This window comes from Streptomyces sp. BoleA5 (genome assembly GCF_000373665.1).
Lineage (GTDB): Bacteria > Actinomycetota > Actinomycetes > Streptomycetales > Streptomycetaceae > Actinacidiphila.
Window position 1 is genome coordinate 1 of the sequence record NZ_KB892109.1, and the last position, 56,559, is coordinate 56,559.

The 56,559-nt window shown below is 72.7% G+C and carries 53 protein-coding genes and 3 pseudogenes (1 of these 56 only partly in view); 28 read left to right on the forward strand and 28 right to left on the reverse strand.

Translation table 11 applies throughout. The annotated features are described in order from the left end of the window. Positions 1-103 precede the first annotated feature (103 nt). The 3 genes and pseudogenes from B085_RS0122345 to B085_RS52000 form a co-directional block, all read left to right on the forward strand. A complete protein-coding gene (locus B085_RS0122345; protein WP_018560820.1) occupies positions 104-511 on the forward strand; it encodes a YciI family protein in 408 nt (135 codons plus the stop codon). An 8-nt stretch (positions 512-519) separates the two neighbouring features. Further along, positions 520-1,665 (forward strand): RNA polymerase sigma factor, encoded by a 1,146-nt coding sequence (locus B085_RS0122350; protein WP_026251318.1) that lies wholly within the window; start codon positions 520-522, stop codon positions 1,663-1,665. A gap of 353 nt (positions 1,666-2,018) precedes the next feature. After that, positions 2,019-2,189 (forward strand): annotated as a pseudogene (locus tag B085_RS52000) (limonene-1,2-epoxide hydrolase family protein); the annotation flags it as partial. A gap of 213 nt (positions 2,190-2,402) precedes the next feature. Here B085_RS52000 and rph read toward each other — a convergent pair. Continuing rightward, complete coding sequence (rph, locus tag B085_RS0122360) at positions 2,403-5,015, reverse strand: rifamycin-inactivating phosphotransferase (protein ID WP_018560823.1); 2,613 nt, start codon at positions 5,013-5,015, stop codon at positions 2,403-2,405. Positions 5,016-5,503: 488 nt separating this feature from the next. Between rph and B085_RS0122365 the strand changes: the two genes are divergently transcribed. Beyond that, entirely contained in the window at positions 5,504-5,791 is a 288-nt protein-coding gene (locus B085_RS0122365) for a hypothetical protein (protein WP_158689802.1), read from the forward strand. Between the two features lie 15 nt (positions 5,792-5,806). On the opposite strand, the gene B085_RS0122370 is transcribed toward B085_RS0122365, so the two are convergent. The 4 genes from B085_RS0122370 to B085_RS0122385 form a co-directional block, all read right to left on the reverse strand. Then, entirely contained in the window at positions 5,807-6,829 is a 1,023-nt protein-coding gene (locus tag B085_RS0122370) for a methyltransferase (protein WP_018560825.1), read from the reverse strand. Between the two features lie 80 nt (positions 6,830-6,909). Continuing rightward, positions 6,910-7,704: an SDR family NAD(P)-dependent oxidoreductase gene (locus tag B085_RS0122375; protein ID WP_018560826.1), complete on the reverse strand. Its 795-nt coding sequence runs from the start codon at positions 7,702-7,704 to the stop codon at positions 6,910-6,912. Positions 7,705-7,791: 87 nt separating this feature from the next. After that, positions 7,792-8,376, reverse strand: a complete 585-nt coding sequence (locus B085_RS0122380; RefSeq protein ID WP_018560827.1) for a TetR/AcrR family transcriptional regulator — start codon at positions 8,374-8,376, stop codon at positions 7,792-7,794. 225 nt (positions 8,377-8,601) lie between these two features. Beyond that, entirely contained in the window at positions 8,602-9,120 is a 519-nt protein-coding gene (locus tag B085_RS0122385) for a hypothetical protein (RefSeq protein WP_018560828.1), read from the reverse strand. Positions 9,121-9,206: 86 nt separating this feature from the next. Between B085_RS0122385 and B085_RS0122390 the strand changes: the two genes are divergently transcribed. The 3 genes from B085_RS0122390 (at position 9,207) to B085_RS0122400 (ending at position 12,605) form a co-directional block, all read left to right on the forward strand. Then, complete coding sequence (locus B085_RS0122390; protein WP_018560829.1) at positions 9,207-10,145, forward strand: GNAT family N-acetyltransferase; 939 nt, start codon at positions 9,207-9,209, stop codon at positions 10,143-10,145. A 155-nt stretch (positions 10,146-10,300) separates the two neighbouring features. Then, positions 10,301-10,924 carry a hypothetical protein gene (locus B085_RS0122395; protein WP_018560830.1) on the forward strand — a complete coding sequence of 208 codons (624 nt, stop codon included), beginning with the start codon at positions 10,301-10,303 and terminating at the stop codon, positions 10,922-10,924. A 193-nt stretch (positions 10,925-11,117) separates the two neighbouring features. Next, positions 11,118-12,605 (forward strand): PepSY-associated TM helix domain-containing protein, encoded by a 1,488-nt coding sequence (locus B085_RS0122400; RefSeq protein ID WP_026251321.1) that lies wholly within the window; start codon positions 11,118-11,120, stop codon positions 12,603-12,605. A gap of 245 nt (positions 12,606-12,850) precedes the next feature. On the opposite strand, the pseudogene B085_RS47305 reads toward B085_RS0122400, so the two are convergent. After that, a pseudogene (locus tag B085_RS47305) lies at positions 12,851-12,982 on the reverse strand (Fe-Mn family superoxide dismutase); the annotation flags it as partial. Between the two features lie 353 nt (positions 12,983-13,335). Between B085_RS47305 and B085_RS0122410 the strand changes: the two are divergent. Next, the gene (locus B085_RS0122410) at positions 13,336-14,004 is read left to right on the forward strand and encodes a hypothetical protein (protein ID WP_018560833.1); all 669 of its coding nucleotides are present in this window, start codon (positions 13,336-13,338) and stop codon (positions 14,002-14,004) included. A 34-nt stretch (positions 14,005-14,038) separates the two neighbouring features. Here B085_RS0122410 and B085_RS0122415 read toward each other — a convergent pair whose 3' ends face one another. Beyond that, the gene (locus B085_RS0122415; RefSeq protein ID WP_018560834.1) at positions 14,039-14,341 is read right to left on the reverse strand and encodes a hypothetical protein; all 303 of its coding nucleotides are present in this window, start codon (positions 14,339-14,341) and stop codon (positions 14,039-14,041) included. A gap of 862 nt (positions 14,342-15,203) precedes the next feature. Between B085_RS0122415 and B085_RS0122425 the strand changes: the two genes are divergently transcribed. Genes B085_RS0122425 through B085_RS0122435 form a run of 3 tightly spaced genes read left to right on the forward strand, consistent with a single transcriptional unit; the run spans position 15,204 to position 17,931 of the window. Further along, positions 15,204-16,133, forward strand: coding sequence for a metal ABC transporter solute-binding protein, Zn/Mn family (locus tag B085_RS0122425; RefSeq protein WP_018560836.1), 930 nt, complete (start codon positions 15,204-15,206; stop codon positions 16,131-16,133). Continuing rightward, positions 16,130-17,026, forward strand: coding sequence for an ATP-binding cassette domain-containing protein (locus B085_RS0122430; protein ID WP_018560837.1), 897 nt, complete (start codon positions 16,130-16,132; stop codon positions 17,024-17,026). Before B085_RS0122425 ends, B085_RS0122430 begins: the two co-directional genes overlap by 4 nt. Then, a complete protein-coding gene (locus tag B085_RS0122435) occupies positions 17,023-17,931 on the forward strand; it encodes a metal ABC transporter permease (RefSeq protein ID WP_018560838.1) in 909 nt (302 codons plus the stop codon). The genes B085_RS0122430 and B085_RS0122435 overlap by 4 nt, the downstream gene beginning before the upstream one ends. 6 nt (positions 17,932-17,937) lie before the next feature. Here the strand turns inward: B085_RS0122435 and B085_RS43415 are convergent, their stop codons facing one another. From B085_RS43415 to B085_RS43425, 3 genes are all read right to left on the reverse strand, one after another. Then, on the reverse strand, positions 17,938-18,348 hold the full coding sequence (locus B085_RS43415; protein ID WP_026251322.1) for a TerC family protein: 411 nt from the start codon (positions 18,346-18,348) through the stop codon (positions 17,938-17,940). Between the two features lie 981 nt (positions 18,349-19,329). Then, complete coding sequence (locus B085_RS0122455) at positions 19,330-20,442, reverse strand: sensor histidine kinase (RefSeq protein WP_018560841.1); 1,113 nt, start codon at positions 20,440-20,442, stop codon at positions 19,330-19,332. A 178-nt stretch (positions 20,443-20,620) separates the two neighbouring features. Next, positions 20,621-21,223, reverse strand: a complete 603-nt coding sequence (locus tag B085_RS43425) for a hypothetical protein (RefSeq protein WP_234018639.1) — start codon at positions 21,221-21,223, stop codon at positions 20,621-20,623. Between B085_RS43425 and B085_RS50970 the strand changes: the two are divergent. Beyond that, positions 21,200-21,415, forward strand: a pseudogene (locus B085_RS50970) (SDR family oxidoreductase); the annotation flags it as partial. The gene B085_RS43425 and the pseudogene B085_RS50970 sit on opposite strands and share 24 nt — an antisense overlap. Positions 21,416-21,637: 222 nt before the next feature. Here the strand turns inward: B085_RS50970 and B085_RS0122465 are convergent. Further along, complete coding sequence (locus tag B085_RS0122465) at positions 21,638-22,432, reverse strand: DUF427 domain-containing protein (protein ID WP_018560844.1); 795 nt, start codon at positions 22,430-22,432, stop codon at positions 21,638-21,640. A gap of 215 nt (positions 22,433-22,647) precedes the next feature. Here B085_RS0122465 and B085_RS0122470 point away from each other — a divergent pair, with 215 nt between their 5' ends. Further along, on the forward strand, positions 22,648-22,932 hold the full coding sequence (locus B085_RS0122470; RefSeq protein ID WP_018560845.1) for a hypothetical protein: 285 nt from the start codon (positions 22,648-22,650) through the stop codon (positions 22,930-22,932). A gap of 30 nt (positions 22,933-22,962) precedes the next feature. On the opposite strand, the gene B085_RS43430 is transcribed toward B085_RS0122470, so the two are convergent. The 3 genes from B085_RS43430 to B085_RS50975 form a co-directional block, all read right to left on the reverse strand. After that, on the reverse strand, positions 22,963-23,292 hold the full coding sequence (locus B085_RS43430) for a hypothetical protein (protein ID WP_018560846.1): 330 nt from the start codon (positions 23,290-23,292) through the stop codon (positions 22,963-22,965). A 204-nt stretch (positions 23,293-23,496) separates the two neighbouring features. Then, entirely contained in the window at positions 23,497-23,994 is a 498-nt protein-coding gene (locus B085_RS0122480; protein WP_018560847.1) for an HIT family protein, read from the reverse strand. A 116-nt stretch (positions 23,995-24,110) separates the two neighbouring features. Further along, entirely contained in the window at positions 24,111-24,677 is a 567-nt protein-coding gene (locus tag B085_RS50975) for a glycine-rich domain-containing protein (protein WP_018560848.1), read from the reverse strand. Positions 24,678-25,436: 759 nt separating this feature from the next. Between B085_RS50975 and B085_RS0122495 the strand changes: the two genes are divergently transcribed. The 3 genes from B085_RS0122495 to B085_RS43440 all read left to right on the forward strand — a co-directional run bounded on the left by B085_RS0122495 (position 25,437) and on the right by B085_RS43440 (position 27,941). Next, on the forward strand, positions 25,437-26,033 hold the full coding sequence (locus B085_RS0122495; RefSeq protein ID WP_026251323.1) for a TetR/AcrR family transcriptional regulator: 597 nt from the start codon (positions 25,437-25,439) through the stop codon (positions 26,031-26,033). Then, positions 26,030-26,872 carry an alpha/beta fold hydrolase gene (locus tag B085_RS0122500; RefSeq protein WP_018560850.1) on the forward strand — a complete coding sequence of 281 codons (843 nt, stop codon included), beginning with the start codon at positions 26,030-26,032 and terminating at the stop codon, positions 26,870-26,872. The genes B085_RS0122495 and B085_RS0122500 overlap by 4 nt, the downstream gene beginning before the upstream one ends. A 139-nt stretch (positions 26,873-27,011) precedes the next feature. Next, positions 27,012-27,941, forward strand: a complete 930-nt coding sequence (locus B085_RS43440) for a hypothetical protein (RefSeq protein ID WP_018560851.1) — start codon at positions 27,012-27,014, stop codon at positions 27,939-27,941. A gap of 32 nt (positions 27,942-27,973) precedes the next feature. Here the strand turns inward: B085_RS43440 and B085_RS0122510 are convergent, their stop codons facing one another. The 3 genes from B085_RS0122510 to B085_RS43445 form a co-directional block, all read right to left on the reverse strand. Beyond that, positions 27,974-28,522, reverse strand: coding sequence for a YciI family protein (locus B085_RS0122510; RefSeq protein WP_018560852.1), 549 nt, complete (start codon positions 28,520-28,522; stop codon positions 27,974-27,976). 74 nt (positions 28,523-28,596) lie between these two features. Beyond that, positions 28,597-29,223: a TetR/AcrR family transcriptional regulator gene (locus B085_RS0122515; protein WP_018560853.1), complete on the reverse strand. Its 627-nt coding sequence runs from the start codon at positions 29,221-29,223 to the stop codon at positions 28,597-28,599. Between the two features lie 35 nt (positions 29,224-29,258). After that, positions 29,259-30,566 (reverse strand): MFS transporter, encoded by a 1,308-nt coding sequence (locus tag B085_RS43445; RefSeq protein WP_018560854.1) that lies wholly within the window; start codon positions 30,564-30,566, stop codon positions 29,259-29,261. A 431-nt stretch (positions 30,567-30,997) separates the two neighbouring features. Here B085_RS43445 and B085_RS0122525 point away from each other — a divergent pair, with 431 nt between their 5' ends. Together B085_RS0122525 and B085_RS43455 are read left to right on the forward strand one after the other, a co-directional pair. Further along, a complete protein-coding gene (locus B085_RS0122525) occupies positions 30,998-31,681 on the forward strand; it encodes a hemerythrin domain-containing protein (RefSeq protein WP_026251324.1) in 684 nt (227 codons plus the stop codon). Between the two features lie 890 nt (positions 31,682-32,571). After that, positions 32,572-33,576, forward strand: a complete 1,005-nt coding sequence (locus tag B085_RS43455) for a helix-turn-helix domain-containing protein (RefSeq protein ID WP_018560856.1) — start codon at positions 32,572-32,574, stop codon at positions 33,574-33,576. On the opposite strand, the gene B085_RS43460 is transcribed toward B085_RS43455, so the two are convergent. The 3 genes from B085_RS43460 to B085_RS49465 form a co-directional block, all read right to left on the reverse strand. Then, positions 33,577-34,650, reverse strand: a complete 1,074-nt coding sequence (locus B085_RS43460; protein WP_018560857.1) for a PP2C family protein-serine/threonine phosphatase — start codon at positions 34,648-34,650, stop codon at positions 33,577-33,579. Between the two features lie 210 nt (positions 34,651-34,860). Next, positions 34,861-37,644: an AAA family ATPase gene (locus B085_RS0122540; protein ID WP_018560858.1), complete on the reverse strand. Its 2,784-nt coding sequence runs from the start codon at positions 37,642-37,644 to the stop codon at positions 34,861-34,863. A 175-nt stretch (positions 37,645-37,819) separates the two neighbouring features. Further along, positions 37,820-38,413: a hypothetical protein gene (locus B085_RS49465; RefSeq protein ID WP_158689803.1), complete on the reverse strand. Its 594-nt coding sequence runs from the start codon at positions 38,411-38,413 to the stop codon at positions 37,820-37,822. 988 nt (positions 38,414-39,401) lie between these two features. On the opposite strand from B085_RS49465, the gene B085_RS0122560 reads away from it, so the two are divergent. Next, positions 39,402-39,914, forward strand: coding sequence for a cupin domain-containing protein (locus B085_RS0122560; RefSeq protein ID WP_018560861.1), 513 nt, complete (start codon positions 39,402-39,404; stop codon positions 39,912-39,914). A gap of 413 nt (positions 39,915-40,327) precedes the next feature. On the opposite strand, the gene B085_RS0122570 is transcribed toward B085_RS0122560, so the two are convergent. Further along, positions 40,328-41,428 (reverse strand): PLP-dependent cysteine synthase family protein, encoded by a 1,101-nt coding sequence (locus B085_RS0122570; protein WP_018560863.1) that lies wholly within the window; start codon positions 41,426-41,428, stop codon positions 40,328-40,330. Positions 41,429-41,534: 106 nt separating this feature from the next. Continuing rightward, entirely contained in the window at positions 41,535-41,909 is a 375-nt protein-coding gene (locus B085_RS0122575; protein WP_018560864.1) for a hypothetical protein, read from the reverse strand. A gap of 71 nt (positions 41,910-41,980) precedes the next feature. Here B085_RS0122575 and B085_RS0122585 point away from each other — a divergent pair, with 71 nt between their 5' ends. Continuing rightward, positions 41,981-43,078: a cation diffusion facilitator family transporter gene (locus B085_RS0122585; protein ID WP_420706622.1), complete on the forward strand. Its 1,098-nt coding sequence runs from the start codon at positions 41,981-41,983 to the stop codon at positions 43,076-43,078. A 257-nt stretch (positions 43,079-43,335) separates the two neighbouring features. Then, complete coding sequence (locus B085_RS0122590) at positions 43,336-44,079, forward strand: hypothetical protein (RefSeq protein ID WP_158689804.1); 744 nt, start codon at positions 43,336-43,338, stop codon at positions 44,077-44,079. Positions 44,080-44,355: 276 nt separating this feature from the next. On the opposite strand, the gene B085_RS0122595 is transcribed toward B085_RS0122590, so the two are convergent. Both B085_RS0122595 and B085_RS0122600 read right to left on the reverse strand, forming a co-directional pair. After that, positions 44,356-45,300 carry a short-chain dehydrogenase/reductase gene (locus tag B085_RS0122595; RefSeq protein ID WP_037732262.1) on the reverse strand — a complete coding sequence of 315 codons (945 nt, stop codon included), beginning with the start codon at positions 45,298-45,300 and terminating at the stop codon, positions 44,356-44,358. 418 nt (positions 45,301-45,718) lie between these two features. Beyond that, complete coding sequence (locus B085_RS0122600; RefSeq protein WP_018560869.1) at positions 45,719-46,264, reverse strand: MOSC domain-containing protein; 546 nt, start codon at positions 46,262-46,264, stop codon at positions 45,719-45,721. Positions 46,265-46,373: 109 nt separating this feature from the next. Here B085_RS0122600 and B085_RS0122605 point away from each other — a divergent pair, with 109 nt between their 5' ends. Further along, a complete protein-coding gene (locus tag B085_RS0122605; protein WP_018560870.1) occupies positions 46,374-46,757 on the forward strand; it encodes a VOC family protein in 384 nt (127 codons plus the stop codon). Positions 46,758-46,840: 83 nt separating this feature from the next. Here B085_RS0122605 and B085_RS0122610 read toward each other — a convergent pair whose 3' ends face one another. After that, positions 46,841-47,569 carry a polysaccharide deacetylase family protein gene (locus tag B085_RS0122610; protein ID WP_018560871.1) on the reverse strand — a complete coding sequence of 243 codons (729 nt, stop codon included), beginning with the start codon at positions 47,567-47,569 and terminating at the stop codon, positions 46,841-46,843. A 306-nt stretch (positions 47,570-47,875) separates the two neighbouring features. Between B085_RS0122610 and B085_RS43465 the strand changes: the two genes are divergently transcribed. From B085_RS43465 to ligA, 3 genes are all read left to right on the forward strand, one after another. Continuing rightward, complete coding sequence (locus B085_RS43465) at positions 47,876-48,244, forward strand: alpha/beta fold hydrolase (RefSeq protein WP_158689805.1); 369 nt, start codon at positions 47,876-47,878, stop codon at positions 48,242-48,244. Between the two features lie 138 nt (positions 48,245-48,382). Beyond that, positions 48,383-48,715, forward strand: coding sequence for an alpha/beta fold hydrolase (locus B085_RS0122620; protein WP_158689806.1), 333 nt, complete (start codon positions 48,383-48,385; stop codon positions 48,713-48,715). A gap of 177 nt (positions 48,716-48,892) precedes the next feature. Beyond that, entirely contained in the window at positions 48,893-50,923 is a 2,031-nt protein-coding gene (gene ligA / locus B085_RS0122625; protein WP_018560874.1) for an NAD-dependent DNA ligase LigA, read from the forward strand. Between the two features lie 43 nt (positions 50,924-50,966). On the opposite strand, the gene B085_RS0122630 is transcribed toward ligA, so the two are convergent. Next, positions 50,967-52,361 (reverse strand): D-alanyl-D-alanine carboxypeptidase family protein, encoded by a 1,395-nt coding sequence (locus B085_RS0122630; RefSeq protein WP_018560875.1) that lies wholly within the window; start codon positions 52,359-52,361, stop codon positions 50,967-50,969. 304 nt (positions 52,362-52,665) lie between these two features. Between B085_RS0122630 and B085_RS0122635 the strand changes: the two genes are divergently transcribed. From B085_RS0122635 to B085_RS0122645, 3 genes are read left to right on the forward strand one after another with little or no spacing between them, the layout of a single operon-like run. Then, a complete protein-coding gene (locus B085_RS0122635) occupies positions 52,666-53,385 on the forward strand; it encodes an SDR family oxidoreductase (RefSeq protein WP_018560876.1) in 720 nt (239 codons plus the stop codon). A gap of 35 nt (positions 53,386-53,420) precedes the next feature. Further along, positions 53,421-54,197, forward strand: a complete 777-nt coding sequence (locus B085_RS0122640) for an SDR family oxidoreductase (RefSeq protein ID WP_018560877.1) — start codon at positions 53,421-53,423, stop codon at positions 54,195-54,197. Next, positions 54,194-55,042, forward strand: a complete 849-nt coding sequence (locus B085_RS0122645; protein WP_018560878.1) for an oxidoreductase — start codon at positions 54,194-54,196, stop codon at positions 55,040-55,042. The genes B085_RS0122640 and B085_RS0122645 overlap by 4 nt, the downstream gene beginning before the upstream one ends. 262 nt (positions 55,043-55,304) lie before the next feature. On the opposite strand, the gene B085_RS0122650 is transcribed toward B085_RS0122645, so the two are convergent. Both B085_RS0122650 and B085_RS43470 read right to left on the reverse strand, forming a co-directional pair. Next, entirely contained in the window at positions 55,305-56,258 is a 954-nt protein-coding gene (locus B085_RS0122650) for a YihY/virulence factor BrkB family protein (RefSeq protein WP_018560879.1), read from the reverse strand. Between the two features lie 27 nt (positions 56,259-56,285). Continuing rightward, on the reverse strand, positions 56,286-56,559 hold the 3' end of the coding sequence (locus B085_RS43470; RefSeq protein ID WP_018560880.1) for a diacylglycerol kinase family protein. 1,397 nt of this gene lie beyond the right edge of the window; 274 of the gene's 1,671 nt are visible here — the last part of the coding sequence; the start codon falls outside the window, past its right edge; its stop codon occupies positions 56,286-56,288.

Genomic DNA, 56,559 nt, shown 5'->3' on the forward strand with positions numbered 1-56,559 from the left:
CGCGGAAAAGACTCGGGCGGTGGTGTCGAGAACCCGCGGCCGGCTCCGTCCCCGTGGTGAAGGCGGCCACAATGGGGTCGCACCGGCACCAAGGAGAGCCACGATGGCCAAGTACCTGCTGCTCAAGCACTACCGCGGCGCACCGGCGGCGGTGAACGACGCACCCATGGACCAGTGGACCCCCCAGGAGATCACCGACCACATCCAGTACATGCACGACTTCGCCGCCCGACTGGAGAAGACCGGAGAGTTCGTCGACGCCCAGGCCCTCGCCCCCGAAGGCACCTGGGTCCGCTACGACGGCGAAGGCCGCCCACCCGTCACCGACGGCCCCTTCGCCGAGACCAAGGACCTCATCGCCGGCTGGATGATCATCGACGTCGACACCCACCCACGCGCCCTCGAACTCGCCGCAGAACTCTCCGCCGCCCCCGGCGCCGGCGGCAAGCCCATCCACGAATGGCTCGAACTCCGCCCCCTCCTCACCACCCCACCCACCACCACCGAATGACCACTCCCATCGACGAGGCCCGGATCCGTGGCCTCACGCCCGGCGTCCTCACCGTCCTCGTCCGCCGCGGAGCCGACTTCGCGGCGGCCGAGGACGCCGTCCAGGACGCGCTGGTCGAGGCCGTCCGGGTCTGGCCGGCCGACCCGCCGAGGGACCCGAAAGGCTGGCTGGTCACCGTGGCGTGGCGCAGGTTCCTGGACGCGACGCGCTCGGACACCGCCCGCCGCAGGCGTGAGGACCTCTTCGACCAGGAACCGGCGCCCGGGCCGACGCCCTCGACGGACGACACGCTCCAGCTGTACTTCCTGTGCGCCCACCCGTCGCTGACGCCTTCGTCCGCGGTCGCGCTCACGCTGCGCGCCGTGGGCGGGCTGACCACGCGCCAGATCGCGCAGGCGTACCTGGTGCCCGAGGCGACCATGGCGCAGCGCATCAGCCGCGCCAAGCGCACCGTCTCCGGCGTGCGGTTCGACCAGCCCGGTGACGTCGCGACCGTGCTGCGCGTCCTCTACCTGGTCTTCAACGAGGGCTACTCCGGTGACGTCGACCTCGTCGCCGAGGCCATCCGCCTCACCCGCCGCCTCGCGGCCGCGATCGACCACCCCGAGGTGGCGGGGCTCCTCGCCCTCATGCTGCTCCACCACGCGAGGCGCGCCGCCCGCACCGCGCCAGACGGCAGCCTGGTGCCGCTCGCGCGGCAGGACCGCGGCCGGTGGGACACCTCGGCGATCGCCGAGGGGATCGGCATCCTGCAGGCGGCACTCTCTCGCGACCGGCTGGGCGAGTTCCAGGCGCAGGCCGCCGTCGCGGCGCTGCACGCCGACGCTCCCACCGCCGAGGAGACCGACTGGGTGCAGATCGTCGAGTGGTACGACGAGTTGGCGCGCCTGACCGACAGCCCCGTCGTCCGGCTCAACCGCGCCGTGGCCGTCGGCGAGGCCGACGGGCCGCGCGCCGGTCTGGCGGCGCTCGCGGCACTTGACGGCTCTCTGCCCCGGTACGCCGCGGTCGCGGCCCACCTGCACGAGCGAGACGGTGACCTGGCCACGGCGGCACGGCTGTACGCCGAGGCGGCGCGGAAGGCGCCCAACCTGGCGGAGCGCGACCACCTGACCCGCCAGGCCGCCCGCCTCAACTCCCGCCGGAACCGCTGACGATGGTCGGGGCGCCGAACGCCCGCCGCCGACGCGACGGCGGAGGGGGGCCCTGCCCCTCCCAGGAGCCCCGGTCCCGGGCACGGCACGGCCTCCCACCGGGCGCCCGCCACGGGCAGAATGCCGGGTGCCGAACGGTCACCCACGAGGAACGTGAGAACGTGAGCCCTGCATCGCCGCTGGACGTGGCACGTGACTTCTGCGCCGGCTTCGGCCCCACCTACGAGGATGCCGTCGCCACCTGCAGGAAGCTCCTCCACACCGACGTCAGCCGGCGGTCGGTCACCGCCGACGACCGCCCCGTGGAGAGCCTCGCCGCAGTGCTGGACGACCTGCGCCGGGCCCGGGAGATCATGGGGGCCGAGGGCTTCGGCATCGACGTCCACCGCATCCGGGCCGACGGGGACCTCGTCCTCATGCGGCGGACCGACACCGTCCTGGACGCCGAGGGCGACCTGCTGCACACGCTCGACGTGATGTCGATGCTCCGTGTCGTGGACGGAAAGATCGTGTGGTCCAGGGAGTGCTTCTTCGACTCCCGGACGTTCGACGAGGCCCGGGGCGCCTCACACCGGCGACTGCCGGCCGTGCGCGCGCGGGGACCGGGCCCCGAGCCCGGAGTCGGGATGAATCTCGGCCGACATGGGCGCACTCTGGAGAGAGGCCTCGTCCCCAGGTGCCGAACGGCCCCCGGGCCGGCGCCGAGACCGGGGCGAGGGACGTCCCGGTGCGGTCGGTCACGTCAGGAACTCGACGTACCCGTCCGTTCCGTGCACGCGGATCCGCTGCCCGTCCCGGATCAGCCGCGTGGCCCGCTCCACTCCCACCACGGCAGGCAGACCGTACTCCCGGGCGATCACGGCGCCATGGGTCATCAGGCCTCCCACCTCCGTCACCAGACCCGCGATTCCGACGAACAGCGGCGACCAACTCGGGTCCGTGAAGGTCGTGACCAGGATGTCGCCCGCCTCCAGGTCGGCCTCGGCCATGTCGAGGATGACGCGGGCCCTGCCCTCGACGGTCCCCGCGGAGACGGGCAGGCCGGCCAGCGCGCCGTCCGGCACGTCGTCGCGCCGGTACGCCCCCATGAGGGCCTCGCCGTCCGAGGTGAGCACCCGGGGCGTCGTGAGCGCCTCGTACGACCGGAAGGCGTCCTTGCGCTGCCGGACGAGCTCTGCGTCCACCCGGTTCGAGCGCACGACGTCGTGGAACTCCTGGAAGGTGAGGTGGAAGACGTCCTCCTTCTCGGGGAGCACGCCGGTCCGCACGAGGCGTTCGGCCTCCGCCATCAGGGCCTGCTTGTAGATGAAGTAGCGGCTGACGATGCCGTACTTCGGATACTCCCGGTACCCGATGAAGGTGCGGACCCGGTCGATCATCCGCTTGGTCTCGTCGGCCTTGCGATCCCCGTCCGGCAGGTCCCGCAGGCGTGACAGCACCTCCTGTTCCTTCTCCCGCGCCTTCCGCCGCCCTTGCTCGAAGCGCCGCCCGGCGGCGCCAGGCTCGAAGTTCCTGACGTTGTCGAGGATCGCGGGCACGAGCGCGCTGGGACGCTCGCGCCAACGCGGCCTCGTGATGTCGATCTCGGCGACGCAGCGCATGCCGTAGCGGTCGAGGTACGCGTCGATGGCCTCGCGCGCCTCGGGCCCGCCCGCGAGCTTCGACAGCCCGTCCAGAAAACCCTCGTCCTCCACGCCCTCCAGGAACGCCACCACCTCCGCGTGCGGGCGGATCGCGTCCGCGACGTCGAGCAGCGCCAGCCCCATCTCCGACGTGATGTTGTCGGGGGCGGACAGCGTCAGCGTGTCAGCCGCGTTCTTCTCCCCCAGCCACTCCAGCAGCTTGTCGTTGAGCCACCACGTGGCCTCCATCCCCGCCATGATCGCCTGCATGTTCAGCGGGTCGCCGAGGACCCGCTTGTGCTCCTCGAAGGCCTCCAGCAGGAAGTCGAACAGCGCCGGTCCGGTCTTCGACCGGATGTCGCGCTCCAGGGCGGCGATCGACACCCGGCTGCGCTCGATCAGCTCGCGGACGACGGCCGGATCCGTCTCGATCGGAGCGGGCGCGCCTCCGGCCGGTACGCCCCCGGCCTGCGGCCCGACGGGGCCCGCGTCCGGGTGCGGCGGGACGAAGTCGTCGCGGTCGAGGACGGTCTCCAGGGCGTCCCTGACCAGCGGATCGCCCCTCCCCATGACCTCCAGGAGGGCGGCGCGGCTCGCGGGCGAGGCCAGCCGCCGGGTGGCGTCGACGAACAGCCTCCCGCCGGCCGCGTGCATCGGTGCCATGGCCGTCAACTGCCACATGGACAGCCCCAGGGGCTTCATGGCGTCCGTCATCATCTGCTGATGGCCGACGGAGACGTAGACGTGGTTCTCCTGGTCACCGGCCTCGGGGATGGGGAACAACGTGGTGATCGGCCGGCTCTGCACGACCTGGAACACGTCGTCGACCAGGCACCATTCGATGTCCTGGGGGCGGCCGAAGTGCGCCTCGATGCGCCGCCCGAGCTCCACGAGCCGCACGACCTGCGGATCCGTCAGCGCCGGCTCCTCCTGGCGCCGCTCTTCGACGGCCACTTCCCGGGTGCCGCCCTCCGGGACGGCGTGAACGGCCCGTTGTTTGGCGGCGATCGCCTTGGCGACGACTTCGCCGTCCCACACCGTGTAGACGTCCGGGTTGACCAGCCCGGAGACCAGGGCCTCGCCGAGGCCGAAAGCGGCGTCGACGGTGGCGGCCTTCCGGTTGCCCGTGACGGGGTCGGCCGTGAACAGGACGCCGGAAGCGTCCGGAACGACCATCTGCTGCACGACCACGGCCATGTGGACGGTGCGGTGGTCGATGCCGTTCCGCCGGCGGTAGGTCACGGCCCGTTCCGTGAACAGCGAGGCCCAGCAGCGGCTGACGTGCCGCAGGATCGCCGCGGCCCCCACCACGTTGAGATACGTGTCCTGTTGTCCGGCGAAGGAGGCCGTCGGCAGGTCCTCCGCCGTCGCGCTCGATCGGACGGCGTAGGCGGCCTGCTCGCCGACACCGGCCAGGGCCCGGGTGATCGCCGCCGCGAGATCGTCCGGGATGGCGACCGCCTCGATGGCCCGGCGGATCTGCGCGCTGAGTGTGCGGACCGCCTCCCGGTCGTCCGGGTCCAGGCGCGACAGCTGATCGAGCCGGTCGTCGACCGACGGCGCCTCCGCGATGATCCGCCGGAAGGCGTCCGTCGTCACACAGAAGCCGTCCGGGACGCGGACCCCCTCGATCCGCGACAGCCCGCCCAAGTGCGCGCCCTTGCCGCCGACGAACGCGACGTGCCGTTCGTCGACCTCTTGGAGATCCACCACGTACTGCTCAGTCACTGCGATCCCTCCGAGGCGGCCGTGCCCGCCACCTCCAGCTTCGTCGAACCTCTTGCCGAGCATGTCCCCCGGTGCTCCGTACGCCGGCAGCCCGGTGATCCCGGCGTCGGCTGACGATTGTGCGCCGTGACCGGGGCCTTGCGGCAAGCCCCCCAGTGCGCTATAAGTTGAGAGTGGCAAGGAGAGGACTCTCCTTGCCTTTGTTGTTTGCCGTGCGGCCGATCGACGAACGCCGCCGCGCAGGCCGGGCGGTTTCCCGCTGCTCGGCCTTGCGCCCGCGCGGCAGGGCGTGGGCGACGCACACCGCGGCGAGAGCGGTGAGCACGATGAGCCGGCCCCCGGGCCAGGCCCACCGGGAGCGGGAGGCGGTGACCTGGCCGGCGCGGAGGGCGGGCTCTGGTCGTCGGAGGCGAGCGGCCGCAGGACGACGCCCGTGTCCCGACGTGCCCCGGCCCCCCACCGGCACGCCCTCCCGGGCGGTGCTCGTCATGGCTTCCTGGACGGCGGCCCACACCACGTACGGCGTGGCGCACCCGGCAGGCGCCCGGCTCCGACTCGCCCTGCCGCCGGGCACGGAGGAGGCCCCGGCAGCGGCGTGGCGGCTGCGTACCGTCGACTGCGCCGCCCCCGAGGCCTTCCGGCTGCGCACCGCCGCCTTCCGGGGCCCGGGCCCCCTCGTACGGTCAGGTCAGCCGGCCGGGGCCGGCGGCCTCGACCTGCACGAGGGGGCCCTGCACGTCGTCACCGGCGACGGCTGGAGCCCGCCGCCGGACTGACGGCGGTGGCGCCGGTCACTTCGTGGCGTAGACCGCCGTGTACCCACCGATGAGGGGGCGGGCGCCGGTCTGGGCGAACCCGGCCTCCGTCAGCCACCGCGTCGCGTCCGCGACGGTGTACTCCGAGCCTCCCTCCGTGTCGATGAGCATGTTCAGCGAGAGCATGAAGCCGTAGGTGTTGTGGCGCCGGTCGTCGTCGATCATGGCGTCGTAGACGATCAGGGTGCCGCCCTCGGGCAGGGCGTCGTAGGCCTTGCGAAGGAGGAACCGCCGCTGCTCGACGTTCCAGTCGTGGAGGATCTGGCCCATGACGTAGACGTCCGCAGGAGGGAGCGGGTCGGAGAAGAAGTCGCCCCCCTGGAAGGAGAGCCGGCCGGAGAGGCCGTGCGCGGCAACGTACTCCTCGAACACCGGTCGCACCGGGGGAAGTTCGAAGACGGTTCCGGTCATCTCGGGGTGGGATCGCAGCACCGCGGCGGGTACGGCCCCCAGTGCGCCGCCGAGGTCGGCCACGTGCCGGCGGCCGGTCCAGTCGAAGTCGGCGGCGAGCGCTGCGGCGAGGGGGGTGCTGACGCCGTTCATGCCGTTGAGGAAGTTGCGCCAGGCGGTGGGGTCCTGGCTGAGCGTCGCGAAGAACGGAGCCCCGGTGTGGGTGACTTCGTTCTGCTGGATGCCCGTGCGCAGGGCGTCGGTGAGGTTGTCCCAGAAGCCGAAGAGGCGGGCGTCGGCCATCTCCAGGATTCCGCCGACATAGGAGGGCTTGGCCCGGTCCAGGAAGAGGTCCGCCGCGGGGCTGTTGCGGTAGACGCCGTCGTCGTCGCGGTTCAGCAGTCCCAGCGACACCAGGGCGTCGAGGAAGTCCGCGGAGGACCTCGGGTGGAGGCCCACCTCGCCGGCGAGGGACGCGCCGTCCCGGCCGCCGGCCGCCAGGACGGTGAAGATCTGCAACTCCACCGCGCTCAGCAGGGTCTTCGAAGCCATGAACCCCAGGCCCAGCTGAAGGATCGGCTCAGGTGTGATCGGTTCGCCGACGGTCATAGGTGTCTCCATTCGTTCGGCAACGGATTCTCGGGTCGGTCAGGTGCGGCGGCGCAAGGGGCGCCTCGCACACGGGGTGCTCAGAGGGTCTTGACCTGGCCGCCGTCGATGACCACCTCGGCGCCGGTGATGTTCCCCGCCGCCGGCGAGGCCAGGAACAGGACGAGGTCGGCGACCTCCTGCGGCTCGGTGATCCGGCCCGAGGTGATGCCCATGCTCTGGGGCACGACGACGTCCAGGGCCTCCTGGGCCGTGGTTCCGGCGGCCGCGGCGGTGGCGTCCGCGAACGCGCCCGGGGCCGTCCAGAACGGGGTGCGGACCGGGCCGGGAGAGATCGTGTTGACGCGGACGCCCTTCGGCCCGAACTCCTCGGACAGCGACTTGCCGAAGTTGTGCAGCGCGGCCTTGGCCGCCGAGTAGTCCACGACCATCGGGAAGGGCAACCGGGCGTTGATGGAGCCGATGTTGACGATCGCCGCGCCCTCGGCGCCGACCAGGTGGGGCAGTGCGGCGCGGCTGGCGCGGACGGCGCTGAAGAAGGTCAGGTCGAAGATCCGCTGCCAGTCGGCGTCGCCGATCTCCAGGAACCCGCCGCGCGGTTCGGCGGCCCCGACGTTGTTGACGAGGATGTCGATCCGGTGGTGACGCTCCGCGGCATGGCGGACCAGCGTCTCGGCCCCGTCCGGGGTCGCAAGGTCGACGGGCACGACCGTGACGTCGTACTCGGCGGCCAGCGCGTCGAGTTCGGGCGTCGAGGCGCGGCTGCCGGCGACGACGCGGACGCCTTCGCGGGCCATCGCCTCGACGACGGCCAGACCGATGCCCTTGCTCGCGCCGGTGACGACGGCGACCTTGTCCTTGAGATGGAGTTCCATGACAATCCTTTGTGGAGTAATCGATACAGAATCACGACGTGCGGAGGCCCGGCCCGGTCGTCGTGCCCGGGATCGGCCCGCCCGCGGTCAGTCCAGGGCGCACATCGCCACGGCGAGGGCGTCCTGGACGAAGGAGCGCCCGAGCCGGGCTCTGCCCACGACCCGGAGCCCCTGGACGAATGTGGTCAGAAAGCGGGCGAGTTCGACCGGGTCCTTGCCCGGCGGCAGATCGCCCCGCGACTTCGCCCGGTCCAGGGCGCCCGCGAGCGCCGACTCGACCCGGCACAGGGCCGCGACGGCCCGCTCGGCCACCGAGGGCCCGGCACCGTCGCCGCCCGCCTCGCCCGCCTCGCCCGCCGCGCCGGAGCCCCGCGAGGGGTCCGCCCGATCGGCCTCGATCATGGCGACGAGGACCTGTCGCACGGCGGGCCGGATCTCGGCCGCGTGCTCGAGGATCTTCACCAGGTCCTCCACCTGGAGGGCGGAGCAACGTTCGAGGGCGCGGAGAGAGAACTGCTCCTTCGAACCGAAGGCCTCGTAGAAGCCGAGGCTTCCGATCGACAGCACGTCGAGGAGGTCCTGCAGGGAGGTGCCGGTGTAGCCGCGCCGCCAGAACAGGTCCATCGCCCTGTCGACCGACCGGTCGACGTCGAAATCCCCGTTCCGTCCCATGTCGGAAGCCTAACACAATTGTGGATTGCCCAATAAAGTATGCGGGAGTGCGACCGAAGGACCGGCTCTGACCTGCGGCGATCGAGCTTCCGCGTCGAGAGGGGCCGCGGGGCGCGAGCCCCGTGCGGCCGGGCATCGACGCGCGCCCCAAGCTGCCGCGAACCCGCCGCCGCGTATCACGCGTACCGCGCCTTCCGCAGCGCTACGCGCACGCGGTGACCGGGGTCAGAGGGAGGCCAGCCAGGCCGCGGTCTCCTCGGGGCGGCCGAAGCGGTGGGTGTCCAGGGGCGCGAAGCGGGGATCGCCGGTGCGGCGTTCGATCTCCCGACGACGGCCCGTGTGCTGGGACCATGCCCACCAGGCCGGATGCTCCCGGCTGAGCCAGCCGGTCCAGGATTCCCGGTTGCCCCCGAAGAGCGCCTCGCGGGTGACGGTGCGCCGTACGGACCGGCGTAGGACGCGGGGCATGACGACGCGCCGGGGGTAGTCCAGCCACACCACGGTGTCGGCACGCCCCCACAGCAGATCGCGGACCTCGGGGTAGCCGAGGGAGTCCACGACCCAGCGGCGACCGTCGGCGATCCTCGCCACGTCCTCGGAGAACGCGCCGTTCACCGCCCAGCCGGGGCCGTTGAAGTACAGCCCGTCCATCTCGTGGTAAGGCACGCCCAGTCGACCTCCCAAGGCACGCGCGAGCGTGGACTTGCCCGCACCCGTGACGCCCACCACCAAGATCCGCTCCACGAGCGTGCACCCTATCCCCGGTCACCGCGGCGCAGACAGCGGTTAATGCCTTGCTCCGGTGCCGCCCATTCCTGATCATGGGCCGGATGCGATGTCTTCCCGCCACCGCGGACCCCACCGCCCTCGACCGCGCCGCCGCGTACCCCGCCGACGGTCCCGTCGTCGCCCTGACCGCCGAACGCGTGCACGAGGAACTGGCCGCCGACCGGTTCCGCCCGGAGTGGACCTGGCTCGCCGAGGACGAGGACGGACAGGTCCTCGCCCGCGCCCTCTGGTGGGGGCGCGCCGACAGTGAGCGGCCGATCGCCCTCGACTGCCTCCAGGTACGTTCCACGGTCGCCGATCCGGTCGCCGTCGCCACCGCGCTCCTCGACGCCGGGCACTCCGCTTTCGGCACGCGCCCCCTGTACAACCTGTCCCTCCCCGCGGACTGGCAGAGCCACCCGGCACTGACCGAGGCGGTCGCCTGGCGGCGTGAAGCAGCCCTGCGCACGGGGCTGGGCCGGGAGATCCAGCGACTGCGCTACGAGTGGACACCGGCGGCCGGACTGCCCGCGGCGGGCGGCCGGCTGACGTTCCGCGCGGGCGGCGACGAGGAGTTCCTGGAGGCCTTCGTCCGGGTGTCGGCCGGGAGCCTCGACCAGGCGACCCTCGACGAACTGCGCACGAAGGACGCGGGGCAACTGGCCGAGGAGGACCTGCGGTTCTACCTGGACTGCCCCGGTGAGCGCTCCTGGTGGCGGCTCGCGGAACTCCCCGGCGGCGCCCTCGCCGGTCTGGCCGTCCCCTCCGCGACACCGTACAACCGCAACGTCGGTTACCTCGGCGTCGTACCCGAACTGCGCGGCCGGGGCCTGATCGACGAGATCCTCGCCGAGATCACCCGCTTCCACGCCTCCGAAGGCGCCGAGCGCATCACGGCGACGACGGACACCACGAACGTCCCGATGGCCGCCGCCTTCGACCGCGCCGGCTACAAGGTGACGGAGATCCGCATGGTGCTGGAGGCTCCCGGGAACGCGTGACCCGACGACGGGACGCCGGTCGGGACGCCGTGTCCGCTTGCCGCCCGCCGTCGCGTCCGGAGTACCGGGGGCATCTAGCACAACCGTGCGTGCGCCACACGTGCTTCCGCGCGCCCCATCCCTCATTCGGGTGGTGACTGGCATCATTGCTCGTCATGACGTCCGGGCCTGCCTTCCGTCTCGCGCGCGCCGCCGTGTTCGCGGCCGTGTGCGTGGCGGTGACGGGTCTCGGTCACGCCCTGATGTCGCGCGCCGTTCCGGTCTGGGCGGTGGGGTACGCGTTCGCCGCCGCGACCGCCGGGGCGTGGTGGCTGGCCGGTCGCCGTGAACGCGGTGCTCCGGCGATCACCGTGGCGACCGTGGCGACCCAGTTCGCCCTGCACGGCTGGTTCGATCTCGCCCAGGCCTTCGCCACCGCCCCGGCGGGCGTCGGCGGGATGACCGCGGGCCATCCGGTCCCGGCCACGGACGCCATGCCCATGGCCACCGCCGCCATGGACGACGGGCCCATCGGCATGGTCTCCGCCCACGCCCTGGCCGCGGTGCTGTGCGGCCTGTGGCTGTGGCGGGGCGAGGCCGCGGCCTTCCAGCTCGCCCGCTCGCTGGCCGTCTCCCTCTTCGCCCCCTTGCGCCCGGTCCTACACGTCCCGGCCGCCTTCAGCCCGCCGGCCCCCGCGAGGCCGGCGTCCTTCCTCGCTTCTCCCCGCCTGCCCCGGCAGGTGGCCCTGTGGCACGGCGTCACCCGCCGCGGTCCACCGAAGCCGGCGATCTCCTTCTGACCGTCCGTCTCGCGCCGGCGCGATGACGGACGCAGTCCGGCGTGCCCTGAGGCACTGCCCGCCCGGCGCCTCCACGCGCTCCGGGGGCGGCAGGCCCGGCACGCCGTACCGCCGTAGAGGCGGACCGAATCGTCGACTTCGCGAGCGCCCGCGCCCGCGCCCTGCGCGCCGGGTGCCGAATGGGGATGCACACATGTCTTCGACACAGGAACACGCGCCCAGAGACGACCGCGAGGAGGCCGTGGCGGAGGCCGTCCGTCCCGCCGTGGCCCCGGACCCTCAAGGGACCGGCCCCTCCCAGCCGGGCCGTTCATGGAGCGGCATACGAGCGCTGCTCGTGCGCCTGCACTTCTACGCGGGGGTGTTCGTGGCCCCCTTCCTCCTCGTGGCCGCGCTCACCGGGCTGGCCTACACCCTGACGCCCCAGCTCGACCGGCTCGTCTACGGCGACCAGCTCACCGTGGCGAAGGCCGGCGGCGAACAGCGCCCGCTGGCGGAGCAGATCGCGGCGGCCCGGCAGGCACATCCGGAGGGCACGCTCGCCTCGGTGATCACCCCTCCCGGCCCGGAGGACACCACGCGAGTGGTGCTGTCCCTGCCGGAGTTGGGCGAGAAGCAGCGCACGGTGTTCGTCGACCCCTACACCGCCGAGGTCAAGGGGGACCTCACGACGTGGTTCGGCTCGACGCCGCTGACCACGTGGCTGGACGACCTGCACCGCAATCTTCACCTCGGTGAGACCGGCCGCATGTACTCGGAACTCGCCGCCAGCTGGCTGTGGGTGATCGTGGCGGGCGGTCTCGTCCTGTGGCTCGGACGCGCCCGCGGACAGCACGCCAGGTCGGCCCGCGGCGTCCTCCTGCCGGACCGCTCCGCCCGCGGCGTACGGCGCACTCGCGGCCGGCACGCGGCCACCGGCGTCTGGATCGCCGTCGGCCTCCTGGCCCTCAGCGCCACCGGCCTGACGTGGTCCCACTACGCGGGGGACCGGTTCGGTCAGCTGCTGGACGCGGCCAAGGGGCACGCGCCCGAACTGGAGACGGCACTTCCCGGCGTAGCCGCCCCGGCGGAGGGCGAGCACGCGGGGCACGCCGGACACGACGCGGGCCAGGGCGCCGCATCGGCGGACCCCGCCGACTTCGACGCGGTCCTCGCGGTGGCCCGCGACGCCGGGCTGGGCGGCCGGGTGGAGCTGACGCCGCCCGCGGACGCGGAGAGCGCGTGGACGGTGGCCCAGGACGACGGCCTCTGGCCGGTCCACTACGACCAGGTCGCCGTCGACGCCGCCACGGGCGAGGTCACCTCCGAGAGCCGGTGGGCGGACTACCCGGTCCTGGCCAAGCTCAGCAAGCTCGGCGTCCAGGCCCACATGGGGCTGCTCTTCGGCGTCGTCAACCAGATCCTGCTGGCACTGATCGCGCTCGGGCTGATCTGCGTCATCGTGTGGGGCTACCGCATGTGGTGGCAGCGCAGGCCCACCCGTGACGACCGCACGGCGGCACTCGGCAGGGCCCCGGCACGGGGGACGTGGCGGCAGGTGCCCCTGCCGGTCCTGATCGTCGGCGTCCCGCTGGCCGCCGCCCTCGGCTGGGCGCTGCCTCTCCTGGGCTTCACCCTGCTCGCCTTCCTGGTCGTGGACGTGCTGATCGGTCTCGTCCGGCGGGGCCGCCGGGCCGCCTAGCGCCGAGGGGGAAGCGGTACGCCGTTCGCCTGCGGTCCGACGCGCTCACTGCGCCGGTCCGCAGGCGACGGGTCGGGGTGATCGGTGAAGCCCAGCGCCCGGTGGAGCGGTTCGCCTTCGGCGGAGGCGTACAGGTCACACGGGCGACGTCGCGCGCACGGAACCAGTCGAGCATGAACCGCCTGATGGCCCCGCCCACCATGGACGGGGCCGTCAGGCACGCGGAGCGGGCAGGCGCCGGAGGCGGCCTTCGCCGCCTCGAACCGGGCCACGACGTCGTTCCAGTTGACGAGGTCCCAGAGCTTGGTGACGTAGTCCGGCCGGACGTTCTTGTACTGCAGGCAGTAGGCGTGCTCCCAGGCGTCGAAGACCAGGAGGTGCCCTGGCCGACGTTGCTGTCGAGGAGTTGATATGTGGCGTCCGCGGGTGCGGGCTGCCTCCTGGTCAGGTCCCGGTCGCGGTCAGCGGCACTCCGGCCACAGAGGCAGCCCGCGGCCGAGTGTCTGCACACGGCCCGCTAGCATCCCTGGCCATGGTGAGGCGGGGGTGGCGGCTCGGTGTCGCGGCAGGGGTGGCGGTGCTAACGGCGTTCTGCGCCTCCGGCCCGGAACCTTGGGAGGTCGTCCGCACGGCGTCGGATCTCGGTCCCCTTCCGGCCGACCGCTACGGCTTGACCTCACGTGACCACCAGCGATCCCAGCGGGCATCGGCACTGCTCGTCCGTCAGTGCATGGCGGACCGCGGGCATCCGGAATTCCCGCTCGACCCCCGCTACCCCGACACCTCCGGCGTCACCAGGGCCGTCGGCACGGTCGTCATCACCGACTACGGCGTCCTCGATCCGGACGACGCCCGCCGCTGGGGCTACGGCTGGGACCCGGCGACGGCGGAGGCCTCCCGGCCGAAGGGCCGCCGCATGACCGACGCCGAATACGCGGACTGGCCCGACTGCAGCGCCGAAGCGAGCCGGCGGCTGGTGCGCGGCATCGACCTCACCGGCGACTGGCTCTACGCGGCCGGACGAATGGTCGAGGTGAACAGGGCGGTCAAGCGCGACCCGCGCCTGCGGGCCGCCTGGGACACGTGGTCCCGCTGCATGGCGGCGGAGGGATTCACCCGCTATCCGGACCCCGCCGCGGCGTACGGGGACCGCTCGTGGCACCGCGGCAGCGACGGCAACACCCGCCACACGGAGCGGGAACGGGCCACGGCCGTCGCTGACGTCGCCTGCAAGCACCGCCATCGTACGCCCGAACTCTGGCACGCCGTACGGGCGGAGAAGCAGGCCGCGGACATCTCACGCCACCGCGACCGCTACGCCGCCGCCCTGCGCGCACTGCGCACCTACCGGGCCAACATCGACGAGGCGCTGCGGGGCCCGGGCCGGCGCCCTGCCTGACGTCGGCCCGGATCCGCCCGCGGCATCACGGCCGTCAATGGTCGTCCCAGTGCCCTTGGTGGGCCGCGTGACGGTGCCCGTCGTGGATGTAGTCGTTGTGGTCGCCATGCGGCACGGAGACGTGGCCGCAGCCCTCCGCGTGCCGGTGCGCGTGGTCCTCGTGAACCGCGTGGGCCGGGGCGACGCACTCGTCGACGTGCCCGTCGTGGGTCCGGTGGATGTGCCCGTCGTGGGCGTAGTCGGTGTGGTCCCCGTGCGGCACGGAGACGTGGCCGCAGCCTTCGCCGTGGATGTGCGTGTGCCGGTCGTGCGGGCTGTGCGGGCTTGCGCTCGTCATCTGGGCTCCTTCCATGGCGCCTCGCAGGTGCACGAGCCGCCGGGTGCCGAGTGCCGGGTGCCGGTGCCGGCGAAGCGGTCACCACCCGGTGAGCATCACACTTACTGACATATACCCGTTTTCGCCGCCGAGGCCAGTCACCCTGAGTAACGGTCTCGCCGGCCACCGTCGACCCCACCGCCGACGCGTACGGGCGGACGGGACGGGGCGGGGCGGGGCGGGTCATTTCGAGGCCCCGACACTGCTGCCCCAGACAGCCAGGGGCGCGACCTCCGGCTCGGCCCGCCCGGAAAGGCCCGGCAGGTCGTCCGGGTCCGCCCAGGCGAGGCGGCTCCGCTCGCCGTCGGCCGGAAATCTCCCGACGATCGGGGCGAGGTGGCCGGAAGCCACCTAGGCACCACCGAACGGCAACGCATGGGGGAAACGGAACCGGTCGAACACCGAAGCTGCCCGGCTTGTTCGTCGTGCCACACATAGAACGTCGCGACCCCCGCGAAGGCTCGTTCGCGAAGGCGTTCACGGATGGCAGCGGCAGTCCGCTCGAAGGCCGCGACCACCTCGGCGACGGACAACGAGCCCCCGCCCTCTTCCGCCGCACTCAACCACCAGGTGTTGACCTCCACCTCCACCCTCCGGTCGGCCGGTTCCAGCACCAGGGGCTCGTGCGCCACCTCGTCGATCCACGTCAAGAGCACCACAGCAGTATCCGGGCCCGGTCGCATGCGGCGAACGGTCCCCGGGGCTCCCTTGCCCACCCCCCGACGAAACTGGTATTCATTTTCATCTAAGCTGCCCGGGTGCGTACGGCCCCCGGCCGCACGCATCGTCCGTGCACACCCCTTCCGGCCTTGGAGGCTTCCCCATGTCCCGCACCCCTTCCCGTCTCGCCGGGCTGCTCGCCGGCGCCGCGTCGCTCGGCCTGCTGGCCGGCTGCGGCGATTCCTCCGACGACGCCGCGAGCACCGGGAGCACCGCTTCCGCGTCCAAGGTCACCGTCGTCGCCTCCACCAACGTCTACGGCGACATCGTCGAACGCATAGGCGGCGACCGGGTCGACGTCACCTCGATCATCAGCGACCCCGCCCAGGACCCGCACTCCTACGAGGCCGGCACCCGCAACCAGCTCGCCCTCTCCAAGGCGAAGGTCGTGGTGGAGAACGGCGGCGGGTACGACGACTTCGTCGACCGGATGCTGGGGAGCGGCAACGCCTCCGCGGAGGTGATCAACGCCGTCGAGGTCTCGGGCCGGACCGCTCCGGCCGGCGGGGAACTCAATGAGCACGTCTGGTACGACTTCCCGTCGGTGAGCAAGGTCGCCGACCGTATCGCCGACGCTCTGGGGAAGGCGGACCCGGACAACGCCGGCACCTTCACCAAGAACGCGGCGGCCTTCAAGAAGAGCCTCACCGCGCTGGAGGACAAGGAGGCCTCCCTCAAGTCCGCGCACGCCGGCGACGGCGTGGCGATCACCGAGCCGGTTCCGCTCTACCTGCTCGAAGCGTCCGGTCTGGCCAACCGCACACCCGAGGAGTTCAGCGAGGCGGTCGAGGAGGGCGACGACGTGTCCGCCAAGGTCCTCCAGGCCACCCTGGACCTCTTCTCCGGCAAGAAGGTCAAGGCCCTCGTCTACAACCGGCAGACCTCCGGCGCCCAGACGGAGAAGGTCAAGTCGGCCGCCGAGGCGGCCGGCGTGCCCGTGGTGCCCGTCACCGAGACCCTGCCCGACGGCAAGGACTACCTGACGTGGATGAACGACAACGTCGACGCACTCGCCGACGCCCTGAACAAGTGACCGGCGAGACCCCGCCGTCCGTACCCGGGCCCCGCGCGGGCGACGCCGATCTCCAGGGCAGGCCGGAACTCCTGATCCGGATGAGGAACGGCGGCCTCCGGTACGGGGACCGCACCCTCTGGAAGGAACTCGACCTGGATGTGCGGCCCGGGGAGTTCTGGGCCGTCCTCGGGCCGAACGGCTCCGGCAAGTCCAGTCTGGTCCAGGCCCTTCTGGGGCTCCGGCCGCTCTCCTTCGGCACCCTGCGCGTGCTCGGCGCCGATCCCCGGCGGGCCGCCCGCCACATCGGCTACGTACCGCAGCAGGGAACCGCTCCGGCGCACGACGTCGTACGGGCGCGCGAGTTGGTGGGCTACGGTCTGGACGGGCACCGGTTCGGACTTCGCGGACGCGGTGCCGCCACCCGGCACCGCGTCGACGCCGTCCTGGAGGCCGTCGGCGCGTCGGCGTACGCGAACGCGCCGCTCGGCACCCTCTCGGGCGGCGAGCGGCAGCGCGTGCGCATCGGCCAGGCCCTGGCCACCGATCCCCGCGTGCTGCTGTGCGACGAGCCCACGCTCTCCCTGGACCTCCGCCACCAGCGGGCGGTGACGGAACTCATCGACCGAAGACGCCGGGACCACGGGACCGCCGTGGTGTTCGTGACCCATGAGATCAACCCCGTCCTCGACCTCGTGGACCGGGTGCTCTACCTCGCCCCGCAGGGACATCGCATCGGTCCGCCGGAGGAGGTGCTCACATCGGAGTCCCTGTCGTCCCTGTACGGGTCGCAGGTCGACGTGCTGCGCGTGCGGGGCAGGTTCGTCGTCGTCGGAGCGCACGACCAGCAGCCGGTGCACCACCCGGAACCGGACACCGAGCACACGCACAACACCGACGGAGCGTATCCATGACGGCGGCCGGGACATGGCAGCAGATCTTCGACTTCCAGGACTACGGCGCTCTGCTGGCTCTGGTGCGCAACTCCCTCATCGTGGGCGGTGTGCTGGGGCTGGTCGGCGGACTGACCGGAGTCTTCGTGGTGCTCCGGGACCTGCCCTTCGCCGTCCACGGGATCAGCGAGCTGTCCTTCGCGGGCGCCTCGGCGGCCCTGCTGCTGGGGGTGAACGTGGTGGCGGGCTCGATCGCCGGCTCGCTCATCGCCGCCCTGGCGATCGGCGCGCTGGGCGCCCGCGCCCGGGACCGCAACTCGGCCATCGGCGTCCTGATGCCGTTCGGGCTCGGGGTCGGCGTCCTGTTCCTCGCCCTCTACAAGGGACGCTCGGCCAACAAGTTCGGCCTGCTGACGGGTCAGATCGTGGCCATCGACGACCCGCGGACCGGATGGATGCTCGCGGTGTCCGCGCTGGTGCTGGTCGTCCTCGCCGCCATCTGGCGTCCGCTGACCTTCGCCAGCGCCGACCCGCAGGTCGCGGAGGCACGCGGTCTGCCCGTCCGGGGCCTGTCCGTGGCCTTCATGCTCGTCCTCGGACTCGCGATCGCCCTGTCGGTACAGGTCGTCGGGGCACTCCTGGTCCTCAGCCTGGTCGTCACCCCCGCCGCGGCGGCCTCCCGGGTGACGGGTTCTCCGGTGCTCCTGCCCCTGCTGAGCGTGCTCTTCGCCGTGCTCGCCACGGAGGGCGGCATCCTCCTCGCCCTCGGCAGCAGCGTTCCGATCAGCCCTTACGTGACGACGATCTCCTTCCTCGTCTACGTCGTGTGCCGGGCGATCGGAGCACGGCGTGCCCGGCACCGCCGAACGGCCCGCGTCGCGTCGGGCGTCGGGGCGGGCGTCGGGGGCGAGGCGGTGCGCGGCTGAGTTCCATCACTCCCGGACCTCCGGCGGCCGCGGTGCCGCCGCGACCACTCCGGGAGTGATGGCACTGCGTCGGCGTGTTCCCGCTCCATGGCGCAGCACCTTGAACGCGGTCAGCAGCAAGAGCGCGCCGAAGACGTAGAGGGTCGCGTGGAAGGCGTCCAGCAGCGCCGCGCCGACCAGGATGAACACCGCGCGCATGGCAAGCGCGCCGATGACGCCCCACATCAGCACCCGGTGCTGGTACCGGTCGGGAATGCCGAAGTACCCGAAGATCAGGGCGAAGACGAAGATGTTGTCGACCGACAGGCTCTTCTCGATGAGATAGCCGGCCAGGTACTCCTCGGCCAGGACCGGGCCTTCCAGAGCAACAGCAGACCGCAGAAGCCGAGTCCCAGCAGCAGCCAGACGACGCTCCACCCGGCGGCTTCCCGGATGGAGATCACGCTCGCCCGGCGGTGGATGACGAACAGGTCCAGGACGAGCACCACCGCCAGGAAGGCGATGAGGACGATCCAGGCGGCGATCGGTATGTCCATACCGGCCGACTTCCCGGCTTTGCCACTCTTTTAACCATTCGTGGCGATATGCGTACTATTGAAGTTCCCTGCGCGAGGGGCGCCACCGGGGTGCGCCGATTCGACCCGGCCCCTTGATCCCCCTGTCCGAACCAGTGCCGCACCTCCCTCGACCCGCCGCGCACATGCGGGATGGGGCCGATTCGTCGGCCCCATCCGGTCTGTCACCTTCCACCGCCTCCACCGCCGTGGCCGCCACCTCCACCGCCGCCACCGTGACCGCCGCCCCCACCGCCGTAGCCGCCACCACCGTGGCCACCACCGCCGTGACCGCCACCACCGTGGCCACCGCCGCCGTAGCCGCCACCGCCGTGACCGCCGTAGCCGCCGTCTCCATGGCCGCCATGGCCGCCGTGATCTCCGTAACCGCCGTAACCGCCGTAACCGTGGCCGCCGTGGCCGCCGTGGCCGCCGTGGCCGTAGCCGTAGCCATAACCCCAATTTCCGTCGCCCCAGCCACCGTGACTCACGGAGGACACGGGCGCGCTCGTCGGTGCGGCGACGGCCGAAGTGGCCGCACCCGCACCCCCCAGGGCGAGCGCGAGGCCTGCCATCGCGGCGAGGGGCCACCTGGGAATTCGCATGACAACTCTCCCTTGCCAGGTTGGTTCCTGGGCCTGGTCGAGGCGAGAGGCTGCGTGCGAGTGTGCGCCCGAGCGGCCCCAGGCCTCGCTGCGGGTGATCGGACCCCGCAGGTGAAGTGGCGATGGGCGAATTTTCCGTTATCGCCACATTTCCGTCGAATCCATGCTCTGTCCGCGACGCCGTGGAGTCAATACACCCACCAGCGGCGGTCGGCACCCCGAACAGGTTCCCCCACTCGTCACGGGTCGGCACCGCCCGGCGCGGGCGTGGTCGTCTTGACCGGAAGATCGAGCCGGAGTTGGTACCCGCCGTCGGAGATCGGACCGCAGGTCAGCGTCCCGCCGAGCAGTGCCGCACGCTGGCGCAGACCCGTCAGGCCGTAATGGGCGCTCGGCAAAGGGATGGTCGACCGGGTCGGAGGACCGTTGGTGACCGTGACGTGGACGGTCTCGTCGCTCTGCCAGAGCCGGATCGTCGTGGCGGCCCCCGGGGCGTGCTTGCGTACGTTGGTCAGCCCTTCCTGGACGGTGCGGTACAGGGCGCGCTGCACCGAAGGGGCCAGATCACCGGGAAGGTCGGCGGTCAGCCGGGCCTCGATGCCGCTGCCGTCGACGAGGCGCTCCAGATCCGCCAGGGAGGGCTGCGGGGTCAGATCGGTGGGGCGGTCACCGGCGGCACGCAGCACGCTGACCATGTACCTCAGCTCGTCCAGGGTCTGCACGCTCAGCCTGCGGATCGTACTGGCGGCTTCCTTGGCGTGCGGGTCACGCGTACCGACCTGCAGGGCACCGGCCCGCACCGCGATAAGACTGACCTGGTGGGAGACCACGTCGTGCATCTCCCGTGCGAGCTGCGACCGCTCGGCGGCCAGGATCGTCTGCGCGATCAGCAGCCGTTCGTGCTCGCGGGCCTCGGAGATCTCCACGATGCGCTGCGAGAGGTCACGGCGGGCCTGCACCAGTTGCCCCAGGAAGACCGCGGCAGCCGCGGTCGCCGCCGTGTAGCTCAACGTGACCAGCTCCTCCGCGGAGACGTTGATGTCCGGCGCGAGATCGCAGAGCGTGAAGGCCACCACGCCGACGGCCAGGATGACGCGCCTGCGGGACACCGACGCGAGGGTGTACAGCGCCGCCAGCGAGGCGAAGATCGCGTCGGAGAAGAACACGGCGGGCAGGGTCACCAGAAACGTCAGCAGCGGCCTGCCGTGCCGCAGCAGGAGCGCGAAGGCCCCGCCCAGCGCGCACGCCAGTTGCAGGGGTTCGTCGGCGTGGACATGGACCCAGACGTCGAACAGCGCGACGAGGACCAATGCGCCGTCGAGCACCGCGGACGGCGGATGCCGGAGATTCACCAGGCCTCCTGGCCCGTCGACGGCGGCATGCCGCGCCCGCGTTCCCCGTGGATCACGGGGTGCGACGCGCAGGAGGGGTTGTCCACCGGCAACCGGGGTTTCCACTCACCCGAACAGGATCATTCATGATCGTAACAGGACAAAGCGGAACCGCCGCCGGCCGGGGAAGAGGATCCGGTCAGAGATGGGGCGCGGTGGTCCAGCCGGCCAGGATCGGCAGGACGCGGGCGGTCGTGGAGTCGGGGTCGCAGGTGTAGACGACAAGGCGCTGGTCAGGCTCATTGGGCGCGCAGACGATCTCGATGTCGAAGGTAAGCGGGCCCGCGGTGGGGTGCTGGATGCGCTTGGCGACCGAGGCGTAGTCGCGGACGGCGTGGTCGTCCCACCAGCGGGCGACATCGGCGTCGGTGGTGCGAAGCTCGTCCACGAGCACCGTGAGGCGGGTGTCGTGCGGGCGGCGGGCGGTCTCCCGGCGCATGGTGGCGACCGTGGCCGACGCGAAGTCCTGCGGGAACATGAAGCGGACGAACGACGTCCCCGGCTCCAGCGGACGGCCCAGCACCTCCATCAGCAGCCCGTTGCGGGCCAGCACCTCGCCGCGATGACCGAGCAGCAGCACCGGGACGTGGTCCAGCGTGCGCATCACCCGCAGCAGCCCGGGATCCGGACGCTGGACGGCGGCCGCGTGCGGGGTCGCGGCGCGGCGCCGGCCATGGCCGAGCGCGGCAGCGGCGCCATCGTCACCATCGGCTCCTGGATGGCCCGCGTCGGCAGCCCCCACGCGGCGATGTACACCGCGACCAAGGCGGCGGACGAACAGCTCACCCGCAGCTGGGCGGCGGAGTACGGGCCGCGCGGCGTGCGCGTGAACGCCGTCGCCCCCGGGGGCGACCCTCACGCCGGGCAACGAGGCGGCCCGGGCGGCCCTCGACGCGATGACCGCCGCCACCCCGGCAGGCGTGGTCGTCCGTCCCGAGGACACGCCAAGGGCGTCCTCTACCTCGTCAGCGACGACGCGTCCATGGTCCACGGCATTCGCGCTCTCGGTGGACGGCGGGATCTCCACCACCCGCCCGTCCTGATCCCCGGCCGCTCATCGGGGGCTTTCCGACCACCGCCGCGAGTTCCTCGTCCCGCTTCCGCAGGGCACCCGGACACACCGGGCGGCCCTGCGGAAGCGGGACGGCTGCGGAGGCTACTTGGGCTTGGGCACCCCGAGGCCGGCGTCGGTGGGCTTCGGGAGCAGATGACCGTCGACGTACAGGTCGACGTGCTCGTTGTAGAAGGCGACCAGGCCCGCGATGCGGTTGGCGTGGATGGTCGGGAAGTCGTACCCCCAGGCGATGTCCTCGTGGGACGCGGTGTCGCCGTCGAACGACCAGTAGCCGCTCGTCGTCCCCTTGTACGGGCATCGAGTCACCGTGTCCGAGTGCCGCAGTCGCGCCCAGTCGACGTACATCCGCTCGATGTAGTAGCGGGTGGGAAGGCCGGTCTCGAACAGCTTCACGCAGTTGGGCGCCTCCGCGAGCACGACCCCCTCCACTTCCACCCGGACGCCGCTCGACGAACGCAGGGCGTCCACCCGCGAGTAGGGGCTCCTGGGGTGTACGAAGACCGGCTCGTCCTCCTCGAACCAGAAGTCCACCGCCTCCCACTCGAAGCGCACGGTCCCGTGCAGGGGCTTCGGGCTGTCCTCGTCCCACACCCACGCCGCACCCTCCCGGACCTCCGAGCCGATCCGCAGTGAGTGCCGGCGCGCGGAGCCGGCACCGTGGTGCTCGGTGTGGTGCTCGTCGATGAGCTCACCGTCGACCAGGTCCTCGACCGGGATGCTGAACTGCGGGTAGGCCTGCCACTCCCACACGTACAGCGCACGGCGGGTGTCGAAGACGACGCGCCCGCCGATCAGCCCCCTGATCCTGCGCGGCACCGGCTCGACATGCCCGACCGGGGCGATCAGGCTCGGGTGCAGAACACTCTCGTTTGCCATGGTGGATGACCCCTCGGTCCGCTCGTTCCTCGTCTCTCAAGGGATGACCGACAGCACCATGGAACCGTGACAGGCCGCACCGGAAGCGCCATGATGTGCCCCGTGGACTGGGATTCACAGGGGGCGGCGACGCGGTACGGCGAAGTCATGAAGCGCCGGGATGGGACCCCGGGGCCTTTCCGAACGCCGGGAAGAGCGCCCGCGAAGAGATCGGGGTGACCTTCACGGTGGCGAACGGCGAGGTCACCTACCGGCTGCCGTCGACCACCGACCGCAGGTCGCTGGACGACGGGGATCGCCTGGCCGTCGTCTACCGGCCCGATCGTCCCGACACGGTCACCGCGGAGCGTGACATCGGCGGGACGCGGCTGTTCGGCCGGTCCGGGGTGGCCGCCGTGGGCCTGGGCCTGATGACCTTCGCCGCGGTGGGACTCCGGCAGGAAAGGCGACGTCGGGTGCGCACGGGCGACGGCGCGGAGCCCTCCGGCTCCGCGGGCTGAGCGAACGCCGCCTCGTCGTCCACGTGCGCGTCAGACGGGGATGAAGTCCGGCCACCACGACGGATTGTTTCCGGGACAGAACGGCGCCGGGTAGTCGTCCACGATTCCGATCCAAGCGATCACTGTCCAGCCGATGGCGATCTCCACAGCGACGGCGCTTCCAAGGGCCACCGTCGCGTTGGTCCACTTCGCCATGACCGAATGGGTGACGCCGGCCGCGACCGAGAAGACGACAAAGGCGAGCGGAAGGTAGACGATCACCAGAAAACCCGAATTGGCGGAGCCGTTCACCCCGACATCGCACGAAGACCAGATGTTCGCGATCAGCCAGCATGTGCCGAGGGACATGACGATGCCCATCGGCAGGGCAACGGAGCGCGAGCTCCTGGTCTCACCTGCGCCGCCCACCGAACGCCCGCCCCTTAGAAGCCGTTTCCAGGCCCGCTCCATGGCCCGCCGTTCCGGCGAAAGGATAACCGTGCCGCCTGCAGGCCCGAACGGGAGTGGTCTCTCGGCCTGGGCGGAGCGGGCGTTGTCCGTAGCCGGGGGGTGGCCATCCCTTCTTCAGGCGGGCCCGCAACGTCGGTCCATCAAGGGCAATCGGTCCAGTTCGGTGCCGATCGCGTCCCGCAGCACATCATGCTGGGGACCGAGTCTGAACCGCTCGTCACTCCACCGCTCACGCGGATACAGCCACACAGGTTTGCCCACCAACTCGCCCGGCTCCCATTCGAAGCGCGGCCAGACATGGGCATGCAAGAACGGATCAGTGTTCCCCAGGATCTCCAGGTTGACCCGGCGGAAGTCGGGGTCCATCTGCCGGCAGGCCCGCTCGACTGCCTCCCCGAGCCGGTCCATGTCGGACAGGAACGACAACCGCTTGGCCCTCGGCAGGTCGGACAGCCGCTGAACGCTCACGTCATCCACGAGGAGAACCGAGTAGCCCGGCAGGAACTGCACATCTCCCATCACCGCGAATCCCGAGTCGAGCCGCCGCAGCACGGTCGGGTTCCCGCCCCGCAGAGCCGCCCCGATCCGGTCCGTTCGCCAGTCACCCGTCATGCGATGAACCTACGCTCAAGACCCGCTGTTCGCCCCGGAGGGCGAGCGCCCGTGGGAACAGGCCCGGCGCGCCACACGGCGTGCCGGGCCTGCTGTGTGCCCGTTCCTTACTGCTGCTACCACCAGATGACGGCGTATCCGTTGCCGCCGTTCTGCGCCGGTTGCAGCACGATCAAGGCGCCGTCGCCGCCCGTGCCCGCCCCCTGCGGCTCGGGCTCGACGATGCCGTTCACCGGAGGCCGGCCACCCTGGCCCACCAGGCCGGCACTCAGGGGAGGCTGACCCGCGGCTCCAGTACGGGTCGTACCGCTGTTCCCGTAGCAGTTGCCCGTTCCGCCGGCACTGGGAGTCGGGGTGAGTGAGCCGAAGTGTCCGCCGGCGCCGCCCCCGGCTCCCGCAAGGAGACCGCCGGGACCGGACAGGGTGGTGTCAGCCCCGTTGGTGCCGTCCGTATTGAACGTCGAGGAACCGATCCCACCTAGGCCGACGGTCACGGTGTAGTCCGTGCCGGGCGTCACCGGTACGGCGCACCATGCGAAGCCGCCGGCGCCCCCGCCTCCCCCGAGGATGATGGGAAGCGTGGTGCTGACCCCGCCACCGCCACCGCCGGCGCCCCACGCCTGGACGAAGACCCGGGTGACATCGGCGGGCGCAGTGAACGTCCCGTTCTCATCGAAGTCCACCAGGTCGTGCGGCGCGGCCCCCGGCCCGGCCGGACCAGCCGGACCAGCCGGACCGGAGGGACCCGCCGGACCCGCGGGGCCGGTTGCGCCGGTGTCGCCCTGCGGCCCTGCCGGGCCCGCCGGTCCTGAAGGCCCGGCGGGCCCGGTGGTTCCGGGAGGACCGGCCGGACCCTGCGGGCCGGGAGGACCGGGCGGACCCGGAATGCCGGGGCGACCGGGATAGCCGTGGTGGCCGGGGTAGCCGTGGTGGCCGGGGTAGCCGGGCCGGCTCGGGCAGTACCCGGGGAAGTAGGGGAAGAGGAAGCACGGGTCGGCGAGGCTTGTCCGGGCGCCGGGTTTCACGGCGTCGACCTGGCCGCCGTCGGCACTTTCGGCGTGGGCGGCACCTGTCACAGCACTGGACGCCAGGGCCACGCTCGCGGCCATCGTCCACATCCGCAGACCAACTCGGCGCCGCTGAACGGGCGCCTCAGGCACGGCTATTCGGGACAACACGTCACCTCCAGGAAGGGGCTCGCGGGCGCGGCAGACACCGCCACCAGGAGAGGGAGCCGTCGGGGACAGCAGCGAACCCAACAGCAAGAATCGCCCTGCGTAATGAGGTGCGCACATTGTGTAGCCAAAGCGGGTGACGGACCGGCCGCCGACACGGCGTCAGCAGCGGCGCGTACAGCCCCACCCTCTTACCGGGCCCGAATTCGTCCCCCATTCCTAGGGATCCTAGGTTATGGTTAGGGCTCCTAGGCAGCGGGAGGACGCGTGGCACGAGCCGGACTGACGACGGAACGGGTGACGACGGCGGGCGCCGAACTGGCGGACGAGGTCGGGCTCGACAACGTGACCATGTCCCAGGTCGCCCGGCGGCTCGGCGTCAAGGACGCCAGCCTCTACACCCATGTCCGCAGTCTCGAGGACCTGCGCGGACGTATCGCCCTCCTGGCCGCCGACGAGAAGACCATCCGCATCGCCGAGGCCACCGCCGGCCGCGCCGGCAAGGACGCCCTCGTGGCGTACGCGAACGCCTGGCGCGAGTACGCCCACCAGCACCCCGGCCGCTACACCGCGACCCAGACCCCCCTCCGGATCGACCCCGAGCTGGCGGCCGCGGCGCCCGGACCGCGACGCGCCGTCGAGCTGACCTACGGCATGCTCCACGCCTACGGACTCGACGAACCCGACCTCACCGACGCCGTACGGCTCCTGCGCAGCACCTTCCACGGCTTCGTCGCCCTGGAGGCCACGGGCGGGTTCGCGCACCGGCGCTCGCCGCAGCAGTCCTGGCTCCGCGCCCTCGACGCCCTGCACACCCTCCTGGAGCACTGGCCCCGGACCCGAGAAGGAGAAGCAGCCCCATGACGACCGAACCCACCCCCGGCACCCTGCGCGTGAACGGCGCCACCCTGCACTACGAGATACGCGGCCAAGGCCCCCTGCTGCTTCTGATCCCCGGGGGGACGGGCGGCGCCGCGTCCTTCGACGACATCGCCGACGGCCTCGCCGCCGGGCACACCGTCGCCACCTACGACCCCCGCGGCATGTCCCGCAGCACCCTCGACGACCCGGACGCCGATCAGCACGTGGCCGACCACGCCGACGACGCGTTGCGCGTCATCGACCTGCTCTCGCCCCACGAGCCCGCCCGCGTCTTCGGCGCCAGCTCCGGCGCGATCACCGCCCTCCACCTGCTCACCACCCATCCCGGACGCGTCACACGTCTCGTGGCGCACGAACCGCCGGTCGTGGAGCTCCTCCCCGACGCCCGCGAACACCGCGCGCTGGTCGCCCGCGTGCGGGACACCTACCGCGACCAGGGCCTCATGCCCGCGATGGCCGCGTTCGCCGAAGGCATGAAGAGGGACGACGACGGCAGCGGCCCGAACCCGGAGATCAAGCTCCCCCCGCACGCGGTCGCGCGGGTCGAGCGGACCAGGGCCAACCTGCCCCTGTTCGTCGGACGCGTCGTCCCCGCCTTCATGGCGTACGTCCCCGGCACCGACCGCCTCAAGGCGCTGTCGGACCGGCTCGTGCTCGCCGCCGGCCGGGACTCCCGCGGGGAACTCCCCCACCGCGCCGTCGCCGCCCTGGCCGAGCGGCTCGGCACCGGACTACGCCACTTCCCCGGCGGCCACATCGGCCTGACCACCCATCCCGCCGCATTCGCCGAGCACCTCCGCGACGCCCTCGGCACCCGTTAGCCCCACACTTCCCGACCCGATCGGCTGCGGTGGGGCTGCGGGGCGGCGGGGGCGGTTGTCGGATGGGCGGCAGCAGTCCCCGGCCCGGGGCGCCGGCCGGGCGGTTCGTACGGGGTCGACGGCCGGGCAGGTGGTACACGTGGCAGGCGAGGACGCTCCCACCGAACTCGACGCGGTCGCCGACGAGCTGTACGGGCTGCCGCCCGCACGGTTCACCGCCGTCCGCAACACGCGCGCCCAGGCCGCCAGGAAGTCCGGCGACCGGACCCTCGCCGACCGCATCACGGCCCTGCGCAGACCCACCGCGTCGGCCTGGGCGGCCAACCTGCTCGCCCGCGAACACCCCGACGACATCGGTCCGTTCCTCCGGCTCGGCGAAGCACTGCGCCAAGCCCACCAGGCACTCGACGGCGAGCAGCTGCGCCGGCTCGGCCACCGGCAGCGGGAACTCGTGCGGGCCCTGTCCCGGCAGGCGGGACGACTCGCCGCCGACGCCGGCCACCCGCTCTCCGACCCGGCCGTGCAGGAGGTGGAGCAGACCCTGCACGCCGCGCTCGCCGACCCCGACGCAGGGGCGGCCTTCGCGGAGGGCCGCCTCACCAAGCCGCTTTCGGCGACCGTCGGCCTCACCGGGTGGGCCGCCACCGGCCACGTGAGCGACCTGCCTCGCCGCCCGCCGAAGAAGAAGCCGGCGGAGGCCGCGGAGGACGTGGAGCGGGACCGCCGTGATGCGGAGCGGCAGCGCCGGCGCGAGGAGGCCGGGCGGGCAGGACTCCAGGCACGCCAGGCCGAACAGGAAGCCCGGGCCCGCGAAGGCGACGCCGAGGCCGCCCAGGAGGCCCTCGACGCCGCGGACCGCCGCCGCGAGGACGCCCAGCGCCGCCTCGCCGCACTCCTCGAACAGGTCACCGAAGCCGAAGAGGCCCTGCGCACGGCCCGGGACGACCTGGCGCAGGCACGGCGCCGGCACCGCGACGCCGACGGGGCCGCCCTCGACGCCCGCCGTCGGGCAGGCCGAGCCGCCGCGCACGCGGAGCGGTTGGCCCGAGGGCTCGAGGACGAATCCTGAGCCGCAGCCGCCGGCGCCATCTGGCGCTCGCCTCAGGTCCGGCCACCGAACTGCCAGTCGTGGACCTCGATCGCGGCGTACGCACCGGCCGTCAGAACGGCACGTGCGGTGTCCGGGTCCGCTGCCCGGAGGAGCGCGGCCGTGCCCAGCCACGTGGCGCCGTCGTCGGACAGCAGGGGCCCGTACGCGATCAGGTCGTCGCGCCCGGGCGGCAGGACGAGGTCGGCGCCCCGGCCCGCGCCGAGGCCGAGCACCAGGTACCGGTTGCCGCCGGTACGGCCGCCGGGGAAGTCCCACATGGTGCGCCCCAGCAGGTTGCGCCACCGGCGCAGCAGCACGTCCCGGTACACGCCGGCCTGGTGGCCCGGCTCGTCGAAGGCGAACGCGCGGGCCGCCGCGGGGCCCGGAAGGTCGAGGATGTGCACGCTGCCGGTGGGCTGACCGTCCACGGCGGTGAGAGTCGGGCCGCGGGCGATCATCTCCTTCTCGTACCGGTCCATGTAGGACCAGTGGTCTTCGAGCAGTTCTTGACGAAGCGTCAGCGAATCCGCGCGATCGCGGTGGTAGCAGAGGAACTCCATGCGCACACCCTCCCCCACGGCGCACGGCCCCGCCCGGAGTTTCCGCTGTGGACGTGACCCTCGACCCTCGACGCTCAATCGGCAGCGGCGCGTTCGGGCGCCGCGGACAGGGCGGCGTCCAGGAGGACCTCGGCGGTCGCCCTGGCCGCGGCCGCCGCTTCGGGGTCTGCGTCCATGCGCACCGACACGGCGCAACCGTCGTAGAGGAGGTGCAGGCGGCGTCCGAGGGTCTGCGGATCCGGAACGCCGGCCTGGCGGGCGAGGTCGGTGAACAGGGTGCGCACCCACGCCCGGTAGTCGTTGGAGGCCTGCTCCGTACTGCTGCCCGACTCGGCCTCCGCGCTGGCCGCGATGAAGGCGCAGCCGCGGTAGCCGGGGCCCTTGAACGACTCCGACAGCGCGTCGAAGACGCCGAGGAGCCTGGCCCGGGGGGTCTCGTAGCGCTCGAGGAAGGCGAGGATGCGGGCGGAGGTGCCGGCGTGCCGCGACCGCAGGTAGGCGTGGACGAGTTCGTCCTTGCTGCCGAAGGTGTTGTAGAGGGAGGCCTTGGCCACCCCGGCCCGCTCGATGATGCGGTCGATGCCGACCGTCTGTACGCCCTCCGCGTAGAACAGTTCGTTGGCGGCGGACAGCAGACGCTCGCGCGCCGAGGGCTTCGCCCCGGCGGGCGCCTGGTCTGTGCCCGCGCTGTCGGCGGCCATCGCCGCCTCCTCTCCGGTCGGGTCTCGGGATCGCCTTAGGCAATGCCGGGTCGTGACCGGCTGCCGCGCCGTTCGGTGAGCAGTCCGATCAGGGCCAGCAGGGCCAGGACCATGACGGCCGCGCCGTACTCGCGGGCGGTGGCGACCAGGCCGCCGGCGTGGACGACGAGGTAGCCGGCGATCACCGACGGCACTCCCAACCCCAGGTAGGACAGTACGTAGAGCAGCGACAGGACTCCGGCGCGCTCGTGGGCGGCGGTCAGCGGCATGACCGTGCGGATGCCGCCCTGGAACCCGCTGCCGAAGCCGATGCCCGCGATGGCGGAGCCGAGGAAGAACAGCACGGGTGAACCGTCCTCCACGGCGACCAGGGTCAGGGCGACGCCCGCGATGAGGGTGCCGATGCCGGTGAGCATGACCCCGCGTGCGGGTGCGGAGCGCAGTACGAGGGTCGCGGCGGCGGCCACGCCGGCCAGTACGAACAGCGCCAGTCCGCCGTAGACGGCCGACGCGGAGTGGGTGAGGCTCCGCACGAGGGCCGGGCCCAGGGAGCCGTAGAAGCCCGCGAGTGCCCAGACGGCGATCATGACCGGTGCCGTGTTCAGGACCGCGCGCCGCACCGTCCTGGGCAGTCTGACGTCGGGGACGAGCGTGGCCAGCGCACCCGGAGTGCGCGTCAGGGTCTCGCGCATCAGCGCCACACCCAGCGCCTGGAGTGCGAAAACGCCGACGAGGGCGAGGTAGACCAGGTGTGTCGGGGCGGGCAGGTACTGGACGAGGAAGGCCGAGACCAGCGAGCCGGTGGCGGTGCCGAGCCCGGGTGCGAAGGAGTTGGCGACGGTTCCGCGCCGCCAGTCGATGTCCATCATCCCGGCGCCGACGGCGCCCAGCGCGGCCCCGGTGGACAGCCCCTGGACCACCCGGCCGATCATCAGTTCCGGCACTCCGTGGGCGGTCGCGAACACCACCATCGCCGCCGCCTGCACGGCGAGGGCGCCCAGCAGCACGGGCCGCCGCCCCAGGTGGTCCGACAAGCGGCCCAGGGTGAGCAGCGAGGCCAGGACGGCGATCGCGTACACCCCGAACACCAGGGTCGTCGTCACCGGGCCGAATCCCCACTCCGCCTGGTACACCGCGTACAGCGGCGTGGGCGCGCTGGAGGCCGCCAGGAAGGACACCACGATCGACGCGAGCAGGTAGAAGGCCGCGCGGGGTGTCAGCACCCCGGTGCGGCGACCGTTCCGCGCGGGCGCGGCGCAGGCCGCACCCGCCCCGCCGGGGCCTGTGACGTCCATGGACGTCGAGGCCGTGTCGAGATCCTGCACGGTGCGCTGCTCGGGCATGCCGGCGTCCCTGGATTGAGTAGACAGGTCTGTTCATTTTCGCTGGACAGGCCTGTCCAACGCGGCCGGGAGCCGTTTCCTTCCCCCCGTCCTCGCACCGCGTCCGGGGCGGGGACGGGAAGCGGCGGACGGGAAGCGGCGGACCGGGCGGCAGCGTCAGACGACCCATATGGGGGCCGCGACCCAGGGGCATTTGACGCATGCGGCGGCCGGGAAGCTGCTGGCACAGTGACCAGGACAGCGGGAAAGGCCTCTGATCCGCACTTTCCCCTGCCTTGATCACCCTGCGCGCTCGGGGGCACCGGCGGCCGCCGGTGCCACGACGACGCTTCCGCGAACGCCGTGACGTCGGGGGGGAGCGCGCAGGGCCATGCCCGACACGGGCCGCCCGGCATCCATGGGATGCCGGGCGGCCGTACAAGGAAGAGACAATGGCTCCACTCGTCGATGAACCCATGGCCGATACGCGCGACATGTACATGGCCCACAGCGCGCTGCGCCGGGAGTTCAGACTGCTTCCCGACCTCGTCCGGTCCGTCGCGCCCGGCGACACCCGGCGCGTGGACGTCGTCGGTTCCCACGCGGCGCTGGTGTGCCGGGTTCTGCACACGCACCACGAGGGCGAGGACAAGCTGCTCTGGCCGAAGCTGGTCGAGCGGGCCGGCGTGGACGCCGAGGCCATCGTGCCGACGATGGAGCAGCAGCACCGCGCGATCGATGCACTGCACGACGAGGTGACCGGACGGCTCGCGGCCTGGCGCTCGACCGGAGAGGACGGCGAGGCGCTCGCCGAGGCGTTCGAGCGGCTGCTGACCGTGCTCCTCCAGCACATGTCGCTGGAGGAGAAGGAGATCCTGCCGCTGGCCGCGAAGCACGTGACCGCGGCGGAGTGGCACCAGATGGGCGAGCACGGCATGGAGAACACGCCGAAGAAGGACCTGCCGCTCGTCTTCGGCATGGCAATGTACGAGGGCGACCCGGAGGTCGTCAAGGCGGTCCTCGCGAACGCCCCGCTGCCGGTCCGGCTGATCGTCCCCGCCCTGGGACGCCGCCGGTACGCCGCGCACGCCCGGCAGGTCCACGGAACGGTCAGGCCGCCGCGCATCGGCTACTGAGACATCCGGCGACCGAGTCGGGCCGGGGCACCATCCGGTCCTCGCCCGAGGGCCGGGGCTTGCGTGGCAGGCAGGCGGCAAGCACCGTCGGCGGCAAAACGGCCGGCGCCGCTGTCCGTCCTCGACCCGGCGCCCGCCGAAGAGGGCGCGAGCGCAGCGTCGCCCCGGCCGCGACGGTCTCGACCGCCCGGCGGGCCGCCGATCGCGGCTTCCGCCGGGTGGGGGTGGCCGGGCACCACGGACACCGTTCCGTCGGCGGCGCGGCCCCTCCCGTCCTGCCGGCACGCCGCGCACGCCGCGGCCGAGCAGTTCACCCCGCTCCCGGCGCTCCACCCTGACCGCGGTCCGGACACGGACGACCTGGACATCCCTCCGCGCGCCGCGCCGCGGAGGCGGTCGGGCCACCGACGACGAGTTCCGCGCCGGCCCAGCCGGGCGGCTTCGGCGGCCGACATCGAGCGCCGCGGGCGCCGACCGGCCGCGGGAGCGGGACCGGCGCTCGCCTTCACCCTTCACATCCGGCCGGGCAACGCGCCTGAGGCGCCGGGCCGTTGCCGGGATCGGTCCCGGACCTCACGGTCGACGCCCTTCGACGATCCGACGGCCGGATGCACTCGCCCACGCCGACCGTCGGGCGGCCCGACGTCCGGCCGCCCGCTTTCTGTGCGTTTTCCGGGATGTGAGTTATATCCCATTCCCAGGAATCCCTGTTTGCGGGTGTTCCCCGCAATGTCTGCGGGTCTCCCGCATTCCCGGCCGGGCAGGCCACGACGACCGCGGCCGGAACCTACGGTGGCCGCGATGGGGTTCCCCGCGCGGACCGCGCCCGAGACGGAAGCGCCGCCGGACCCCGGGGAACCGGGCAACTCCGCACAGTTCGCGAGGACATCGTGATCGAAGCATTCTGCACCGACATGCAACCGCCTGCCGAGCGGGCCGAGTACTGGAGGGACGCCGTCCGCAGGGCGTTCACCCGACTGGAGATCCACGCGCAGGGGACGGCGGAGCTCCACGGGGAGATACGCCGGACGTACATGGCCGGCGTCCAGGCCGGATACCTGGAGGCGAGCCCGCAGCGGATGGCGCGTACCGCGCCGCTCATCGCCGCCGACCGCGACGGCTCGCTCATCGTGAGCCTGCAGCGCACGGGTGTCAGCGTCACGGTCCAGGACGGCCGGGAGACGCTGGTGACCGCCGGTGAACTCGTGATCCTCGACAGCCGAAGGCCCTACGTCCTGGACTTCACCGACCCGGTGCGGCAGCACGTGGCCACGGTCCCCCGCCAGATGCTCGACCTGCCGGACTCGCTCCTGAGCCTGGCCACCGGGCGGACCTACTCACCCGCTCACGGGATCGGCGGCATCCTCGCCTCATACGTCGACGGGCTCGTGGCGACGACGGAGCACTGCGTCTGCGCACAGGACTCGCAGAGGTTCCTGCGCCAGGGCATCGTCGACGTGCTGACCGCGTTGGTCGCCCTGGAGGGGGCCGACGGGGAGCAGGCCGCGGTGGAGCGGGCCCTGCTGCAGCGCGTCCGCGGGTACATCCGCGCCCACCTGGACGATCCCGCGCTCTCCCCGGCGTCGGTCGCGGCCGTGCACCACATCTCCCTCCGCTACCTGTACCAGCTCTTCCAAAACGAGCCGATGACCGTCGGCCGCTGGATCCGGCGCCTCAGGCTGGAGGCCTGCCGCAGGGACCTCGTCCGGCCGGAGCTCGTCGGGCAGACGGTGGCGGCGATCGCTCACCGGTGGGGCTTCGCCAGCCACGCCCACTTCAGCCGCACCTTCCGCGCGGTCTACGGCCTCTCCCCCGCGCAATGGCGGCAGGCCGGTGTCCTGCAGGCTGCACCCCTGCAGGCCACCGGCCCCCTCCCCGGGCAACCTGACAGCTGATCAGTCCCGTCGCAGTTGCCCCGTGTCCTCGCAATGGGCCTCACCGGCGGGCCGGGGCAGCGCGGCGGCCGGCTCCTCCATCCGGGTCAGCGCGACCATCGCGAGATCGTCCTTCGGCAGCGCGCCGGCGTGGTCGACGAGGTCCCGGAGGATCTCCCCGAGCGCGTCCGGCAGGCGTTCGCAGTCGGCCGGGCCACCCTGCCGCACCCACCGCCACGCCGTCGCGCGGTCCAGCAGCGGGTAGCAGTGCCCGGCGGCGTCACGGGCCTCGACGAGCCCGTCGGTGTAGAGCAGCAGCGTGTCACCCGGGTCCAGTTCGAAGCGTTGCTCGACGGCGCCGCACTCCCGCAGTGCGTGCAGTCCCAGCGGGGGCGACGGGCAGCCCGCCACCAGGGCGACGCTCCCCCGCCGGGCCTGTACCGGCGGCGGATGGCCGTGGTTGACCATGCGGGCGAGCCGTTCGCCGTCCCGCACCTCCAACAGCAGCGCGGTCACGAAGCGTTCGTCGGTGTCGCGGGCCGGGTCGTCGCTCTCGCCCAGGTGGCGCAGGAAGCTCTCCTCCAGGCGCGCCGACAACTCCGCCAGGGTCGCGGCGCGCGGCGCCCATTCGCGGAACGCTCCGAGCACGGCTGCCACGTCCTCGAAGGTGGGCAGGCCCTTGCCGCACACGTCACCGATGATGAGGCGGGTCGTCCGGCCCTTCCGCGCGACGGCGTAGAGGTCCCCGCCCACCTGTCCCCGTCCTCCGCAGGCCCGGTAGACGGAGGCGAGCCCCAGCGCGCCGACGCGCTCGGGGAGCGGCCGCAGCAGGGTCCGCCGTACGGTGTCCGCCACGACGAGCGCGCGCGCCGCGCCGTGGCGGTACCGGTCTTGGACACGGCCCATCACCACCGCCACCACCCCCGCGGTGACCAGCGACGCGATCCCGCACGCGAGGCTCGGATGAATGTACAACGGCAGGATCACGCAGACCGCACACACGGCGAGGACCCACAGCGCACCCCCCGCGACCGCCAGGTGCCGCAACGGCTGTCCGTCGTCCGGTTCCTCCTCGAACTGTCCGATGTCCGGCATCGGCGTCACTTCCTCAAGGTCTGTGCGCGGGGCCGGGATCCGACGGATCCACGAGCGGTCCCGGACCCGCGCAATGGCGCCCCATTCGTGGTGGGACACCTCGACCGTAGAATGCCTTCGCACCGGGCACCTTGCCCCGTTGTGCACGGCGTCTTGCCCGCCCGTGCAGTGGCCGCGTACCGGAGTCGGGGCGGACCGCACCCACCGCGGTCAACGCCTGGCAAGGCCCGTCAGGGCGTCGCGGAGCGCCGCCCTGGAGGTGATGCGGAGCTTGGGGAAGACCCGGCCCAGATGCCCGCCCACGGTGCGGGGGGAGAGGTAGAGCCGCTCGGCGATCTGCTTGTTGGTCAGGCCGGAGGCGGCGAGATGGGCGATCTCGAGTTCCTGCGGGGTGAGGCTGACCGACTCCGGTCCGTCGGCGCGCTTGACCATCCAGCCGGTCGCCTGCAGGGTCCGCCTCGCCCGGTCCGCCCATGGGCGCGCGCCGAGTTGCTCGAAGGTCGCCAGTGCCGCGCTCAGCGACGCCCTGGCGTCGGTGGTCGATCGCGCCTTGCGCAGCCGTTCGCCGTAGGCGAGGGTCACGCGGGCCAGGTCGAAGGGCCACTGCTGGACGCCGGGGTGCGCCAGGGCCCGCTCGAACAGCCCGATCGCCTCCTCGTCCGCTTCGGCGGCCATCGCGCGGGACGCGTCGACGAGCATGGCCCTGCGGGGGGAGAGCGCGGCGATCCCGGCGTGCCGGGCGGCGGCCACGTGCGCCGCGGCCTCCGCCGGCCGCTGGGTGCGCACGGCCGCCTCCACCACGTCCCCGACCACCAGCAGAGCCACGGGTGTGTAGGGGGCCAGCTCGCCGGGCGGGCTGATGGCGGCCGCGTGCCGGTAGGCGCGTTCGAAGTCGCCCTCCGCCTGCGCGACGAGCACCCGGATGTGCTCCGCCAGGGTCACCAGATGGCGCGCGCCGCGGGAGGTCCCCCACACGCCCATCGCGTCGGCCGTCTCCTCGGCGACGCCGGCCTCGCCGCGCGCCGCCGCGACGACGGCCTTGTAGTACAGGAAGTACCAGGAGACGGCCTCGAAGGCGTGCTCCTTGCACAGGCGCAGCCCTTCGTCGGCCAGTTCGGTCGTGTCGTCCCACCGGCCCGAGAGGAACGCGTCCGTGCACAGCAGCGGGAGGGTGACGATCTGCCTGCGCCCCTGGGACGAAACGCGCGAGACGGCGTCGCGCACTCCGGTGAGCCGGTCGGCGGCGATGCCGGCGGTACCGATCCGCGTGATCCTCGACGGGGCGGTCTCCTGCGGCAGGCCCGCGATGAGCTCCTCCAGGTCGCCCATCGCCGGCAGGGCGGTGCGCGCGGGGTCGCCCTGGGTGGCGACGTTCACCGCCAGCAGGCGGGGAGCGTCGGGCCCGAGCCGCTCCAGGATCTTGTGGAGGGGTTCCCACAACTCCGCCCGGCCGCCGAGGCAGCACAGCAGCAACAGCAGGTACAGAGCCTCCTCGAGCGCCGGGTCGCAGGCACCGTAGGGATGGTCGCCGTTCTCGATCGCGCCGAGGAGTATCTGATGGGCGGTGTCGATGTCGCCCTCGCCGTCGAGCAGCCGGTGGACGGCGACCGCGGCCGAGTAGAGGGACGCGCGGTCGTCGGGGCCAAAGCGCCGGGCGTCGTCCAGGAGGCGGGAGGCCATGGTCAGTTCACCGGAGGCGTCCGCACGTATGTAGGCGGCCGCGGCCAGCCGGCGGCCCCGGTCGGCCGCGCCGGGGCTCAGGTGCGCGGCCTTGGTCAGCGCCCGGATCGCGGCCGTGGCGTCGCCGCGCCGCAGGACCCGGTGGGCGGTGCCCTCCAGCAACGCCGCGACGTCCTCGTCCTGTTCGACGCACGCCTCCCCCAGGTGCCACGCACGCTGGTCGGGACGGTCGTGCAGCACCTCGGCGAGTTCGCGGTGCACGCGGCGGCGCTCCGCGGAGGTGGACGCCTCGACGACCGCGGCACGGTACAGCGGGTGCCGGAAGCTCAGACGGTGGTCGAACTCCTCGATCCGTACGAGGCCGTCGCGCTCGGCGGCCTCCAGCTCCGTCAGATCGGCCCCGGCGCCGAGCCGTTGGGCGGCGCACTGCAGGACGGCCAGGTCCCCCGTCCCCTCCAGCGCGGGCACCAGCAGCAGACGGCGTGTCGCCTCGGGCAGTCCCGCCACGCACGAGCCGAAGACCTCGCGCAGCCGCCGGGTGAGCGGCAGCGCGGCCGGCCGGCGCTCCAGCCCGGCGCGCTGAGGCCCGGTCAGGGCTGCCGGCAGTTCGACCAGGGCCAGCGGATTGCCCAGCGCGGCGGCGGCGACGCACTCCACGACGGGAGCCGCGAGGTCCGGATGGGACGCGCTCGCCAGCAGCCGCGACGCGCCCTCGTCCAGCGGCAGGACCTCGTACTCGGCGCGTACCGCGGTCTCGGCGCGGCCTCGGCGTCCCCTGCGGGCGGCGAGGAACCGGACACGGCTGCCCGCGAGCCGGCGGGCCACGAAGCCCAGCACGGCCGCGCTGGCCGGGTCCACGGCCTGGAGGTCGTCGACGACCAGCAGGATCGGCGTGGCGGCGGCCGCCCGGCGGAGCAGCACCAGAGCCGCGTTCGAGACGAGGAACCGCTCGGGCGGCGCTCCCTCGCCGAAGCCCAGGGCCACCCGCAGGGCCGCGCTGTGGGCCCCGTCCACCGCCTGCGGATCCTCCTCCCACAGCGGGAAGAGGAGCTGGTTGAGCGCCGCGTACTCCACGCCGCTCTCGGACTCCGTGCCCGCGGCCCGCAGCACCCTGGCCCCGGCTGCCGTCGCCCTCAGGGCGAGGTGGCCGAGCAGCGCCGTCCGGCCCACCCCGGGCTCGCCGGTGAGCAGCACCGCGCCGCCGGAATCGACCGAGCCGAGCAGCCCCTCGATGCGCTCCACGTCGCCCGCGCGACCAACCAGCCCCTGGGGCATGCCGGCGCCGACGTCGGCCGTGTACACCGAGGATTGCATCGGATCTTCATGGCTCTCTGTTTCTGGGCCTGGACCCAGGCATTCTCACACGGCACCGACGGCCCGCCCGGGCGGGAAGTGGTGAGTTGCGCCTCAGGGCAGGAGCGGAATTCACCTTCCGTATTCCTGGCGTACGTGTTCCGGGTCTCCGTTGTTCGCGGCGGTGCGGTCCGGGTCAGCTCTTCGGGAGCCAGCGGCTCAGCGCGTTGATGAGCCGTTCCAGTGCGGGCAGTTCGCTGGAGCGGTCCGTCATGATCGTGCGGCCGTTGAATTGCAGGGTGTACTGGAACATGTCGTGCGCCGACATGTTCATCGTGAAGTCCGGTACGTCCTCCAGCTCCGGGTCGCCCAGCAGGATGCGCAGTTCCCTGAACCGGGCGGCGCCGGCGCGGTACACCACGGGTCCGCCCCTGCCCCTGGTGAGGACGGTGGCGTCACCGCGTAGCGTCACTTCCTGGTGGACGCCCGCGAAGCCGCCGCTGATGGTCATGACCACCAGCTTCTGACCCGGTCCGCGAACGGGGACCGGTGTCGCGCCACGGCTCGGCGAGGACGTCGGGGCGAGCGACGGGGAGGGCGCGGCGGAAGCCGACGCGGACGCGGAGGGTGGCGTGGGCGACGGTGACGCGGCGGAAGCGGTCGCGGTGACCACTCCGCCGTCCGCCGGCGCGCCCGAGGTCTTGCCGATGGTGAGAGTGCAGCCCGTCGAGCCGAGTGTCGCGGTGGCGAGAAACACCACGGCCAGCAATGCCACGCCCCGTGCCCTCACGGCTCTCTCCTCCGCCAGTCGATCGCCCCGACCCAGGCCTGGATACCACGGAATCAAGCCTTCCGACCCCGGCGATCCACCCCCCGCGGGCGCCTGGGCCCATCGCCCGGGCGGCCGCTGAGGGTGCCTCGGTGGAAGCCTTCACCTGGAGGTGGTGTCGCGATCCCCCGCTCAGGCGCTCGCCTCGCGGGCGATCCGCGCGAAGAGCGAGGCGCAGACCCCGGGCATGGACAGGAGCAGCGAGTGGTGACTGGGCAGCCGGACCGGCCCGGCGGTGCGAACGGCCATGTCCCCTCCTGGAGGGCGCGCCGCGCTGTCCCGCTCGCACACGACATACGTGGACGGGACCGCGCGCCGGCCCGCACCGGCCAGGGGCCGGACGAACGACTTCGTGCTCCGCGGCCCCAGCGGCGCGACGCCGCCTCGGCCGCTCGTCGCGGTACGTCACCGCAGAACGTGGCGACCGGGTCGTCCGGCACCGGCCGGAACCCCCGCGGCTCCGGGGCGACGGCGGCCGGGTGACAGCCCGGAACGGTCTCACCGGCCCGGCCTCCAGCCGGTAGGCGGCCGGACGGACGACGTGGGCGATCCCGGCCGCCTCCGCGAGGACCTGGCATGGGAGTGCGCGACCACGACCACCGGACCCTCGCCCCTCTCCGGGCCCCGCAGCACCTCGCCCGCGTCCTCCCGGACTCCGGCGGTCTCTCGCCCGGCGCTGGGGAGGTCGGCCACGCGCGTCGCCCGGCCGTCGGCGGCGAGCGGGGAGCGCACCCGGTCCCCGCACCAGGAGCCGGGCCACGCCCCGTGCACGAGGAGCAGGGTCGTTGCGTTCGGTCGGGAGTCGGCAGCACCACGTAGACCTCCGGATACCGGGGCAGGGCGAGCGGCGTCACCAACCCCGCCGCCGCGACATTTTCTTGACTCATCAAGTACTTTGCTAGGCTCGGGGCGACAAGGCCGGCCGTCCAGCTAACGCCACGGAGACACGATGAGTTTTCTGCTGACCGGGACCGATCCCGACGACCCGATCCGGAGCCGGCGCGGCGCGCTCTACGTGCCCTCCGGCCAGGGGCCCACCGTATGGGCCGCGGACGACGTCTACACGATCAAGGCGACGGGCGCGCAGACCAACGGGAACATCGGCTTCGTCGAGGCCACCGTTCCGGCCGGCGGCGGCCCGGTCCCCCATGCGCACACGCAGGAGGACGAGACGTTCTACGTCCTCGACGGCGAGCTGGAGTTCGTGGACGGCGACCACGAGTTCACCGCCGTGGCCGGCGACTTCATCCATGTGCCCAAGGGAATCCGGCACGGCTTCAAGAACAAGCGCATCCACGCCGCGCGACTGCTCTTCATCTACACACCGCCCGGCCTCGAGCAGCTGATGCTCGACCACAGCACACCCGCCCGCCCCGGCGAGGCACCGCCTCCCCTCGACGAGGACATGGGCGCCCGAGCCGAGCAGGTCATCCGGAAGTCCGGGACGATCATGCTTCCGTAGCCCGCGCGCACGCCGCCGCCGGCCCCCGCCTCCCGGGGCGGGGCGCCGGCGTGGTGACGGCCTGCGGGGTGCAGAGGCGGTCGCCGACGGTGAACGCGGTCATCATCGATGCGGCGCCGTCGGCCTCCGAGCCCACCGTCCACGGGGAGCCGATGCTCCGTGTGACGGAGTGGTAGGTGCTCCGGTCCTCCCGACTGCCGGCGCGCTTCCCCACGCCCGCGTCAGGGTGCCCGCCGTCGTTCTCACCGGTGCTCGGCGTGATCTCCTCGGGCTGGGGCAGGGTGCGGGCGTCGATCTTCTCGCCGTGTGCGAAGGGCGGAGCGGTACTCCGGCGAAGCGCGGCGGGTCGCGTCGAGCGGGGCGGTCGTGTCCGCCGGGCCGGACGCCCGGCGGACACGACCGCCCGTGCCGCCTCACACGGCCTCGGGCGCCTCCGCGGGGTGCGCCGGCGGGGCGATGAGGGACGCCACCGGGTTCGTCACCGTGCGGCAGCGGGTCCAGCGGGTGGCCTCGCCGTCGTGGGGCGAGGCGATCTCCGCGGGCTCCGCGGCCGGGGCGGCGCCGAGCAGCCCGCGGTCCCGGCAGTACTCGTCGTCGTAGACCGTGGACAGGTAGCGGTGCGGGCCGTCGGGGAAGACCGCCACGACGCGAGCCCCGGAGGGGTAGGTGCGGGCGGCCCATCCGGCGACGAGGGCGACGGCACCGACGCTCCAGCCCCCGGACGCGTAGTGGGAGCGCGCCAGGGCACGGCAGGTGTGGACCGCTTCCGCCGGGGTGACCCAGTGCACCTCCGTGAACTGCTCGTACGCCACGTTGCGGGAGTGGATGCTGCTGCCGATGCCCCGAACGAGGCGGGGCCTGACGGGCTGGCCGAAGGTGAGGGAGCCGACGGTGTCCACCCCGATGACGTGCAGGTCGGGGTTGAGGGCGCGCAGTGTGCGGCTGACGCCCGCCGAGTGGCCCCCGGTGCCGACGCTGGTGACCAGGACGTCGACCCGGCCCAGTTGCTCGGTCAGCTCCCTGGCCAGGGGTGCGTAGGCGTCGGCGTTGTCGGGGTTGTCGTAGGGGTCGGCGCACCACGACCCGGGCTCCGCAGCGAGCAGTTCACCGACGCGCCTGCGGCAGGCCTCCTGCCATCCCCGGAAGGGGTGGGCGTCGCGGACGATGTCGAGGCGGGCACCGCGTGAGCGCAGCAGGCGCTTCATGTCCGGCTCCAGGTCCGGGTCGGTCACCAGCGTGACGGGGTGGCCGAAGACCCGTCCGGCGAGTACCAGTCCGAGCCCGAAGGCGCCGCTGGTGGACGCGACGACGGTCCCGCCGGGGAGGAGGTCGCCGCGCTCGCGGGCCCGGCCGACCATGTGGACGGCGGAGCGGTCCTCGATGCCGCCGGGGTTGGCGCCTTCGAGTTTCGCCCAGAAGCCGCGTCCGGGCGTGGTGAGGGGGTGGGAGATCCACAGCAGGGGCGTGTTGCCGACCGCGGCGGCGAGGTCGCGGCCGGTGGTGGGCTCGTTCATGGTGTCCGCCTTCTGGTATCGGGAAGAGTGCCGTGCACGGCTCACCCGCCTCCCGTGCACTCACGGGCGGGGGCGAGGGACCGTCAGCCGGTCCTGGGGGCGTCTTCTAGATGCGCCAGAGGCAGAGGACGGAGGGTTCCGCGGTCGCTATGCGCGCGTCGGGGGCCGGGGCGCTCCCGGGTGTGTTGTGCGAGGCGGGCACCTGTCCGGGCGCCGTTTCGGCGGCTCCGGTCTGTGTGGGGCCGGAGCCGTGCTCACGTGGTCCGGTGCGCGACCCCGGCAGTTCGGAGGTGTCCGGGGAGCAGTCCTCGCCGGGGTGGTGCGGAGCGACGGGGTGGGGCCGCTCCTCCGAGTTCGCCGGATGGACGTGGGCGTGGAGCCCGTCGTGGGCGTGCGCGGGCGAGCCGGCCACGGTGAAGCAGAATGCGGCCAGCAGCGCGACGAGGAACGTCGGGCACGTTCCGCGGTGGCGGCCTCGCACAGGGCGCACATTACGCCATGAAGCATCCCCGAACGGTCTCAGGCGTGCGGTGGTTTGCCGCCCAGGTGGTGATCGGCGAGGTTGAGCACCTCGTCGACCCGCAGCACGACCAGGACCACGGCCGCCACCACGGCCGCGGACCGGAGCACGGGCATGCGCACGGCCACGAGGGCCGTCGGGGCACGGCAGGTCTGCGCCACCGGCTGGGACACCTTCTGCGCCCGCACTCGCACGAGTCCGCCGACAAGGTGGACCGGGCCCTGGAGTCCTCCGCCGAGGGCATGCGGGCCCTGTGGATCTCGCTCGCCGTCCTCGGCGTCACCGCGATCGCCCAGGCCGTGGTCGTCGCCCTGTCCGGCTCGGTCGCCCTCCTCGGCGACACCGTGCACAACGCGGCCGACGCCCTGACCGCGCTGCCGCTCGGCGTCGCCTTCGCCCTCGGGCGGCGGGTCGCCACCCGGCGCTTCACCTACGGCTACGGCCGGGCCGAGGACCTCGCCGGGATCGTCATCGTCCCCACCATCACCGCGTCGGCCGGCTTCGCCGCCTGGACCGCCGTGGACCGGCTCCTGCACCCGCGGGACGTCGCCTACCTGCCCGCGGTGGCCGTCGCGGCGGTGATCGGCTGCGTCGGCAACGAGTGGGTGGCCCGCTACCGCATGCGCGTCGGACGGAAGATCGGCTCGGCCGCGCTGGTCGCGGACGGCCTCCACGCCCGCACCGACGGCTTCACCTCGCTGGCCGTGCTGCTCGGCGCCGCGGGCGCGGCGATGGGCTGGCGCCTGGCGGACCCGGTCGTCGGTCTCGCCATCACGGCGGCCATCCTGCTGGTCCTCCGCGACGCCGCGCGCGAGGTCTTCCGGCGCGTCATGGACGCCGTCGACCCGGCGCTGGTCGACGGTGCCGAGCGCGCCCTGCTCGACGTGCCAGGGGTGCGCGAGGTGGCGGAGCTGCGCCTGCGCTGGATCGGGCACCGGCTGCGCGCCGAGGTGGCCGTGGCCGTCGACGGCGACCTCACCGTGCGTCAGGCCCACCACGTCGCCGTCGCGGCCGAACACGCCCTCCTCCACGCGCTACCCCGACTGACCGCCGCCCTGGTCCACGCCGACCCCGCGCCCGCACCGGGCATGGCCGACCCGCACGCCGGACTGGCCCACCACGCGGCGTGAGGCCCGGCCCACCACTCCCACCTGCGGCGCGCCGACGGGCAGGGCCGCCCCCGGAGCGGCGTTGGTGCAGCCCGACGCCACGTCAGCCCGCGGACCGGGCACGTCGGGGAGGTCCGGAAATGCCGGTAGTGTGCGCGCATCCACCGAGACTTGACTGGGCATATCTTCCGATATGCACCAGATTCGGCACCTTCGACTCGTTCCACCGCCCCGTGCGCCTGAGCACCTCGGCGGCTGTCACTGGGTGAGGTGGGCACGTGGGCATAGCGGGGATGACCCTGACCGTCGTGATCCTCGTGCTCGCTGGAGTGGCGCGGCGGCTCCACCGATACCCCGGCGGCTGGAGATTCGCGCTCTCCGGCCGTCATGACACCGACAGGGACGCCCTGGACCGCGCCAGGCGGGCCGTCCGGAAGCTGCGCCGCAGGGCGCGGCGCGAACTGGCCGGGGCACGGGCGCGGGTCGCCCGGGCCGACCGCGCGCACCGGCGCCGTGTCGGCGACGCCGAGCGGCACCTCGCGCGGCTGCGCCGGCCGGGCAAGGGTGCCTTCGTCGCGGCGCTCGGCAAAGTGTCCCTGCACGAACACGTGATGGTGATATCCGGGCCGAAGAAGAAGGTCCTGCCCCTGGACGGACTGCAGGTTCGGTTCGAGCACAGCACGATCGGCAACCACATCTACCTCAGGCGGCCGGACGGGGTCCACTTGCAGTCCTATCCGCCCGGCGAGCACGGCGAGGACACCGTTCGCGGCTTCGGCGTGCGCATAGAGAACGCGGTCGCCACGGAGAGCACGTACCTCATCGGGCTCGCCACGTCGGTCAAGAAGGCGGAGGACGGCCTCAAGGCGGCCCGCGCGGACACCGGCCCCGCCCAGGAAGCCCGCAGGCACCTGCGCCTGATGACCGCCCGCCGCGACCCCGCGCTCGCCGAGGCACTCGTGGGCCTCGAGGCCGCCCGCGACCGGTGGCAGCGGCTCACCGGCCGGCGCCCTCCCCGCTGACGGGGCGCGCGGTGCCGGGCCCGCCGCCTGCGCGGCTTCGGCTTGGGCACGGGAGAGCAGGTCCGGAGCACGGGCTTCGGAAGGCGGAGCGCCTGCCGGTAGTGAGGCTCCGCGTCATCCGGAGCACCGGCGTGTCGCTGCGCGTCGCCCAGATCGAGTGTGGACGGCGACACAGAACGTGCCCTCGGAGCCTGCCGGTGTGGGGGCCTCCTCGTCGCGCGTCGGGACGAGCAACTCCGTTTCCACCCGGCGCAGTTGCGCGGCCGGCCGAGCGGGTCAGCCGGCGTGGCCGTTCGGTGGCCGGTTCGGCCGCTCCGGCCCGCCGGGCGACGTGAAGGCGTCCCAGTCGGCGCGGCCACCGGCCCCCATGACGCCGGTGGCGGAGCCCAGTTCCGAGTCCGCCAAGGCGAGCAGTTCACGGCGGGCCATCCAGGAGACCACCGGGGGGAACAGCGGCCGCAGCGGCTGGCACCAGCGCAGCCAGGGCGGGGCGTACACATGGTGGGCGCGCCGGGCGATGCCGGTGGCGAGCAGGTCGGCGACCTCTGCCGGAGGGTGGACGCGGCGGGCGAAGGACGGCTGGCTCCGCCGCAGGGCACGCAGCACGGGGTGGTCGTCGAGGTCCGTGATCATGTCCGTGCCGGTCCAGTGGAGGTAGGCGATGCCGACGGTCACGCCGTCGGCCTCGACCTCGCCGCGCAGCGCCTGGGCGAAGGACTCGGCGCCGGCCTTGGACGCGCAGTAGGCGCTCATCAGCGGGGCGGCGGAGAAGGCCGCGGTCGAGGCGATCTGCAGGAAGTAGCCGCGGGTGCGGGTCAACTGGGGGAGGAAGGCCCTGGCCGTGTTCGCCGCACCCACCAGGTTGACGTCGATGACCCGTTGCCAGAGGGCGGCGTCGGTCCGGGCGAAGGGCCCGCCCGCGGCGATCCCCGCGTTGGCCACCACCACGCTCGCGGGCCCGAGTTCGGCGTCCACCCGCCGGGCGGCGGCGTCGAGTGCGGCACGGTCGGTGACGTCCGCCTCGACGAAGATGTTCGGGCTGGGCAACGAGGCGGCCGCCTCACGCAGGGTCGCCTCCTCCCGCCCCAGGAGCGCCACCCGCGTGCCGAGGGCCGACAGGTGACGGGCGAGTGCCTCGCCCACACCCCTGGCGGCGCCGGTCACGACGGCCACGCGTCCCTGCAGCGGATTCTCCGGGGCTGCGCCGCCGCGTGGGCTGATACCGGTCGTCCTCACTGGCACCCCGTTCGGTCCGGGTACGAAAGTGCGTGGGCACCACCGAGTGAAGCCGAGATCCCGGCCCGGGGCCGCGTGGCGCGTCGGACGGGTGCGGAGCCGCCACTCGAACGGTGGCCTGGATACTTGCCACTCGCGCACACGACAGGAGAGGGCGATGAGCATTCTGCGGGCCGGACGGACGGCGGTGCGCCGCGACGTGGACCGCCGCGGCCGTGTGTGGAGCGAGCACGCGCTCCGCGTCCTCGACGACACCGGCACGGGCCTGGTGACCGCCTGCGCTCCCGGCGCGCACAACCGCTGGCCCCTCCCGTACGCCCGGGCTGCGCATGGGCCTGCTGGACCTGGCCGTCGGCTGTGCGGCGCCGGACGCGCCGCCGCCCGGCGCCGTCCTGCCGCGACGCTAGACGCGTTCGAGGGGTCGGTGCGGGGCGGGCGGGAGTTCGATCTCGACCGGGTCCTGGGGGCGGACGACCCCGCCCTGCCTCACCACGCCCATCACGCCGGACTTGAAGGTGAACTCCCCCGACTCCGGGTCCATGGCGAACATCTCGCCGAGCAGGCCCTTGCGGAAGTCGTTGATCTTCTGGCACGGGTTGCGCAGCCCCGTCACCTCCACCACGGCCTCCTCGCCGAGGTGCAGCAAGGTGCCGGTGGGCAGGCCCAGGAGGTCCACGCCGCGGGTGGTGACGTTCTCCCCGAGCTGGCCGGCCGAGACGTCGAAGCCCTTGCGGGCCAGCTCGTCGAAGAGTTCCTCGTGCATCAGATGGACCTGGCGCAGGTTCGGCAGGTCGGGCTCGTAGGTCATCCGGAACTGGTGTCGGATGGTCTCGCCGGCGTGGACGTCCCCTTCGACGCCGAGCCCCGCGAGCAGCGTGACGGACTCGCGGTGGGGCTTGCTGAACGAGTACGTCGCGTTGCGGCTCACCGCCGTGACCCGGCCTGCCATCTCCCACCCCGTCCGTGCGCGTTCCGCGTGCCAGGCCGATCCTAGAGAGTGACGCCGCCGGTCCAGAACCCGGTGGCGTCCGGAGCCGAAGTCAGGAATGCTCGCGCCCATGGTTTCGGTGGTGCAGAGCGTGGCGATCGACTGTGCGGATGCCTATGGGCTGGCCCGCTTCTGGAGCGCGGCGACCGGCCGCCCTCTGCATCCCGAGGACCGGCCGGGCGACAGGGAGACCCAGGTGATGTCGGCGGAGGGGCCGGTGCTGTACTTCAACCAGGTGCCCGAGCCCAAGACGGTCAAGAACCGGCTCCATCTGTGTCTGCGCCCCGAGACCACACGTGATGAGGAAGTGGAACGGCTGCTGGGCCTCGGTGCCACCTTCGTCGGGGACCACCGGAATCCCGACGGCACCGGCTGGGCGGTTCTCGCCGACCCCGAAGGCAACGAATTCTGCGTCCTTCGCGGCGAGTCCGAGCGGGCCGCGGCGGCTTCCTGACGCGTGCCACGGACCCGTGGAGCCGGGCTCTCAGCGCTCGGCGCGGCATCCGCCCGCTCCACGGGCGCGAGTCGGCGGCGGCGTCACCGGTAGGCCTTTCCGGGCTCGGCGGCGGCGGGGGAGAGAAGCTGGGAAACGGTGACGAACGTGTAGCCCTGGGCGCGGAGCTCCTTCAGGATGCCGGGCATGGCGGGCACGGTGCCCTTGTGCAGCGGGTGGAGCAGGATGATGCCGTCGCGGTCGGCGCCGTCGAGGACGCGCCTGGTGATCAGCACCGAGTCGGTCGTCAGGTAGTCCTTGGCGGTGACCGTCCACAGGATCTGTGCCAGCCCGAGCTCCCGCGAGATCCGGGAGACCCGGTCGTCGCTGCGTCCCTGGGGCGGGCGCATCAGTGTGGGTGTCCTGCCGGTGATGTCAGCGATGGCCCTCGCGGTGCGGCGCAGCTCGTCGCGGATCTGCGCGTCGGAGACGTCGGTCAGCCGCGGGTGCGTCCACGTGTGGTTGCCGATCTCGTGTCCCTCGTCGGCGATCCTCCGCACCACATCAGGGTGTTTGTGGATGCGCCTGCCCTCGAGGAAGAACGTCGACGGCGCGTCGTAGCGGTCCAGGAGGTCCAGCAGCCTGTCGGTCGGCTCACCGGGGTTGCCGTCGAACGTGAGCGCGATGCACTTCGCCTTCTCGCAGTCCACTCCTGCAGGCGCCGCGCTCCCCTTGGCCGCGGCCCGGCCGCGCACGTCGCGCGGGGCGATCGTGTCCACGCCGTACGACCGCACGGCGATCAACCCCGCGGCCGCGGCAAGGATCAGAGCCATGAGTACCCAAAGGCGGCGCACCCGCCGCTTCACAACGTTCACCCGAAAATCCTACTGTTCACAACATTCACCTTTCGCTGTCATCGCCACGCGCCGACCCGCCTCCCGAGGGAGAAGTACCAGCTCAAATGCCCTTTCGCGCGGCCTTCGCCGTGACGCCGGCCGCACACCACGGGGCCTCCATGTGGGGGGACACACACTGTTGACCCTCCGACGCCCGGAGAATCGCCCATGCAGGGAACAGCGCGGCCTCTCCCGGAGTTACGCGAAAAACGACAAAACGCCGTCCCATTCGAGGCGATGCTCATGCCGGCGCTACACCACCTCCTCACATCGGACGCGGACATCGCCTTCTGGGACGAGGGGGAAGGCGACGCGGTGCTGCTCGTCCACGGCTCCTTCGGCGCCGACTGGTTCGCACCGCTCGCCGGGCTGCTGCCCGGCCTCCGCGTCGTACGCACCCACCGCGCCGGGTACGGCCGGAGCCGGGATCGGAGCGGCCGGCTGAGCGTCACCGGCCACACGCGACACCTCGCGGAAGTGCTCGGCGCGCAGGGGATCGGGCAGGCCCACGTGGTCGGCCACTCGACCGGGGGCACCCACGCCCTGCAACTGGCCGCCGCGCACCCGGGGATCGTCAGGTCGATGGTCCTGGTGGAAGCGGCGCTCCCGTAGGCCGCCGACGAACCGCCGGGCGACGAACCGCCGGGCGACGCCATGCGCCGGGCCGTCGCCGCCGCGGCGGAAGGGGACCTGGCACGGGCTTACGGCCACTTCCCGGGGAGCGTGTGCTCCCCCGGCCACCTGGACGTCATGACGCGAGTGCTCGGCACGGAGGGCTTCCGGAAGTCGGTCCTCAGCGGCAGGTACTTCTTCGAGCACGAGCGAGCCGCGTTCGCCGCGTGGGACGCCGACGCCGCGGGTCTCGAGGCGCTGCGCCGGCCGGTGCTCCTGGTGGCGGGCGCTGAGGGGGAACGCCTGGGCAGTCCCTACCGGGCCCGGAACCGCGCGCCGGCCCCGCGTCTCCCCCGCGCCGAGCAGGTGACGCTGCCGGGCGTCAGCCACGCGATGCCCCTGGAGGACCCCGGCCTCGTCGCGTGGACCGTCCTCGACTTCGTACGGCGCCACCCGGTCGACGCGGTCTGACGGCCCTCACGGCGCCGTCGGCCGTCAGGGGGCGGGCGGTATCGGCAAGGAGCCGGCCTGACCGCGCTCCCGGCGGACCGGGCGCCCTACCGGACACGCCCGCGGACGCCGAGGTTCTCCACAGGCGCGGTCCCCGCTCCGGGCCCACTGTCAGACCCCTGCACCAGGATGCCGGACATGACGACAGTGATCGCTGACCCGCTGGTGTCCCGTGAGGACTACCGTTCCGCCGTGGACACGGCCCTGCAGGCGTGCGCCGCCTACTACGGCGACGGGACGAGCCCGATCGACGACGCCGCCTACGACCTGCTGGCCTCGCGCATCCGCGACTACGAGGTGGGCCACCCCGAGGACGTGCGGGAGGACTCCCCCACGGGCAAGGTCGGCGGCGGTGCCGCGCCGACGGGGGATGTCGCCCACATCGTCCCCATGCTGTCCCTCGACAACGTGTTCAGCCCGGAGGAACTCGCCAAGTGGGACGCGTCCGTCGCCCGCCGCCTGGGGGCACCGGTGCAGGGCGGCTACGTCATCGAGCCCAAGCTGGACGGCGCCGCCATCGCCGCCCGGTACGTGGACGGGCGCCTGACGCAGCTCGTCACCCGGGGCGACGGCACCTTCGGCGAGGACGTCTCCCACGCGATCGGGTCGATCGTGGGGCTGCCCCTGCGGCTCGACTCGCCGGCCACCTTCGAGGTCCGCGGCGAAGTCCTGCTCACCCGGGAGCAGTTCGAGGCGGCCAACGCCATACGCACGGCCCACGGGGCGAAGGTCTTCTCCAACCCGCGCAACGGCACGGCCGGCACGCTGCGCGCCAAGGACCGCCCCTACGTGATCGAGACGACCTTCTACGCGTACGGCGCCGTGGGCCTGCCCGGTGCCACGCACACCGAGATGATGGACGCCGTCGCCACCGCCGGGGTGCAGACCACGGCCGCGACACCGGTGGGTCCGCGCGTCTGCGCCACGGTGGAGGAGGTCCAGCGCCGCGTCGACGAGATCGCCGCGCTGCGCGCGGAGTTGCCGTTCGGGATCGACGGTGTCGTCATCAAGGCCGACGCGGTCGCCGAGCAGGAGCGCGCCGGGTTCGGCAGCCGCCACCCGCACTGGGCGACGGCGTACAAACTCGCGGCCGCCGTGCGGCAGTCGAAGCTTCTCGCGGTGGAGTGGAACGTCGGGCGCACCGGCGTCATCGCGCCGCGCGCCGTGCTGGAGCCGGTCGAGGTCGACGGCAGCGTCGTGCGGTACGCGACCCTGCACAACCCGAAGTTCATCCGCGACAGCGGCATGATGATCGGCGACACCGTCATGGTGTGGAAGGCCGGCGACATCATCCCCCGTATCGAGGCCCCCGTCGTGGAACTGCGCACGGGCGAGGAGACGCCCGTCGTCTTCCCCGAGTCGTGCCCGACGTGCGGCGGCGAGATCGACACCTCCGGCGAACGCTGGGAGTGCGCGGGCGGCGCCGGCGGCGGATGCGGGCTGCTCGCGGCCCTGCGGTACGCCGTGGGCCGCGACCAGCTCGACATCGACGGTCTCGGCGTCACCTACCTCGAAGCCCTGGTCGAAGGCGGCGCGGTCTCCGACGTGGCCGACCTGTTCGGCCTCACGCGTGGGCAACTGGTCGACGCGACCCGCAGCGAGAAACGGGCCGACACCGTGGTGGCGCAGATAGAGGCGGCCAAGAACAAGCCCCTCAACCGGGTCTTCTGCGCGCTGGGCATCGTCCGCACCGGACGCACGCTGTCCCGGGAGATCGCCCGTCACTTCGGCACGATGGACGCGATACGCGCCGCCGACGCCGACGCCCTGGCCGCGGTGCACAAGCTTCCGGCGGCCAACGCTCCCCGGATCGCGGCCCACGTCGCGGCCATGGGCCCCGTCATCGACAAGCTCGTCGCCTCGGGCCTCACCATGACCGAACCCTCGGCGAACCCCGCCGGGACGTCCGGCGTGGCGAAGCCCCTGGACGGTGAGGTCGTCGTCATCACGGGCGGCATGAACGGGCTCCTCGCCGGGCGGAACCGCAACGAGATGAACGAACTCGTCAGCAGCGCCGGCGGCACCTCCTCGGGCAGCGTGTCGAAGAAGACCACCATCCTCGTCGCGGGGACGGGAGCCGGGTCCAAGCTCGCCAAGGCACAGGAACTGGGCACGAGGGTGCTCACCGAGCAGGAGTTCGCGGACCTGGTCGCCGACCACCTCGTCTGAAGGCCCGGGGAGCCGCCGTCGCCCGTGGCCGCGGGCGGGGCGGTCAGCCGAGGCGGGTGAGCTTGGAGCCGAACGACGGCGAGGACAGGTGGCCGGCGACGGCGACCGGGACCTTGACGGCGCTGTCGGCGTCCCCGACGGTGAGGGTGCCGACCGGGGCCCCGGCCGGCGCCGCGTGCGGAACCCCGTTCCGGGGTGCGTCCAGGGAAAGACGGACCTTCAGGCCGCTCCAGCCGATCGCCCGGACGTCCTCCGTCGCCATGACCCCGGTCCGGCCGCCGAGGCCGTCGTCCACGTAGCCGACGGTCTCCCCCTTCCTGACAACGGTGTCCGAGACGAGCGCCCGCAGCGTGGCCTGGAGCAGGGTGTCGCTGCGGCCCAGCACCGTGTCGAGGATGTCGGCCTTGTGCTGCCCCAGCATCGCGCCGACGACGAGTTGCTCCGTTCCGTCGAAGTCACGGACGGCCGCGAAGAGGAGGTTGCCGCCGGCCTTGGTGCTGCTGCCGGTCTTGATGCCGACGACGTCACCGTTTCCGAGGAGCCGGTTGACGTTGTGCTGCACGTCGCCGTTCAGGTCCGTGTAGCGGGTCTTGCCCGCGAGTTCGGCGAAGACCGGGTCCTTCATCGCGGCGTGCCCCAGCTTGACCTGGTCGCTCGCGGTGCTGACGGTGGTCGCCTCCAGGCCGCTCGGGTCGGTGTACGTCGTGTCGTGCATCCCGAGTCCCCTGGCGGCGGCGTTCATCTTCCTCACGAACGCCGCCTCCGATCCCGCGTCCCAACGCGCCAGAAGGCGGGCGATGTTGTTGGCCGAGGGCAGCATGACGGCCTCCAGCGCCTCGTACTCGCTCAGCTCCTGCCCCTCGGTCACCTTGACGACGGACTCCCCCTCCGTCTGCCCGCTGCCGAACTGGTCTTCGGCCTTGCGGTCGACCTCGACGGTCCTGCCCGTGTCGCCCGGCTCGATGGGGTGGTCGCGCAGGATGACGTAGGCCGTCATCACCTTCGCGACGCTCGCGATCGGCACCGGCCGCTGCTCGCCGAAGGCGCCGATCCGGCCCAGACCCTCGGCCTCCAGCACCGCCTGGCCCTCGGCGGGCCACGGCAGTGACGGACGCTCGCCGTCGAAGGTGTACGAGGGCGCCGCGGTCAGCTTCAGCGTGGGTGCCGGCAGCGGGCGCAGCGCCTGGACCACGCAGAACACCAGGGCCAGCAGCAGGACGAGGGGCACCCAGGTCTTCAGCGGGTTCACGGGGGTGCGCTCCGCCGCCTCCGGGGGCGGAGGCGGCGGAGGCGGCGGAGGATTGGTCAGCTCGTCCAGCAGCGTCCGGCGCCGGCCCGTGGGCGCGGGGGCCTCCGCCGCGCCGTTCGTCTCGTTCGGCTCGGTCGTCTCCCCGGACGACTCCTGCTGATCCGCCCTGCCGGGGGACTCGCCCGTCACGCCGACCTCCTCGACGACATTGAGTTGCCGAGCACCAGTCTCCGGACCGTGGCGGCCACGGCATCGTGAGCGCGGCCGAAGGAGTGCCTCCGCCACCCGCACGGCTCCTCGCCCCCGCCCCGCCCCGTCCCCGTCCCCGGGCCGGGGACGGGGACGGGGACGGGGCCATGGCGGCGGTCGCCGCTTCGGGTGGTGGCGGCAACACGGGCGATATACGTTCGAAGAGGGAGGACGACTACGGGCTGCCGTGGCACGCCGTGACCGCGAGGGCAGCCCCGAGACCGCGCTCCGGGAAGGTGCCCCGATGAAGGTCCAAGGGTCCGTCGCCCTCGTCACCGGAGCCAACCGCGGGCTCGGTGAGCAGTTCGTCCGCGCGCTCCTCGAGGCAGGGGCCGCCAAGGTCTACGCGGGAGCCCGCGACCCCGCGAAGGTCTCCGTCCCCGATGCCGTCCCGATCGCAGTGGACATCACCGACCAGGAGTCGGTCCGTGCCGCGGCCGAGCAGGCCGGGGACGTGACGTTTTTGATCAACAACGCGGGTTCCACGACCCGGGCGAACGTCCTCACCGCCGAGCTGGATGCGTTCCGTTCGGAGTTCGAGACGCACGTCCTCGGCACCCTCGCCATGAGCAGGGCGTTCGCACCCGTCCTCGGGCGCAACGGGGGCGGCGCGATCGTCAACGTGCTCTCCGTGATGTCCTGGGTGACCGTCCCGCGCACCGCGGGATACGCCGCCGCCAAGTCCGCCGAGTGGTCGATCACCAATGCCCTGCGGGTGGCGCTCGCCGAGCAGGGCACGCAGGTCACCGCGCTCCACGTCAGCTATCTCGCGACGGAGATGGCCGCCGCCGTGACCGGTCCGAAGGAGGACCCCGCCACGGTGGCGCGTGCCACCCTCGCCGGCGTGGAGGCCGGAGCGGACGAGGTGCTCGCCGACGACGTCACCAAGCGGGTCCGGGCAGCACTGTCCGGCGGCACCGAGGCGCTGTTCCCGCAACTGCACGGCGGTGAGGCACTGGTCTGAACCCTGTCACGACGGGACGGCAACCGGAGGTGCCCATGACGGGCCGCGAGGCGCACCACGACCCCTCTGACCTGGACGGCCAGACGGTCGTGGTGATCGGGGCCAGTGCCGGCATCGGGCTGGAGACCGCGCGCCGCGTGCGGGCCGGCGGCGGCGAGGTCGTCCTGGTCGGACGCAACCCCGAGCGGCTTCGGCAGGCCGCGGACGAGCTCCGCCCGCTGAGCACGGCGGCCTTCGACGCCACCGACACGGACCGTCTCAAGGAGTTCTTCCAGTGCCTGCCGGGCACGGTCGACCACGTGCTGCTCACCGCCGGCAGCCCCTTCTACATGCCGCTGGCCGACATGGACCTCGCGGAGGCCCGCCGCCACTTCGGCGAACGCCTCGCCATGACCTTGGCGGTGGCGCTCTACAGCGCCGACAAGGTCCGCCCCGGCGGCACACTGCTGTTCATCGGCGGCACGGGCGGCCGGCGACCGGGCGTCGGCCTGGCCGTCGCGTCCACCCTGACCGCGGCCCTGCCCGCCCTCACCGCGAACCTGGCGCTCGAGCTGGCGCCGATCCGCGTCAACCTCATCGCCGCCGGATTCGTGGACACCTCCCTGTCGGCGTCGCTCCTGGGCGACCGGCTCGAGGCCCGGCGCGAGGCACTGCGCGCCGAACTGCCCATCCGGCGGGTCGTCGGCCCGGCCGACGTCGCCGCGCTCGCCACCCACATCATGTGCAACGACGCGCTCACCGGCGGGACGTACGACATCGACGGCGGCCAGAACCTCATCGCGCACTTGACTCCGGGAGGCCGTCTGTCATGATCACTTGGTTCATCACCGGCGCGGCCCGCGGATTCGGGCTGGAAGTGGCGCGTCAGGCGCTGGAACGCGGCGACCGCGTCGTGGCGACGGCACGCGACCCCCGGGACGTGGAACGAGCGCTCTCCGCGTACGGCGAACGGGTGCTCGCGGTCGCCCTGGACGTGACCGACGAAGCGCAGGCCCGCGCGGCGGTCGACGCGGCCGTGTACGCCTTCGGCAGGATCGACGTCCTGGTCAACAACGCCGGACGCGGAGTGCTCGGCGCGGTGGAGGAGACCTCGGACGCGGCGTTCCGGGCGGTCTACGAGACGAACGTCTTCGGTCTGGCCAACGTCACCCGCGCCGTCCTGCCGGTCATGCGCCGGCAGAGGTCGGGCCGCATCCTCAACCTCAGCTCCATCGGCGGTTTCCGCGGCGCGCCGGGCTTCGGTGTCTACTGCTCGACCAAGTTCGCGGTGGAGGGGCTGTCCGAGGCCCTCCACGGCGAACTGGCCCCGCTGGGCATCCACGTCGTCATCGTCGAACCGGGCTACTTCCGCACCGACTTCCTCGACGCGTCCAGCCTCCACACCGAGGGCCGGGTGATCGACGACTACGCCGCCACAGCGGGCGCGGTGCGCGACGCCGTCCCCGGCCTCAACCACACGCAGCCCGGCGACCCGGTCAAGGGCGCGAGGGCCATGATCGAGCTCGCCGACTCCGACCACCCGCCGATGCGCGCCCAGCTCGGCAGCGACTGCGCCGCGGCGATGGACGGCAAGATCGCCGAGCTCCGCAAGGAGACCGACGCCTGGCGGGACCTCGCGCTGTCCACCGACCACGACGCCACCGGCTCCGCGGCCTGACGGTTCCCCGCCCGCGGCGGCCTGGCGCGGCCCTCTTCCGCTACGCTGCGCCGATGACGAGGGATCGACCCGGGGAACTCCGGGAGGCGTGGCGGACCGGCCGTGTCTTCGGCCCCCCGATCCGGCGGATCTTCCGGGACGTCGTCGCCGACCGGCTGCCCGACCCGCACCGGTTGCCGCAGGCCGAGAGGCTGTTCGCGCCTGGACTGACCGGCAGAGCGCGCAGGCCGCGACAGCGGTGCGGGTGGTGCGCCGCCGTCGGTCACACGCCCGGGTCGTCGGCGGCCGGTTGCCGGACACCGGCCCGTACCGCCTCGAGTTGGGCGGCGAACGCGAGGCCGAGGAAGAGCGCGACCGAGGTGAGGTAGGACCACAGGAGCAGCGCGACGAATGCGCTGAGCGGCCCGTACATGCTGGTGAAGGAGCCGCTCGCCCCGACGTACAGGCTCAGCGCCCAGGTCGACAGGATCCACAGCACCAGGTACACCGTCGCGCCGAAGGCGAGCCAGGTGTAGCCGGGTTGGTCGCGGCGGGGTGAGCGGCGGAAGATCGCGCTGGTGGCGAGCACCGCGAGAAGTGCCCCGAGCGGCAGGCGCAGGGCGTCCCAGGCGTGCGTGGTCGCGGTGTCCAGGTGGTAGACCTCCGCCAGGGAGCGGGTCAGATGGGCGCCCATGACGGTGAGGACGAAGCTGAGGCCGAGCGGCATGCCGGCCAGCACGGCCATCACCAGCCCGCGGCTGTACTTCCGGAGGAACGGGCGGTCGCGCTCCACTCCGTAGATGCGGTTGGCGCCTCGTTCGACCTGGCAGAGGCCGGTGGTGACGTTGGCGACCGAGAACAGCAGTCCGAGCCACAGGGCCGCCTGCCCGCCGCCGTCGCCCTGCCGGTGGCTCTGCCGCAGGGCGTCGTCGATCACCTGCCGGCTGGGGCCGCTCGCGATCCGGCGCACGGTCAGTTCGGCGACGCGGCCGACGTCGTCGGTGTGCAGGACGCTCGACAGGCCGATCACGGCGATGGCGAAGGGGACGATGGCGAGGACCGTCTGCAGGGCCAGCGCACGGGAGTGGCTGAAGCCGTCGGCGTAGCGGAACCGCACGAAGGAATCGCGCAGCAGACTCCAGCCGCCGTACCGGCGCAGCGCGGCCCAGGCCTCGTCGCCGGACAGTTCGTCGCCCTGTACGTCGCGTCGCTGCGGGACGCGGGTGGCGGTGCCCATCGCTCTCCTGACTGGTTCGGCGGCGGCTCAGCCGCCGGAGGTGACGGCGCGGTCGGCGTGCTCCGGGGCACGGACAGCGGCCGTGGTGGGTACGGGGGTAGGGGCGGGCAGGTGGACGCGCAGCGCCCCGGGCTGGACCTCGATCGTGAGCCGGGTGCCGTCCGCGACGACGTCACCGTCGAGTTCGCGTGCCTGAGGCGTGGCGAAACCGATGTCGATCCGCCGGGCCTGGAAGTACTCCAGCGCCCCGCGGGCCACGGGCGATCCGGCGGCGGTGACGCCGCCACACCGACCGCGGCGG

Bases quoted from the DNA above. Each gene is read 5' to 3' on its own strand.
- B085_RS0122605 (WP_018560870.1), top strand. From the start codon at position 46,374: ATGGTTTCGGTGGTGCAGAGCGTGGCGATCGACTGTGCGGATGCCTAT.
- B085_RS0122610 (WP_018560871.1), bottom strand. From the start codon at position 47,569: ATGGCTCTGATCCTTGCCGCGGCCGCGGGGTTGATCGCCGTGCGGTCG.
- B085_RS0122395 (WP_018560830.1), top strand. From the start codon at position 10,301: ATGACGTCCGGGCCTGCCTTCCGTCTCGCGCGCGCCGCCGTGTTCGCG.
- B085_RS43460 (WP_018560857.1), bottom strand. From the start codon at position 34,650: ATGCCGGACATCGGACAGTTCGAGGAGGAACCGGACGACGGACAGCCG.
- B085_RS0122435 (WP_018560838.1), top strand. From the start codon at position 17,023: ATGACGGCGGCCGGGACATGGCAGCAGATCTTCGACTTCCAGGACTAC.
- B085_RS0122345 (WP_018560820.1), top strand. From the start codon at position 104: ATGGCCAAGTACCTGCTGCTCAAGCACTACCGCGGCGCACCGGCGGCG.
- B085_RS0122635 (WP_018560876.1), top strand. From the start codon at position 52,666: ATGAAGGTCCAAGGGTCCGTCGCCCTCGTCACCGGAGCCAACCGCGGG.
- B085_RS0122500 (WP_018560850.1), top strand. From the start codon at position 26,030: ATGACGACCGAACCCACCCCCGGCACCCTGCGCGTGAACGGCGCCACC.
- B085_RS0122620 (WP_158689806.1), top strand. From the start codon at position 48,383: ATGACGCGAGTGCTCGGCACGGAGGGCTTCCGGAAGTCGGTCCTCAGC.
- B085_RS0122400 (WP_026251321.1), top strand. From the start codon at position 11,118: ATGTCTTCGACACAGGAACACGCGCCCAGAGACGACCGCGAGGAGGCC.
- B085_RS0122650 (WP_018560879.1), bottom strand. From the start codon at position 56,258: ATGGGCACCGCCACCCGCGTCCCGCAGCGACGCGACGTACAGGGCGAC.
- B085_RS43445 (WP_018560854.1), bottom strand. From the start codon at position 30,566: ATGCCCGAGCAGCGCACCGTGCAGGATCTCGACACGGCCTCGACGTCC.
- B085_RS0122515 (WP_018560853.1), bottom strand. From the start codon at position 29,223: ATGGCCGCCGACAGCGCGGGCACAGACCAGGCGCCCGCCGGGGCGAAG.
- B085_RS0122510 (WP_018560852.1), bottom strand. From the start codon at position 28,522: ATGGAGTTCCTCTGCTACCACCGCGATCGCGCGGATTCGCTGACGCTT.
- B085_RS0122465 (WP_018560844.1), bottom strand. From the start codon at position 22,432: ATGGCAAACGAGAGTGTTCTGCACCCGAGCCTGATCGCCCCGGTCGGG.
- B085_RS0122480 (WP_018560847.1), bottom strand. From the start codon at position 23,994: ATGACGGGTGACTGGCGAACGGACCGGATCGGGGCGGCTCTGCGGGGC.
- B085_RS0122645 (WP_018560878.1), top strand. From the start codon at position 54,194: ATGATCACTTGGTTCATCACCGGCGCGGCCCGCGGATTCGGGCTGGAA.
- B085_RS0122365 (WP_158689802.1), top strand. From the start codon at position 5,504: ATGGCTTCCTGGACGGCGGCCCACACCACGTACGGCGTGGCGCACCCG.
- B085_RS0122390 (WP_018560829.1), top strand. From the start codon at position 9,207: ATGCGATGTCTTCCCGCCACCGCGGACCCCACCGCCCTCGACCGCGCC.
- ligA (WP_018560874.1), top strand. From the start codon at position 48,893: ATGACGACAGTGATCGCTGACCCGCTGGTGTCCCGTGAGGACTACCGT.
- B085_RS0122570 (WP_018560863.1), bottom strand. From the start codon at position 41,428: ATGAACGAGCCCACCACCGGCCGCGACCTCGCCGCCGCGGTCGGCAAC.
- B085_RS0122370 (WP_018560825.1), bottom strand. From the start codon at position 6,829: ATGACCGTCGGCGAACCGATCACACCTGAGCCGATCCTTCAGCTGGGC.
- B085_RS0122410 (WP_018560833.1), top strand. From the start codon at position 13,336: ATGGCGGACCGCGGGCATCCGGAATTCCCGCTCGACCCCCGCTACCCC.
- B085_RS43430 (WP_018560846.1), bottom strand. From the start codon at position 23,292: ATGGGCATCGTCATGTCCCTCGGCACATGCTGGCTGATCGCGAACATC.
- B085_RS0122425 (WP_018560836.1), top strand. From the start codon at position 15,204: ATGTCCCGCACCCCTTCCCGTCTCGCCGGGCTGCTCGCCGGCGCCGCG.
- B085_RS0122525 (WP_026251324.1), top strand. From the start codon at position 30,998: ATGGCTCCACTCGTCGATGAACCCATGGCCGATACGCGCGACATGTAC.
- B085_RS0122540 (WP_018560858.1), bottom strand. From the start codon at position 37,644: ATGCAATCCTCGGTGTACACGGCCGACGTCGGCGCCGGCATGCCCCAG.
- B085_RS43465 (WP_158689805.1), top strand. From the start codon at position 47,876: ATGCCGGCGCTACACCACCTCCTCACATCGGACGCGGACATCGCCTTC.
- B085_RS0122640 (WP_018560877.1), top strand. From the start codon at position 53,421: ATGACGGGCCGCGAGGCGCACCACGACCCCTCTGACCTGGACGGCCAG.
- B085_RS0122560 (WP_018560861.1), top strand. From the start codon at position 39,402: ATGAGTTTTCTGCTGACCGGGACCGATCCCGACGACCCGATCCGGAGC.
- B085_RS0122380 (WP_018560827.1), bottom strand. From the start codon at position 8,376: ATGGGACGGAACGGGGATTTCGACGTCGACCGGTCGGTCGACAGGGCG.
- B085_RS0122600 (WP_018560869.1), bottom strand. From the start codon at position 46,264: ATGGCAGGCCGGGTCACGGCGGTGAGCCGCAACGCGACGTACTCGTTC.
- B085_RS0122375 (WP_018560826.1), bottom strand. From the start codon at position 7,704: ATGGAACTCCATCTCAAGGACAAGGTCGCCGTCGTCACCGGCGCGAGC.
- B085_RS0122415 (WP_018560834.1), bottom strand. From the start codon at position 14,341: ATGACGAGCGCAAGCCCGCACAGCCCGCACGACCGGCACACGCACATC.